We start from the raw sequence: 55726 nt of genomic DNA on the forward strand, positions 1-55726 counted from the left end.
TTGCTGGAGGCGGCCATGCCGTTCAGTCTAGGTGAGGGTTGGATTTTCCAACTGATGACGCTATGGTGAGTTCGGATTTCCTACTCACCGGTACACCGTCCGGGCGGGCCCGACGACAGGGCCCCGGCGGCCAAGGAGGCCCGCACATGCGCGACGCAGTCGTCGTCGAAGCCGTACGCACCCCGATCGGCAAGGGCAAGCCCAACGGATCGCTCGCCCACGTCCACCCCGTCGAACTCCTCGCCCACACCCTGCGCGCCCTCGTCGAGCGCTCCGGCGTCGACCCCGCGCTGATCGACGACGTCATCGGCGGCACCGTCGACCAGGTCGGCGAGCAGGCCATGAACACCACCCGCTACGCCGTCCTGTCCGCGGGCTTCCCGGAGACCGTCCCCGCGACGACGGTCGACCGGCAGTGCGGCTCCTCCCAGCAGGCCGTGCACTTCGCCGCGCAGGGCGTCCTCTCGGGCGCGTACGACCTCGTCGTCGCCTGCGGGGTCGAGTCCATGAGCCGGGTGCCGATGTGGTCGAACGTGCCGCCCGGCAAGGACCCCTTCGGCCCCGGCGTCGCCGAGCGCTACCCGGACGGCCTCGTCCCCCAGGGCATCAGCGCCGAACTGATCGCCGCCAAGTGGTCCCTCACCCGCGGGCAGATGGACGCCTTCGCGCTCTCCTCGCACCGCAAGGCGGCCGAGGCCTGGGAGAAGGGCCTCTTCGACGCGGAGGTCGCGCCCCTGGACGGCGTCTCGCGCGACGAGTGCGTCCGCCCCGACAGCACCCCGGAGGCCCTGGCCGGCCTCCGCCCGGCCTACCACGACCCCGCCTTCGCCGAACGCTTCCCGCAGATCGAGTGGAACGTCACGGCGGGCAACGCCAGCCCGATCAACGACGGCGCCTCCGCCGTGCTGATCGCCTCCGGCGAGACCGCCGCCCGCCTCGGGCTGCGCCCGCTGGCCCGGCTGCACAGCTTTGCCGTCACCGGCTCCGACCCGCTGCTGATGCTCACCGGCGTCGTCCCGGCGACCGAGAAGGTGCTGCGCAGGGCACGTCTGTCCCTCGACGACATCGACCTCTTCGAGGTCAACGAGGCCTTCGCGAGCGTGGTCCTGGCCTGGCGGCAGGAGACCGGCGCCGACCTCGCCAAGGTCAACGTGCACGGCGGCGCGATCGCGCTCGGGCACCCGCTCGGCGCGAGCGGCACCCGGCTGACCACGACCCTGGTCCACGCGATGCGCGACCGCGGCGCCCGCTACGCCCTCCAGACGATGTGCGAGGCGGGCGGCCTGGCCAACGCGATGGTGCTGGAGTCCGTGTGACCGGACCTACCGCGCCCGCAGGTGGTGGCGCTTGCGCCACGCCACCACCGCGCCCGCCACCGCCGGCAGGGCGATCGCGGCCAGCGCGATCAGGAAGAGCGGCGAGGCCGGGGACGCGGCGGTGGCCCCGGCGACGACGTACGCGGCCGTGTTCGGGACCGAGCCGAGCGCGGTCGCGACCAGGAACGGCAGCCAGCCCATGCGGGACACGGCGGCGCAGTAGTTCGCGGCCCAGAACGGCACCCCGGGGAACAGCCGGGCCGCCAGCATCGAGCGCAGCCCGTGCCGGCTCAACTGGCCGTCCGCGGCCGTCAGGAGCCGGCCCCGCAGCAGCGACCGCAGCGCGTCCTGCCCGAGCACCCGCCCCAGACCGAAGGCGATGCCCGCGCCCAGCACCGTGCCCCCCAGCGCGGCGCCCAGGCCGAGCTGCGAGCCGAACAGCGCGCCCGCCGCCAGGTTCAGCAACGGCCGCGGCACGAACGCCACCGTGCACAGCCCGTACGCGACCGCGAACACCAGCGCCGCCGTGACACCGCCCAGTTGGGGCGGCCAGCCGTCCGAGAGCAGCTTCTGCGGCTCGAACAGCAGCACGCTCGACGCCGCGGCCGCGAGCAGCGCGACCAGCAGCCCGAAACGGGCCCACGGGGACAGCAGCGCTCTCGTGCAGCGCGCGGCGAGACCGGTGGGCGCGGGCGTGGCGAGGGCGGGCAGGGGGACGGGGACGACGAACTCCGTCGCGGCGGCCCGGGGAGAGGCCGTGGCGGTGCCCCCAGAGCGGGTGGTGGCATCGAGCATCCGGCGACACTAACCGACGCATGCGGGTGATCGCCGTATGGTTCGTCTCATGACGGTCACAGGTGCGCAAACGATCGGCGTGCCGCCGAGCGCGCTCGCCGACACCGTGCTGGAGCGGCTGACCGCCGCGTACGGCGCCGCGGCCGATCCGACGCGGGCGGCGGCCATGAGCGCGTACATGAAGGACGTGGCCCCCTTCCTGGGACTGCCCACGCCCGAGCGCCGGGCCCTGTCGCGGGCCGTCCTCGCGGGCACGCCCCGCCCCGACGAGGCCGACTGCACGGCGATCGCCCTGCGCTGCTGGGCGCTGCCGCAGCGCGAGTACCACTACTTCGCCGTCGACCACCTCCGCCGGCACGCGGGACGCTGCACGTCGGCGTTCCTGCCCGTGGCTCGGCACCTGATCACCACGGTCCCCTGGTGGGACACCGTCGACCTGCTCGCCGTCCACGTCGTCGGCGCCCTCGTCGCCGCCGACCCGGGCCTCACGGCGGAGACGGACGCCTGGATCGACGACGACGACCGGTGGCTGGTCCGCGCCGCCCTGCTCCACCAACTCCGCCACAAGGAACGCACCGACGCCGACCGCCTCTTCGGCCACTGCCTGCGCCGGTCCGGCCACCCCGACTTCTTCGTCCGCAAGGCGATCGGCTGGGCGCTGCGCGAGTACGCCAAGACCGACCCCGGGGCCGTCCGCGCCTTCCTGGCACGCGAGCGCGACCGGTTCGCGCCGCTGTCGGTCCGCGAGGCGCTGAGGAACACCGGCGGCTAACGCGGCACGTGCGGTACCGGAGGTGCCCCGTCGTCGGGGTGCCGGGGGCCGCGAAGCGGAAGGGAACCGTGAGGCGGGCGTTCGCCGGGCTCTCTCCGACGTGCGGCCGGACCCCCGGCATGCCGGGGAAAACCATTCGACACCGGTCGAACCGTCGGCGAGGATCGGTCCCATGTTCCGGTACGCCTTCCTCCTCGCAGCATCCGCCGTCGCGGATGCGCCGAAGGCTGCCGTTCCCGTCCTCGCGGCCGCTGTCGACGGCGCCCGAAGCTGACCCTCTCCGGATCGACCGGCGGACCCCGCAGGGGGAGGGTCGGTGAGTTCCTCGGGGTCCCCGTCCCGGCCGGCGTCCCGCCACAGCCGGGGCCGTCGCTCAGCACCCTTCCGAGAGGCTTCGAGGTACCGCCATGCCCAAGACGGCGTACGTCCGCACCAAACCGCACCTGAACATCGGCACCATGGGTCACGTCGACCACGGCAAGACCACCCTGACCGCCGCCATCACCAAGGTCCTCGCCGAGCGCGGCGCCGGCACGTTCGTGCCGTTCGACCGCATCGACCGCGCCCCCGAGGAGGCGGCGCGCGGCATCACCATCAACATCGCGCACGTCGAGTACGAGACCGACACCCGGCACTACGCGCACGTCGACATGCCGGGCCACGCCGACTACGTGGTTGACACACCCTGTCATGCTTGTAGCCAGCCGCAGCGAAGGGCGGGGACGTGGAGGAAATCGACCTCTATCTCAGGAAGAGCAAAATCGTACGGGAAGGCGTGGAAGCGCTGACCTTTGAGACGCAGGAGGCAAGGGGACGGGAGTGGGCAGCGCGCCACGACTACCGCGTCCGTAAGGTCTGGAAGGACAACCTCAGCGCGTGGACGGACACGAAGCGGCCTGACTTCGAGAGGGCGCTAGCTTCCCTGCGGCGCAAGGAAGTTCCGGCGCTGTGGTGCTACGCCGTCGACAGGTTCGACCGGAAGGGCGCGTTCTCCGTCCTTCAACTGTTGGACTCCGGCGTACGGATCATCTTCGACTACGAGCGGCTCGACAGCGCGGACCCCAGGGACCGCGAGCGAATCGTCAGTGACGCAGAACGGGCGAAGGCTGCATCCGATCTCCTGTCGCACCGAGTGCGCGACACGAAGCGAGTACAGCGCCGCAAGGGCGTGTGGCTTGGGGGCGCCCCGTTCGGCTTGGTCAAGGACAGGCACGGGAAGCTACGTCACGGCAAGGAGTGGAGCACAGTGCTTCGCATCCTCGACGAGGTGGCTGAAGGACGGCCGCCCCGTGTCGTCGCGCGACGACTGACAGACGACCGTAAGCCCTCCCCGAAGGGTGGCCCGTGGAATGCGTCGACCGTCCGCCGCATCGTCTACAACCCCGTATACGAGGGGTGGCAAGTCGTCGCGCTCTCACGTGACTACACATGGCCCGTCGCATATCGCAACGAGTCCGGCGAGCGCGTCTCTGTGTTTGCTGCCGGAGTCGAGCCGGTGCCCGCGGCCCTCGTCGCGAAGGCGCGACGAGTTCACTCAGGTCACCAGCGGGGAGCGCTGGGACCGCGTGTCGGTAAGGCGTCGCATCTTCTGACGGACCTACTCCGGTGCGCCGGCTGCGGGGCGAAGATGCCGACGAGTGGGCGTTCGTATGTCTGCAACAGTCACGCCATGGGCAAGCCGTGCCCGGCGCCTGCCTCCGCCATGCGAGCGCGCATCGAAGAGTACGTCTACCGGGAGTGGGTCGGGGCAGTCAGCGCGGCCGACGTCGACGCAGGCGACCCGCTGATGATCGCCGTGGCGGAGCGCTGGGCGGCTCTCGTCGCGCCGGAGGAGACGGAGGAGGCGCAGGAGGCTCTAGGAGCCGTCAAGGCTGCGGAAGCGGCCGTAGAGCGGCTGGCCAACGACCGCGCTAAAGGGCTCTATGACGGGGCCATGGGGAAGCACTTCCCGCGCCTCGTCGCGGAGGCAGAGGCGACCCTGAGGGAGGCACAGGAGCGCGCAGACGAGCTGAGCGGACGTCGAATCGACCTGACGATGTTCGACGATGCCGACATGCTCGAAGAAGCGTGGGAGGCGGCCGACCTGCCGACCCGCCGGGACCTCCTCCGCGTCGCCATTGAGAAGATCACTGTCACGCAGGCCGCTCGTCGTGGTGCGCTCTTCGACGGCGACGCACGGTGTGACATCGAATGGGCAACGCCGGCTGAGTCGTAGCCACACACGAGAGCCCCCGCCGGGACATCTGGCGGGGGCTTCGTTATGCCTCTGGGGGCGCGCTCCAGGCGCCGGCTAGGGGCCTCTCCGGGAGGCTCGCGCCGTCTCGGGCTAGGAACCACTCGACGAATGCCCGCACGGCCGACGAGCGGTCCGTGGAGGCCGCTTTTGCAGCCTCGTCGAAGGCGTCCCATGTCTCGTCGTCAATGCCGCGGATGCCGCGGAGCTTGTGCTTGTGCGCGTTGGCCATGGCGTCAGTGTGCCAGGGTGGTTGACCACCTGTCGAGGGTGTGCCACTATCGAGGCGCTAGGGGGTGGTTAACCACCTCGTATGACGAAAGCCCCGCGGCATCCTGGCAGATCACACGGGGCGTTCGTCCTCAACAGAGGAGACACCATGTTCGCACGCTTCGACGTCTCGAACCTCACTCAGCTCCAGCTCGACGGCGCCACCTGCGTCGTCTGCGGCGACGAGGACGGCGCGATGATCCCCGTCGGCGCCGTCGAGGGGGGCCAGGTGTTCGCGCACCGCCCCTGTGTCGAGGAGCGCCCCGCCCCGAAGAGCGTCCTCGTCGTCGGCGACACGTCGACGTCCGCCGCACTGGACGACCTCACCGCCTTCGCCTCCGACGTCGCCGACCGTCTCGGCTTCCCCGTCCTCGTCGCCATCGGCCGCGACTACCGCCCGGAGGACTTCGAGGGGGTCGTCCTGGCGGACGGGTGGGCGACGTCCTACGACTCCGCCGTCCTGGGCTGCGAGGCGATGCTCGCGGACGTCTACTGCGTCTGGTCGGAAGAGGTCTACCGGCACCCGATCATCGCGACGTGCGGGCTCTGCGGCGACGTCGACCCGGAAGCGGCGCCGGTCGCTGTCGGCGGAGGATGGTCGGTCAGCCTCTGCCCGGCATGCGCCCCCGCGGCCACCCGTCCCGCGACCCTTGAGGTCGTCGCCTGATCGTCGTTACACTCTGTAGCTAACCCCGCCCCGAGTCTCCTCGGCCGGCGGGGTTGCTGCGTTCTCGGGGAGTGGTCGATTTGACCCTCGTCGGCGCCTCCAACGGGTACCGGAGGACGACGCTCCGCCCCATTTAGGCGTTTAGTCGCCTACGTCGCATTGGTGCCTCGTCTGCCCCCGTCCAAACTCGCTCCAATTTGCACGCCCCCTGACCTGCACAGTTAGCCAAACTAGCCAAACTCCGGGCTACTTTCCTCTTTACTCCCCACGCGTTAGAGAAGTCTTGGAAGTGGGGGTTAGTTTGCGTTTTTGGCCTGAGTCTGGCCGGCGCTCGACGGGGCGCCTGTCGGGATGTCGGGGGAGGGGGCTCGTCGACGGGAGGCGGAGGGCGAGAGGCGCCCGAGAAGCCGTCTGTACGCCCGTCTCCCGCCCGAACTAGTAGCCTCCGGTATCTGACCCCATTCCGCCGCTCAGGACCGCACAGGGCCGCACGGAGCCGTTTCGAGGATTCAGGCTGTGACCTGCGCTCTCCCCGTCGTCTGCGCGCCCCGGGCCGTGGATCGTTACGGAAAGTAGTCATTGCCCGCTGGCGCCCCCGCCCTAACAAGAGTTCCTTCGCGCCCCATAACTCCATTACAGGGCTGTGTCCGCGTCACATCCGACGCCCATTACGACACAACCCCTGTAGTAACCGCGCACGCGCGCGGACGTCGACGACAAGGGGCAGCAAGGATGTACGACGACAACGGCGCACCAATCCGCCGGCGCACTCATCTGACGGACGAGGCGGAGGAACTCCGCTACCTGGCGCTGGAGCTGGAGACGGACCACGACGCCTACGTGTCCCGCGGACGCGCACCGTGGCGGGGGCTGTCGGGGCATGATCCGCTCGACGACGTCCCCGACGAGGAGTTCGGGGAGCGACAGTTCGAAGACTGGCACGACGGCATGTACGACGAGGACGACCCGGAGCGTCCGCGCCGACGTCGGCCGTCGGGACGTGAGATCGACATCCGTCCTCCGGTCGTCGGGGAAGTCTCCGTCCGCATCGACCCGGAGATAGCTCGACGCTTCGCGGATCGCCAGGCGGAGGCGACGGAGGGGCCGGCGTGGGAGGTCGACGGGGGCCGCGTGGTGGTCGTCGGCGACTTCAAGGAATGGTGCGGCCCCTGCATCGAGTGCGGGCAGGAGTTCACGCAGCGACGGCCCGCGTCCCAGCGCCGGAAGTGGCGTCGGCTGTGCGGAGCCGTGTGCTCGACGGAGCGGCGCCGCAGAGCTAACCGCGAGCGGATGCGCGACGTGCGTGCTGTGGGGAGCGACGCCGCGTAGGTCTGTGCGCACGTACATAGGGAAGGGGAGAGGCCGCCTCTCCTCTCCCCGAACTCGTGGAACCTCCGGACCCGGAATCACTGGCCGTTGAAGGTTCCCGCACTGCGGGACGGCGACCTCTCCTCCGTCGCCCCGCTTAGCCCTCACCACCCGTGTCCCTTCGGGGAGCGTGTCGAGCGCCGGCTCCCTCCTTCGGCCGCGCAGCTCCGCGCCGCCTCTCCACGGGTGGTGAGGGCTTTTCCATGCCCAAATTTCGATCGGTAGAGCGAAGACCACGGATGGAGAGACGATGCGTGCTCTTGACGTACCCGGTCCCAGCAAACGGCCGTGCCTGACGTGCGGGGAAGTCTTCCCCGTGACGCTGGAGCACTGGCCGTGGGACCCCGCAGGACGAGGCGGAACACGCCCCCACTGCATCACTTGCTACAACGCGAAGCGCCGTGAGGCGTACGCGGACAACCCCGAACCTCAGCGACGGCGCATGCGAGAGCGGTACGCCGAACGCGCTGAGCACTTCCGAAGGGCCCTGACTCCGGGTGAACAGGGCCCTTTGTCGTATCCGACCACGAAGGACTGATCATGCCCCGCAGGAAGAGCACTGCCCCCGCATCCGTCTGGGACGCCGTTCCCGACGTCGTGACAGCGGAGAGGCTGTTGAAGGAGACGCAGGAGAGGCTTACGTCCCTCCCGTCGGCACCGTCCCCGGAGCAAGCGCGCCAGGCAGTCATAGACGCTGCCGTGGAGGCCATGCGGACGGAGGGGGCGACGATCCCCGCGGACGTCGGCGAACGCGCGGCAGAGGCATACACAGCGGCTCTCGCGCCCCACGCGGAGCGCCTGGCACTCCACACAGCAGTGAACGCGCTTCGCCGGCGCATGCCGTTCCTGAAGTCGCGCGGCGCCCGCGTCGTCCTGGAGGCGCTCGCGGCGCAGCTCGACGACGTCCTGTCGGAGACGCGGACTGTCATCGAGCGCTCCGGTCACCTCGACGCCGACTCCGCCATTGAGGCGGGGGAGCAGGGGCTCACCGACTACCGCCGGCTCCGGGAACTCGTGGGCGTCGTCGACGAGATCCGCAAGACGCAGCGCAGCGTCTATGCGGAGGTCGGTGACGCGGGCGTCCTGGCCTCCCTGTACCGGCAGGGACACGACCAGTTCCGCGACGTGCCGACGATGCGTCGAGACGAGGGCGGCAGTCCGTATCAGGGCGTGATCGCTGGCACCCTGCCGGCCGACGTCATGGCCGTCGTGACCGGGCGACGTCGCCGAGACGTCCCCTTCCTGATCTACATGGCCGAGAGCGGCCGTGCCTGGCTCCCCGTCGACGTCGAGGAACTGGCGGAGGTGTCACGCGGTGCGGAAGACGTCGGCACTCCCGACGACGGCGCCAACCCGCTGTGGCTGCGCGAGTCGACCACCCACTGACCTGACTACCTGAGAGACGACCATGCAGCTTGTAACCGAGTACACCGATCCATCGACCCTGAGCGGCTACGCCCGCGCGGCACTGGAGGACTACGAGGAGAACGCGTTCACGCTCTCCCGCTGGCTTCCCAGTGACGTCGTCGACGATCTGTTCTTCCGCTTCGAGAAGGGCGGGGGCGGGCTCGTCGAAGCGGCCAACTTCCGTGCGTACGACGCGGAGTCGGACATCGGTACCCGGGCCGGCGCCGTCCGGGTGTCCGGCATGCTCCCGCCCATCTCACGCAAGATCCCTGTGAGCGAGTACGAGCAGATCAAGGAACGGAACCTCGTCGACGCGGACAGCATCTCGGACAAGATCCTGAACCTCGCGGAGAAGCTGACTCGTGAGGTCGGGGCGCGCGTCGAACTGGCCCGGGGCGATGCTCTGTTCAACGGTGGCGTGACCATCGAGGAGAACGGCGTGAGCGCCTCCGTGGACTACGGACGCGACCCCGATCACTCGGTGACGGCAGATGTCTTCTGGGACGATCCCGACCTGTCGAAGCCGTTCGACGACCTGACGCTGTGGACGGAGGTCTACAACGACACGAACGGCACGATGCCGGAGTTCATGATGATGCCGGATCGCGTCTCCAGGCTCCTGCGCAGCAACGCTCAGCTCTGCCGGATGTCGACGACCGGCCCGGTACCGCCCGCCGTGCTCAGCACCGACGACCTGAACGAACTTCTGAGGGAGCACGACCTCCCGCAGATCGTCACCAACGACGCCCGCGTCAGCTTCCAGGGCGTGGCCACCCGCGTCACGCCGGCCGACAAGCTGTGTCTCCTGCCCGCCCCGGGTGACTCCGTCGGCAAGACGCTGTGGGGGACGCCGGTAGAGGCACGCGACAGTCAGTTGCACATCCCCTCCGGGGAGCAGCCTGGCGTGCTGGCTCTCAGCTATAAGACTGAGGACCCACAGACGCTCTGGACGCGCGTTACCGCCATCGTCCTCCCCGTCGTGGCCGACCCGGACCGCACGTTCGTCGCGAAGGTGGTGTGAGCGTGGAGCCGACACCCGAGCAACTCGCGGTCGGCGAACCCAAGGGACTGACGCCGGCCATGTGTTCCCGCCTGCGCGGTGAGACCCCCGAGGAACTGGAGGCGGACGCGGACGCCTTCCTGTCAGAGTTCACGCCCGTCACTCCGCTTCCCCCCGCGATCCGTTCCGGCGGACCGCGCGGTGTCGACGTCGGCTCACGGGGTGGCGTCAACAGAGGCGCCGCGCTGTACCGCGCACGTCACGGGAAGGACTGACGTGACAGCGTGGGCAGGAAGCAACAGACGTTCGACGCTGCCGCGGAACTGGGCAAGGCTGCGACGCCAGGTGATCCGTCGGGACGGTGGTCAGTGCACGGTCCGGCACAGCGACGGCACGCGATGCCCGCAGCCTGGCACCGACGTGGACCACATCGTCCCTCACTCGCTCGGAGGGTCTGACGACCTGGAGAACCTGGCGTTGTGCTGTGCGTGGCATCACGCCCGCAAGTCCAGCAGCGAAGGCGGACAAGCCTCCGCACTGAAGCGCGTGAGGACGGAGCGCCCGCGCGAGTCGCACCCCGCACTCGACGACTGACGTCGCACCACCTCTGACCTGCGGAAACTCGACGCACCCCCACCCGGTATACCCCGACGGGAAGCCTTCCGTCTCGAAGAGATGCTGGGCTTCGCGGTCTGTACGGGTCTGGGGGATCCGAGCGAGGCGGCCACAGGCGGCCACTGGAGGCCCGAACGCCGGCCGGTTGGACTGATCCGGACCCCGAAACGGGAGGCGGGCGCCCAGCGATCCACGCACACAGCGCCTTAGAAAATACCTGGTCAGACATTGTTTTACCGTTACCGGCCGCACTAGAATGGGCACCATGAACACACGGAGATGCGAGTGGTGCGCGGAGCACCTGGGAGCGCGGCACTCACACCGCGCCCGGTTCTGCTCCACTCGTTGCCGTGTCGCCGCCCACCGTGCGGCGAAGAACGACGCGACTCCTCGTGAGCTGACGACCCGCGACAGGTGGGTCCGGCGCTCCGCGGACAAACGGCCGCTCACGGTCGCCGGCATGGCGGCATCAAGCACCGACCCGCGGACCTGGAGCACGCACAAGGACGCCGCAGCCTCGACGGCCGGCGTCGGTCTGGGCTTCGTCCTCGACGGGGACGGCATCGTCTGTCTCGACCTGGACCACTGCTTGAACCCGCTCACCGGGCAACTCGCCCCGTGGGCCGCAGCCATCATCCGCGACGCGGGCGCCACCTACGTAGAGGTGTCCCCGTCGGGCGACGGCTTGCACATCTGGGGCCGCGCTCACGTCCGACAGGGACGGCGCATCCGACGCCCCGACGGTACGGCCGTGGAGATCTACGGGACCGGCCGATACATCGCCGTTACCGGGCAGCGCTTCAGCGGCGCCCCGTCGACGCTGGCGGATATCAGCGCGCTCACGGCCGATCTGACGGCCTGACACCCAACAACACAGAGCCCCGAAGGGAATGCCCTTCGGGGCTTCGTCAGTTCTGGAGGAGCTTTGATCCACCGCGACGCCCCGAAGTGCAAGCGGCCCGGCTGTCACTTCACGCGACACATGCGAACGGGGCCGAAGGGCAACGCCAGACTTCCCAAGCACTGTAGTGCCGAGTGCAGCGTTTTCATGGTCCGCGTACGTAAGGCACTGCGCGACAACGACGGAGCGGAGGCCGCGGAACTCCTCCGCCTGGCGGAACTCCTCGACGCCCGTACGACACCGTTCGCGCGAGTGTCTGGGATATTCGCCGCGGGCGAGACGCGCACCTGACGTTACCCACCGACCGCATAAGGCCCGTAGTGAATTCCGCTACGGGCCTTTTTCATGCCCGAAAGGGAAACCATGAGTGACGAAAACCTCTGCAAACGTAGAGGTTGCAACTTCCATGCCGAAATCCTGATGATCGGCGACCTGGCGTTGCCTACTTCCTACTGCGGCGATTCTTGCGCCGATTTCGAATGGCTCCGGAGAGGGCTGGAGGCGCAGGAACCAACGCCGGAAGTTGCATCGGCGTTTCAGACGCTAAACGCCCTCGAACGACTGTTGAACGGCCGTTCCGACCCGTTTGCCGTCGGACCGCTCCTGGGGTCGCTCTATGGCCGCTGCTGATCTCGATATCGTCGGCGGAGCGGCCGTTGACGTCGTACCGATTGCTCCTCAGTTCCACACGAAGCTAAAGGGCATCGTCCTCCCCGCGGCCGACAGAGTGGGCGAAGAGGCTGGTAGGCGCCTCGGCGAGGCGATGAGCCGACACATCGTCGTCGCGATTCCCAACGCCATCACGAATGGTGGACGAGCCGCCCGCACTTCCGCAACGCGCCAGGGTGACGACAACGCCGGCGCCTTCGCACGCGCATTTAAAACGCGTTTGGAGGCGGCGTTTCGGTCGTTGCCTCGTCCCGACGTGCGTTTGTCGACGACTGGCTTTGACGCCGATCTAGCGCGCGTCCGTGCCCGCATGGAATCGCTCGCAAACAAGCGCGTTGGCGTCGACATTGACGCCGCAACGGCGTTTGCGCAGATTTCCGCTATTGACGCGGAGCTCGAAAGGCTCGGCGCGCAGACGGCGGATATTCAGGTTCGTTCGGATATCGCTGCCGCCCGCGCCGGACTCGCCGAAATGGAGCGGGCCGTCAATGACCTCGACGGCGAAACGGCAACCGTCCGCGTCCGTGCCGACACCGGCCAGGCGCGGACGGAACTCATGCAACTCGGTGTGCTCCTGGGAGTCGTCGCAGCGATACCCGTGATTCCGGTAGCCGCCGCAGGTCTGGGCGCTATCGCGTCCGCGGCCGTCGCCGCCGGCGCAGGTGTCGGAGCGCTCGCACTCGCGGCCGTGCCTGCCATCAAGGGCGTGACGTCAGCGATCCAGGCGAAGACAGCAGCCGAACAGGAAGCCTCCCGCGCGACGGACAACGGCGCAGCGTCGAGCGTGAAGGCTGCGCAATCGGCGCTTCAGCTTGCGTCTGCGCAATCAGCGCTGCGCAATGCGCATCGTCAGGCTGCGCAAGGGGTTGCCGACGCGAGCCGTCAGGTTGCCGACGCGGAGCGCGCCCTCGTCGACGCGAAGCGGGCCGCCCGCGACGCGGAGGACGACCTCACGCAGGCCCGCCGCGACGCCAGGCAGGAGCTCCGGAGCCTTCAGGATCAGCTCCTCGACGGCGCGCTCGTCGAGCGCGAGGCCACCCTCCGCACGAAGGAAGCGCGCGAGGAGCTCGCCCGGGTCATGGCCGATCCGAAGTCGACGGACCTCCAGCGTCAGCGTGCGCAATTGAGCGTTGACGAAGCGGTGCGCAACGCCGACAGGCAGCGCGCGAAGCAAGCGGAGCTGAAGCGGTCCGTCGAGGAGGCCACGAAAGCGGGCGTCGACGGGAACGAGGCCGTCAAGGACGCCACGAAGCGTGTCGCCGATGCGCAGCGGGCCGTACAGGACCGCACCCGGGCCGTCGCCGACGCGCAGGCCAAGGTGCGCACCGCGGAGGTACAGGGCGCGGAGGCCGTCGCCAACGCGGAGCGCAGTCTCCAGGCTGCGCGGCTCTCGTCCATCGACACCACGGCGAAGGCCGTCACGAAGGCGGACGAGTATCAAAAGGCACTCGCCAAACTCACGCCAGAACAGCGCGACCTGTACGACTCCATAGCCGGCCCGACAGGGCTCAAGGCGGCATTCAGCGCATGGGCGAAGGCGCTGTCTCCCGACGTCCTCCCGCTCTTCACGCGGGCCGTCAACGGCGCGAAGAACGCTCTTCCTGGCCTCTCGCCCCTCGTGCGGGAAACGGCGGCCGGCGTCGAGGAGCTCCAGGACGCAGCGTCGAAGGAACTCAAAGAGCCGTTCTGGCAGGGATTCAAGCGGGACATTGAAGGCTCCGCGCGCCCGGCTGTCGTCGGCCTGGGCAAGGCATTCGGGAACACCCTGAAGGGCATGGCCGGCGTAGTCGACGCCTTCCTCCCGCATATGGACGACATCGCCGCCCGTATGGTGAGGACAACGGGCCGATTCGCCAATTGGGGAACGGGCCTGAAGGGCAGTCCCGAGTTTGAGCGGTTCCTCGACTACGCCGCGAAAACCGGGCCGAAGGTGGCAGCGTTCTTCGGCGCCATTGTCGGAGCCGCACTGAGCATAGGCTCCGCCCTCTCCCCGCTTTCCGGGCCGCTCCTCGAAGGGCTAACCCTCGTCGTCGATGGCATTGCGACCGTCGCGGAACACGCGCCGTTCGTCGTCCAGGGAATTTGGCTCGCCGTCGCGGCGTGGAAAGCCTGGACAGTCGTGGTGTGGCTGTGGAACGCAGCAATGGCGGCGAGTGGTATTCCGCTAATTGTAGCCGGAATCGCGGCCCTGGCAGCCGGCGTCGTGTACGCCTACCAGAAGTTCCCCGCCTTCCGGGACGCAGTTCAGACGGCGTGGTCGGCGATAAAGACCGCGACGGATTGGCTCTGGACGCAGGCGCTGAAGCCATTCTTCGAGTGGTTCGGCGGCGTAGTCGTATGGATCTGGGACACCATCGTCAAGCCCTACATCGGATTCATCGTCGCCTACTGGAAACTAGTGGGTGACGTATTCGTCTGGCTGTGGTCGAACATCGTGAAGCCGTACATCGATTTCATGGTGGCTTACTGGTTGATGGTGGCCGACGTGATTTCGTGGCTCTGGTCCGGGATCTTCAGCCCCATTTTCGGCTTCATCGGAGACCTGATAGCGTGGTGGTGGAAGAATATAGTCGAGCGGTACTTCGGCTATGTCATGACCATCGTCCGCGGAGTCGGCGATATTTTCGTCTGGCTCTACGACCTCGCCATCAAGCCTGTCTTCGACGAGATAGCCGACAAGGCGGATTGGCTCTGGACGAAGGGCCTGAAGCCGGCGTTCGATCTCGTGAAACAGGGCGTCGGCCTCGTCGGTGATGCCTTCGGCGACGCGAAGGACGCGATTAGTGAAAACTGGCGCGAGGTCGCCGGAATCGTCGCGAAGCCGGTGAACTTCATTATCGACTGGGTCTACAACAAGGGCATCAAAGCCGTCTTTGACGGCGTGTCGAAATACGTTGGAATGGACCCACTCCCGAAGGCACCGAAGCTACTCGACACCAACCCGAAGTTCTTCGCTGACGGTGGGCGGACGAGCGGCGGTACCCCGGGCGTGGACAGCATTCCCGCCCTCCTCATGGCCGACGAGTTCGTCATCAAGCGATCGTCCGCCCGGAAGATCGGCTTCGACAAACTCGCCTACATGAACGAGCGCGGGGAGCTCCCCCGGTTCGCGGACGGCGGTATCGTCGGCGCGCTCGGGGACGCGTGGGACTTTACGAAGGACGCCGCAAGCAACGTCGCCGGCAAGGCTGTTGACTGGGCGCAGACGGCTGCGGACCTCGTCGCCAACCCGTCGAAGATATGGTCCAAGCTGACGAAGCCGATCCTGGACAAGGTGAAGGAGAAGCTTAGCGGCTCACCCATGCTGGAGGCACTCGCCAAGCTCCCCGCAAAAATGATCAGCGGCATCAAGGACAAGATCATCGACACCGTGTCCTTCTCCGGTGGCGGAGGAGGCGGAGGCAACGCCAACGTCGGTGGCGGAAACGGCGGCTCTGGAGTGGCCAGGTGGCGGCCGACGGTGCTCCAGGCGCTGAGCATGACAGGCAATCCGGCAGCGTACGCAGACCTGACGCTGCGACGGATGAACCAGGAGTCCGGCGGTAACCCCACGATCGTCAACAAGTGGGACAGCAACTGGCTCGCGGGACACCCGAGCGTCGGCCTCATGCAGGTTATCGGCCCAACCTTCCGGGCGCATGCCGGGACGATGCGGGACGTCGGCCCCTTCTCCTACGGCGTCTCGACGAACCCACTGGCCAACATCTACGCCTCGATGCGCTACGCAATGTCGGCGTACGGATCACTGCCGGCCGCCTACAACCGTCCTGGCGGCTACGCCCTCGGTGGCCGCGTCGTCCCGACGTGGTTCGATGACGGCGGATACCTCCCGAAGGGCCTGTCCCTCGTCGCCAACGGCACCGGATCCCCGGAGCCGGTCTTTACGAGCTCTCAGTTCGCCGACATCCGCGCCGCGAAGAGCGCCGGCCCGACGACGCCTCCGGTCATTCACAACCACGTCTATCTCGGTACGCGCGAAATCACGGACATCGTTGACGAGCGCGTCGAGGTCTACGACCACGACACGGCTACGGCGCTCAACAACGGCCGTCTCATCTGACGCACACCACACACGCACGCACCGCCCCCGGGTCGACGTGACCCGGGGGCTCCTGACGTCGAGGAGGATCACCATGTTCAACTGCACGAAGCCGATCAAGAGCGCCCCCGTCGCCTGCCCGCACTGCGGGGCCGACGTCCCCCAGACGCCAGGGAGCGGGCGCCGCAAGCTCTACTGCACTCCGGACGCCGGCAAGCTCTACCGGCAGCGTCTCCGCGCGCTGGGGTTCCCGGTATGACGTACCGATCGAAGTACCACGGTCGCTACTCCGGCATCGGTGCGATGCTCTCGCGGCCGTGGCTCCAGGCGAAGTGCGTGTCTACGGCAGAGAAGCTGAAGGCGGTAGCGGAGGGCAACAGCCCGACCGGTGATCCGGCGAAGGACCCGCACCCGGGCCAGTACCGAGCGAGTTTTGTCGTCGTTCCGATCATGCTCAATGTTCCCTTCCGCGGGAAGCCCCGGCAACGTGGCAGCGCACGTCTGGTCAACACGGCCCCGCACGCCTCCATCGTCGAGCGAGGCAACGGCAAGACACCGCGCTACGCGGTTCTCTCGAAGAGCATCGACGACCTGAAGGCGGCCCACGGTGCCTGACACACAAGAGCCCCCGCTCTCCGTCATGGAGGGCGGGGGCTTTCTTGCGTTGGCAACGTCAGTCGTCGGCCGGCGCCTCGTCGTCTTCGTCTTCCTCGTCGTCGTCTTCCTCGTCGTCGTCACCCGGCGGACGGAGCCGCTCGCCCCGGGACTCCGCGACGGCGATGACCTCAGACAGGCTCTCCGCGGCGCGTCCCAGCATGAACGTGGCTTCGTCGGCCGACATCTTGTCCGCCTCCAGCATGGGGATGATGAGTGCGAGGAGGACGCGCGCGACGTCGATTCGCTGGTCTTCGATGTGGTCGGCCAGGCGGGACACGACGCCGTCATGGTTGGCGGATTGGATGAACACTGTTCCCCCGCGGGGGCCGGTGAAGTGGACACGTCGAAGGCTCATGCGTTCGCCTCCGAGGACTTCGGTACGCTGCGCGGCATGTCGGCTCCTGCTAGTCGACGTAGCCCCTGGCGCGGCCCTACCCGGCTGCGCCAGGGGCGCTTGTGTTTCATGACAACGCAACCTTACGCGTATTCGCGGTGTCGCGGTGTCCTGATGCTGCGGTCGCGTGACGTCAAGGAGTCGCGCATGCTGCGGAGTATGGATCTTGACCGAGCTAAACCCGTGTGGCCTCAAGTGCTGGAGGAGCTACGCCGACGACTGGCGGCCGGCGTCTACCGTCCTGGCGACCGGTTCCCGTCGGTCAACGACCTTGCGGCGGAACTGGACGTTGCTCCGTCGACCATCCAAAAGGCTTTCGTGGCACTGCGGGAGGAGGGCAAGCTCCGCACAGTGCTGGGGCAAGGGTCCTTCGTGGCTGACTGGCAGCAAGCATGGAGCCCCGCCGACTTCCTGGGCGGGGCTTTTGCATGTCTGTCACCTGCGACGATACGCTCATGCCAGGGTGCGCAAACTACGTACGTCAAGAACATGGTCACCGGCGCCGCCCAGCTCGACGGGGCGATCCTCGTCGTCTCCGCGCTCGACGGGATCATGCCGCAGACGGCCGAACACGTGCTGCTCGCCCGGCAGGTGGGCGTCGACCACATCGTGGTCGCGCTCAACAAGGCCGACGCCGTCGACGACGGCGAGGACGCCGTGCTCGCCGACCTCGTCGAACTGGAGGTCCGCGAACTGCTCACCGCGCACGGCTACGGCGGCGACGCCGCTCCCGTCGTACGGGTCTCGGGGCTGAAGGCCCTGGAGGGCGACCCGCGCTGGACGGCGTCCGTCGAGGCGCTGCTCGACGCGGTCGACACGTACGTGCCGATGCCCGAGCGGTACGTGGACGCGCCGTTCCTGCTGCCCGTGGAGAACGTGCTCACCATCACCGGCCGGGGCACCGTCGTCACCGGCGCGGTCGAGCGGGGCACGGTACGGGTCGGCGACCGCGTCGAGGTGCTCGGCGCCGGCGTGGACACCGTGGTCACCGGCCTGGAGACGTTCGGCAAGCCGATGGAGGAGGCGCAGGCCGGGGACAACGTGGCGCTGCTGCTGCGCGGGGTGCCGCGGGACGCCGTCCGGCGGGGCCACGTGGTGGCCGCGCCGGGAAGCGTGGTGCCCCGGCGGCGGTTCTCGGCACAGGTGTACGTGCTGTCGGCGGAAGAGGGCGGACGCTCGACGCCCGTCGCCACCGGTTACCGGCCGCAGTTCTACATCCGGACGGCGGACGTGGTCGGGGCCGTCGACCTGGGCGAGGCCGCCGTCGCACGGCCCGGGGACACGGTGGCCGTGACCGTGGAACTGGGGCGTGAGGTGCCGCTGGAGCCGGGGCTCGGGTTCGCCGTCCGTGAGGGCGGCCGGACCGTGGGGGCGGGGACCGTGACCGCCGTCGGGTGAGGACGGCCGTGGCGCGTGGGGGCCGCGCGGGCCGGCGGAGGCCGGCCGCGCGGTTCCCCGCGCCCGTCGCGGCCGTCCCGCCCCGGCACAATGGGACGGTGAACGACGAGCCCATACCCGTCACCCGAGCCGTCGACCACGGCACCGCCAAGCTGATGCCCGACGTCGACCGGGAGCGGGCGTGGCTGCTGACGGTCGACGGCGCGCCGCAGTCGTACGTCGACCTGGACGAGCCCACCCACCTGGAGTTCGAGTACGCGCGGCGGCTCGGACACGTCCTGGACACCGTGGCCGATCCGGGGCGGCCGCTGGACGTGCTGCACCTCGGCGGCGGGGCGCTCACCCTGCCCCGGTACCTGGCGGCGACCCGGCCCGGCTCCCGGCAGGACGTCGTCGAGGCCGACCGCGGCCTGCTGGAGCTGGTGGCCGAACACCTGCCGCTCCCGTCCGGCGCCGGCGTCACCCTGCACGCGGCCGACGCACGGGACTGGCTGGAGGCGGCCCCGTCCGGCTCCGCCGACGTCCTCGTCGCCGACGTCTTCGGCGGCTCCCGGGTCCCCGCCCACCTGACGTCCCTCGCCTACGCCCGCGAGGCCGGGCGCGTCCTGCGCGCCGACGGCGTCTACCTGGCGAACCTCGCCGACGCGGCGCCGTTCGCCTTCCTGCGTTCCCAACTCGCCACTTTCGCGGCGGTGTTCGAGGAGATCGTCCTCATCGCCGAGCCGGCGGTGCTGCGCGGCCGCCGCTTCGGCAACGTCGTCCTCGTCGCCGCCCACCGCCCCGTCGACGTCGCCGCCCTGGCCCGCCTCACCGCCTCCGACGCCTTCCCGGCCCGCGTCGACCACGGAACCGGCCTGAGGGGCTTCGTCGGCGACGCCCGACCGGTACAGGACGAGGACGCCGTCCCGTCACCGCAGCCGCCCGGCGGGGCGTTCGGCATCGGCTGAACCCGGAGCGGGCCCCGGGGCGCCCGGGGGGAGGTGCCCGAACGGGGCGCGGCGGGCCCGGCGGGACGGCGTGCCCCTTCAGCGCCGGCCGGGTCCCGTCTCCGCTCCCGCCATGTCCTCGCGTCCCGCCTCCGCCCCCGCCGTGTCCTCGCGTCCCGCGTCCTCCTCCGGTTCGTCCGCGGCGCCGTCCGCCGGTCCCCGCCGGGTCACCCTGGTGCGGCGGGTCAGACCGCGTACCTCGGGTACGCACAGGACCGCCGCCGTGACGAGGACGACGAGGGCGGCGCAGCCCCAGAGCGCGGCCGTGCGGCCGAAGGCCGACTCCGCGGGGCCCGCCAGGGCCGTCGCCAGGGGGACCATGGCGACCGAACCGAACCAGTCGTAGGCCGAGACGCGGGAGAGTTTGTCCTCGGGGATCTCCTGGTGGAGGGCGGTCATCCAGGAGACGCCGAAGACCTCCAGGGTGACGCCCGTCAGGAACATCACCGCGCACAGGACGCCGACCGGTACGGGCACGGCGAGCGCGGCGGACGGCAGGGCCAGCGGGAAGACGCACAGGGTGCCCGCGAAGAGCAGGCGGCGGGGCTTCCAGCGGGTCATCACGACCGCACCGGCGACCGTGCCGGCGCCGAAGAAGCCGAGGGCGAGGCCCCAGGGCCCCGGCCCGCCCAGGTGGTCCCGGGCGACGAGGGGACCGTAGACCGCGTCGGCGGCCGCGACGACGGCGTTCGCGATCGAGAACTGGAGCACGATGCCCCACAGCCACGGGCGGCCGCTGACCTCCCGCCAGCCCTCCCGCAGATCGGCGAGCACGCCGCCGCCCCGCCCGCGGGCGGGTATGTGGCTCACGTCGAGGAAGGCGCGCAGCGCCCCGGCGAGCGCGAACGCGGCGGCGTCCGCGGCGAGGACCCAGCCCGGTCCGACCACGGCGACCATCGCGCCGCCGAGGGCCGCGCCGCCGAGGCCCGCGCCCTGCATCGCCATCCGGAACACCGCGAACGCCCGGCCGGCCTGCTCGCCCTCGACGGAGGACATCAGCATGCCCTCGGCGGCGGGGCTGAAGAACGCCTGGCCGGTGCCGCCCAGCGCGGTCAGCAGCATCATCTGCCACAGCCGCGGCTCGCCGGCCAGGACGAGCGCGGCGAACGCCGCCTGGGAGAGGCAGTTGAGGGCGTTGGCCGCGACCATCACCCGGTGCCGGGGCAGCCGGTCGGCGACCGCGCCGCCGATCAGCAGGAAGAGCACCAGCGGCAGCGTGCGGGCCGCGGCCACGAGACCCACGTCACCGCCGTCGCCCCCCGTCTCGATGACGGCGAACGCGGCGGCGATGAGCGCCCCCTGACTGCCGAGGCTCGTGATGAACGCGGCGGCGGTCAGCAGGCTGTAGTTGCGGCCCGCCCAGAGGGGTCTGCGCAGGCGGGAGCGGGGGTCGGCGGCTGTGGTCACCGGCCGACTATCCCTGCCCGGACGCCGATCTGCCAAGCCGGTCACCAGCCGTGTCCGGCCGCTCCCGCGCGCGGACACCGGCCGGCGTCCGCGTGGACGCCGGCCTTCCGGCTCGCGGGCGTCAGCCCTCCGTCGGCTCGCCGTGCAGGCGCACGGTGCTGAGGATCTTCATGATGGTCGCGTTCGGCAGTTCGTCCTTGACGCCCTTGGCCGTGTAGAGGTTCCAGGACACGTAGTCGCCCTTGGAGTTCTTGAAGCCGAACGTGATCGCCTTGCCGTCGCTGGCGCACTTGCCCTTCTGGGGCGTGTTCGTCGACTGGGCCCAGGCGTAACTGCCCTTGATGCCCGAGGCGGTGGTGTAGGCGGTGGCCTTCTCGTCGAAGCTGAGGCTCTTCTTGTCCGGCTCGGTGTAGCCGCCGAACACCCACCAGGCCGGGGTGTTGACCGCGATCTCGTCGGTGCTCTTGGCCCCTTCGGCGCCCTTGGTGCCCACGGTGGCGAGCGCGGTGTCGCTGGTCTTGCCGTCCTTGTCGTCGTCCTCGGTGCACCACTTGGACTTGTACTCGGCGGTGCCCGACTGGATGATCGCGTCGTAGCCGTCGGGCTGTTCCTTGTCCTCCCACTCGAAGCCCTGGCTGAGGGTCGGCGACTGCACCTCCCAGTCGGCCGGCACGTCGAAGGCGACACCCCGCTTGGGGTTCACGACGACCTTCCAGCCCGCGACGGTCGGCTGCAGCGTCTCGGTGGCCCGCGGATTGTCGTCCGTGCCGGCCGACGACGAGGCCGTGTCGCTCGGCGCGGCGGACGCGGTGGGGCTCTTGCTGCCCTTTCCGGTGGCCTCGGGCTCCTCGTCGTCGCCGCCGAGCACCAGGAACCCGGTGACACCGGCGGCCACCACGACGGCGACGGCCGCCACGATCGCGACGAGTCTCGTGCGGTTGCCGCCGCCCGGGCCGCCGTTCTGCGGCGGGCCCGCGGGCGCCGGGGCCGGCCACTGCGCCGTCGGCGCGTACGGGTTGGGCTGCTGGTAGCCGGGTTGCTGGTAGGGATTGGGCTGCTGGTATCCCGGCTGCTGGTACGGATTGTTCTGCGCCTGCGGGTTCTGCTCTCCCCCGGGCGGCTGCTGTCCTGGCCACATGGCCAGAAACCCTAGTGCCGCCCAGGACACGGTTCGGTCACCGCCCCTTGTCAGGGCGGTACCGAATCAGGACGCGGAGGGCGTCAGGGCGCGTACGGTGCCCATGACGTCGCGGATCGTGGCGTCCGGGACCTCCCCGGCGGCCCCCCTCGGCGCCGAGAACGGCCAGGAGGCCAGGTCGCCGTCGGACGTCCTGAAGGCGAACGCGGTCGCCCTGCCGCCGGAGTCGCACCCGGCCGCCGACAGCCGGGCCGCCGGTACGGATCCGGCCGCGCCAGGCCCGCCGGCCGGCGGGTGCTCTCCTGGCCGCACGGGCGGTGCGCACACGGCGATCACGACCCGGCTCTGGCGACCGTTGGCTACTCACGGGTAACCTCACGGTCATGAGCGCAGACCAGATGTCCATCGGCGAGATGCTCGCCGCCACGGTGCCCATGGCCCGGACCCTGAACCTCGAGTTCCTCGAGACCGGACCGGACAAGGCCGTGGTGGTCCTGCCGGACCAGGGCGACTTCCACAACCACGTGGGCGGTCCGCACGCCGGGGCGATGTTCACGCTCGGCGAGTCCGCCAGCGGCGCGATCGTCCTCGCCGCGTTCGGCGACCAGCTCTCGCGGGCCGTTCCGCTCGCCGTCAGCGCCGAGATCGCGTACCGGAAACTCGCGATGGGCGCCGTCACCGCCACCGCGACCCTCGGCCGCCCGGCCGCCGAGGTCGTCGCCGAGCTCGACGCGGGCGAGCGCCCCGAGTTCCCGGTGGCGATCGAGATCCGCCGCGGCGACGGCGCCGTCACCGGCGAGATGACCGTGGTGTGGACCCTGCGTCCGGGCGGCTGAGCCGCGTGCGGGCGCCCGGCCGGGCGAGCCGGGCGCCGGCGCGTCGGTGACGGCCGGGTGGCAAGGGCCCCGGGTGCGGGTGCGGGTGCGGGTGCGGGTGCGGGGCCGGGACCGGGCGGGCGTACGGCGTCGGGGTGCCCCCGCGACGCCCCGCCGCGACGGTTCCGCCGTCAGGCCGCCAGGGGCGTGCGCTCCGCTCGTTCGCCGTCCTCCAGTCCGGCCACGAACTCCTTGAGCCAGGCCACGAACTCGGGCCCCAGGTCGGGTCGGTCGCAGGCCAGGCGGACCACCGTGCGCAGGTAGTCGGCCTTGTCGCCGGTGTCGTAGCGGCGGCCGGAGAAGACCACGCCGTGGACCGTGCCGGACGCGGCCAACTCCTGCAGGGCGTCGGTGAGCTGGATCTCCCCGCCGCGGCCGGGCGCGGTGCGCTCCAGGACGTCGAAGACGGCCGGGTCCAGGACGTAGCGGCCGATGACGGCGTAGCGGCTCGGCGCGTCCTCGCGGGCGGGCTTCTCGACGAGGCCGGTGACGCGTACGACGCCGTCCTCGCCGGAGGGGGCGACGGCCGCGCACCCGTAGAGGTGGACCTGCTCCGGCGGGACCTCCATCAGCGCGACCACGCTGCCGGCGTACCGGTCGCGGACCTCCAGCATCCTGCTGAGCAGCGTCTCGCGCGGGTCGATGAGGTCGTCGCCGAGGAGGACGGCGAACGGCTGGTCGCCGACGTGGTGACGGGCGCACAGCACCGCGTGGCCGAGACCCAGGGGATCGCCCTGCCGGATGTGGTGGATGTCGGCCAGCCGGGACGGATCGCGCACCGCGTCCAGCCGCACGGTGTCCCCCTTGGCGGCGAGGGCCTGCTCCAGCTCGAAGGCGTGGTCGAAGTGGTCCTCGATGGCCCGCTTGTGGCGGCCGGTGACCATCAGGACGTCGTCCAGGCCGGCCGCGGCGGCCTCCTCGACGACGTACTGGATGGCGGGCTTGTCGACGACCGGGAGCATCTCCTTCGGGGTCGCCTTCGTCGCGGGCAGGAAGCGGGTGCCGAGTCCGGCCGCGGGGACGACCGCCTTGCGGACGGCGGGACCGGCGGGCGCGGACGGGGCGACGGGGGAGGAGTCGGGGGCGCTCATGGCGGTCATGCTGGACCAGGAGGATGGGAGGACCTCGGGAATCACCTCGGAGATTCCTGTGGGACCGGGGTCGGCACGAGGCCGGAGCGGGACCTTCGGGGCGGAAGGGACGGGAGCGCGTCGGATCCGGCCGCGAAAGGCCCGGAGTCGAGGGTTCCGTGCGTCATCCGCCATAAGCGGCGAAGGAATTGACGGGCACTCCGCGCCGTTCTTCGCGTGCCGGTACGGATACCGGCGGTAACTTATCGGAAAGGCCTTTCGGTGCGCACCGAGGTCATTCACACTTCTTGTTTCCTGTGAGGCACGTGTGCGAAGGTGAGCCTCCCCGCGGCCCGGTCGACCGGGAAACGTACCTGGTCAGACCAGAAGCGCGCACCGCGCGCCGCACCGGGTCAATTCAGGCACTGCTTTCCGGCGAAGGCGTATTCCGTGTGCCTTCGACGACTGGAAAGGAAATGGTTCCGTGCAGTCCCCGGATCCTCCGCACCCCCCTCACCCGCCCCGTCCCGGACGGACCTCGGGGGAGTCCGACGGCGACCTCACCGCCCGGCTCGGCACGGACGACCACGCCCGCGCGGTCACCCTGCTGTTCGACCGGCACTGGCGGGCGGCGCACGACTACGCCACGGTCTGCCTCGCCGGATCCGAGGACTCGGGGCGGCTCGTGGCCGCCGCCGCGTTCCACACGGTGTTGGGGCGGCCGGAGCACGGGCGTGCCGGCGGTGCCCTGCGCCCCCGGCTCCTCGTCGCCGTGCGCGACACGGTCCGCGCCTGGGCCGGATCGGAGGGGGCCGTGGCCGTCCTGCCCGAACTGGGCAAGACCGTCGGCGGCCGCGGACTGCGGGCGGCGCCTTCCGGGACGCCCGCCCGACGACGGCTCGCCGAGCGCGCGTTCCGGTCCCTGCCGGCCGCGTCGCAATGCCTGTTGTGGCACACCGAGGTGGAGGCCGAGCCGATCGCCGTACCGGCCGGTCTGCTGGGCGTGGACGACGCCACCGCGGCGGCCGGTCTGGAACGGGCCCGCGAGCAGTTCCGGACGGGCTGCGTGCGCGCCCACCGGGAACTCGCGCCGACGAGCGAATGCCGTCGGCACAGCCGCCTGCTCGACGTCCCCCTGTGCCACGGCGCGGCCCTGCTGCCCGATGTCCGGCGGCATTTCGCGCACTGCCGTCACTGCCGGCACGCCGCCGAACAACTCGCACGTTTCGACGGCGCGTTGGGCGCCCTGCTCGCCGAGGCCGTCCTCGGCTGGGGCGCCCGCCGTTACCTCGACGCGCGCCCCGGCCGCGCCGGCGGCGGCTCCTCCGCGGCTCCGGACCGGGCCGCGGCCCGCCGTCCGGCCGATCACGACGGGCGGCACCGCACGGCGCCGGCCGGTCCGCTCGACCTGCCGGGGCGGCGCTCCAAGGCCTTCCTCGTCGGTGTCGGCCTGACCTCCCTGGCCCTGCTCGCGACGGTGCTCGTCGTCCGGAGCCGGGCGGAGGGCAACGATTTCCTCCCCGCTCCCGTGACCACGTGGGGGGCGTCCGCCGGCGGCGCCGGTGCCGACCGGAGCACCCCGGACGCCCGCGTCGGCTCCGATTCCTCCTCGGCCCGCCCCGGCGAGGCGGCCCACGGCAGTGGGCGCGGGACGCGGCGCACGCCGACGGGAGCGGCTACGGCGTTCGGCCGGTGACCGGCCGCCGCCCGGCCGCCGCCGGGTCACCGGCCCGGCCGGGTTCCGGGCCGGGGCGCGCGTCGTGCGGACGGGCCGCGGCCCGCCGGCCTGCCTCCCGCCGCGATCACCTCGCCGGCCGGCCTCGACGGGGAGCGCGGTTCCGCGTCCGCGGCGCATCGAACCGCGCCCCGCACCGGCCACACCTCCTGACCGCCCCGGTCGCGCGCATGGCTTGACCGCCCCGGCCGGGTGCAGGGCTTGACCGACCCGGCCCCGGCGCACGGCCTCACCGACCCGGCCCCGGCGCACGGCCTCACCGGCCGGACCCGGCGCACGGCCTCACCGACCGGCCCCGGCGCACGGCCTGACTGCCCGGCCCCGGTGCGCGGCCTCACCGGCCGGACCGCGCGCGGCTTCCCGCCGCACCCGCACCCGCACCCGCACCCGCACCCGCACCCGCGGCCGGGCCCCGAGCCCCGCCGCACCCGCGCCGGTCGAGGCTCCTGCCGCGCCGGCGGCGGGATGCCGGGCCCCGCCGCCCCCGCGGCCGGATCAGGTCCCCGCGTCACCGTCCCGAGCCGGTGGCTCCGGCCGACCCGGTAGGCTTCCCGGCGTGCGCCCGCTCGCGGCGCGCCGGTCGTACCGGGATGAGCCGGGAACAGCGAAGCCGATCGGGAGGAACCTGCGGTGCACGTCCAGGAGTGGCTCGAGGCCGTACCCGCGGTCAGCATCTACGCGATGGTGGGCCTGGTCATCGGACTGGAGAGCCTGGGCATCCCCCTGCCGGGCGAGATCATCCTGGTCTCCTCGGCGCTGCTCGCCTCCCAGCACGGCGAGATCAACCCGCTGATCCTCGGCACCTGCGCCACCGTCGGCGCGGTGGTGGGCGACTCCATCGGCTACGCCATCGGCCGCAAGGGCGGACGCCCGCTGCTGGCCTGGCTCGGCAAGAAGTTCCCCCGGCACTTCAGCGAGGGGCACATCGCCACGGCGGAGCGGTCCTTCGAGAAGTGGGGCATGTGGGCCGTCTTCTTCGGCCGTTTCATCGCCCTGCTGCGCATCTTCGCGGGCCCCCTCGCCGGGGTGCTGCACATGCCGTACTGGAAGTTCCTCATCGCCAACGTCCTCGGCGGAATCCTCTGGGCGGGCGGTACCACGGCCGTCATCTACTACGTGGGCGTGGTCGCCGAGTCCTGGCTGAAGCGCTTCTCCTGGCTGGGACTGGTGGCGGCCGTCCTCATCGGCCTCACGTCGATGCTGGTGCTCAAGCGCAAGGCCAGGAAGATGGAGGGCGTCGTGCGGGAGGCCGACCCGGAGACGGTGCCCGCGGCGGAGTAGCCGACGAGGGCCGTCCGCCCCGGCCCCGCACCTCCCGCCTAGCCGTGGACCTCCCGGTGGGCCTTGGCCAGGTCCGCGTAGAGCGTCCCGTTCAGCGTGACGCCCTGCCGCTCCTCGGCGGTCAGCTCGCGCTTGACCTTCGCCGGCACCCCCGCCACCAGCGAACCCGGCGGCACCTCCATGCCCTGCGGAACCAACGCCTGCGCCGCGACCAGGGAACCCGCCCCGATCACGGCGCCGTTCAGCACGGTCGCGCCCATGCCGATCAGGCAGTCGTCCCCCACGGTCGCCCCGTGCACGACCGCGTTGTGCCCGACGGAGACCCGCTCGCCGATGCTGACGGGGAAACCGGGGTCGGCGTGGAGCGTGCAGTTGTCCTGGATGTTGCTCCGGGCGCCGACGGAGATCCGCTCGACGTCGCCGCGGACCACGGCGCCGTACCAGACGCTCGCGCCCGCCGCCAGGGTCACGTCCCCGATCACGGAGGAGTTGGGCGCCACGAAGGCCTCCTCGTGGATCTTCGGGTCCCTGCCGCCGATGCCCGTGACCAGTGCCCTGTGCGTCATCTCGTCTCCTCGTCGTCCGTGCCGCACAGGCACCGTACGCCACCCGGTGGGGTGAAGATCACAGGGCCGCGGCGTCCTGGCCCGGGGGTGCGCTGAGTACCGTGTGCGGGTGCCGAAGCGCAAGAACACGTTCTCATCATGGCGGCGCCGCCTCGCGCAGCGGGCCGTCCACGCGGGCTGGGCCTGGGTGCAGCGCACCGGCTCCGTCACCGCCGAGCAGCCCGGTCGCCTCCGCTTCGGCTCGATCGGTCCGGCGACCCGGCTCGCCTTCCCGCTGGGCACGGTCTTCGGCGAACCCTGGATCCACCTCGGCTCCCACTGCATCGTCGGCGAGCAGGTCACCCTCACCGCGGGCCTGATGCCGGACCTGGACCTCGGCCCCGACCCGATCCTGCGCATCGGGGACGGCGTCGTCCTGGGCCGGGGCAGCCACGTCATCGCCGACACGACGGTCACCATCGGCAGCGACTGCTACTTCGGGCCGTACGTGTACGTGACGTCCACGAACCACTCCTACGACGATCCGCACGAGCCCATCGGCAAGCAGTGGCCCCGGATGGAGCCCGTGGAGATCGGCCCGGGCTGCTGGGTCGGCACCGGGGCGGTGATCCTGCCGGGAGCGCGGATCGGGCGGAACGTCGTCGTGGCGGCCGGCGCCGTGGTGCGCGGCACCGTGCCCGACCACGCCGTCGTGGCCGGCGCGCCCGCCCGGGTCGTACGGCGCTGGACGCCCACAGAGGGCTGGCAGCCGCCGCTGCGCACCCCGGCGCCGGTGCCGATCCCCGACGGGGTCACGCCGGACCAGCTGGTCGCCCTGTCGGAGCTGGACGACGAGACGGTGACGAAGCTGTCGCAGCTCGACGAGGCGTGAGCCGTCCCCGCGGGACCGGTGTTCCCGCCCGGCGCGTCGCGGGGACCGGGTCCGGCCCGTCGTCCCCGACGCGGTCACCGCGCTAACCGTCGGCCTGCCCGTGCCGGGCCGCGTACGGGTCCTCGGGGGCGCCCTCGGGTGCTTCGTCCTCCAGCTCCCGCTTGGCGGCGAGCAGGTCCCTCCTGGCGTCCTCCGGGACCGTGGGGTACCGGGGGTCGATGTCGATCAGCGTGTGGGCGAGCACGGCCGCCGTGCAGATGCGCGCGAACCACTTCCGGTCCGCCGGGACGACGTACCAGGGAGCCCACCGGGTGCTGGTGGCGGACAGCATCTCGGAGAAGGCGACCTGGTAGTCGTCCCAGTGCCGCCGCTCGCGGACGTCGGCCGCCGAGAACTTCCAGTTCTTCTCCGGCACGTCGATCCGCTTCATGAAGCGGACGCGCTGCTCCTCCTCGGAGAGGTTCAGGAAGACCTTGACGACCCGGAACCCGTTCTCCGTCAGATAGCGTTCCCAGCCGTTGATCTGCCGGTAGCGCTGCTTCCAGATCTTCGCCGTCCGTACGCCTTCGGGCAGCCGCTGCCGGTCGAGGACCTCGGGGTGGACCCGTACGACGAGGACCTCCTCGTAGTGCGAGCGGTTGAAGATCGCGATGTCGCCGCGGGCGGGCAGCCGGCGGGCGTAGCGCCACAGGTAGTCGTGGTCGAGTTCCTCGGCGGAGGGCACCTTGAAGCTGCTGACCTTCACCCCCTGCGGGTTCACCCCGCTCATCACGTGCCGGATCGTCCCGTCCTTGCCGCCCGCGTCGAGGGCCTGGAGGCAGAGCAGCACGCCGTAGGTGTCCTGGGCGGCGAGCCGCTCCTGGTACTCGGCGAGCAGGGCCACTCCGGCGCGCAGCAGTTCGACGCCGTCCTTCTTCTTGAGGTCGGCCTTGTAGCGGGGGTCGAAGTCCCGGCCCAGGTCCACCCGGGACCCCGGCTCCACGCGCAGCGGTTCGATGAGCCGGGCGATGCGTTCGGCCCTGCGGTCAGCCATGGACGACCACCTTCTTTCCGGGGCACGGCGACGGCGGCGCGCTCCCGGCGGCCGCCGGGGTCACGGCGCCCTCTGCGGCGGTACGGGGAAGGCGCGCTCGCCCGGGGCCGCGGAAGGCGCGGGCCCGGCTCCTCTCGCCGGCGGCGCCGGGGGCGGTCACCCGTGCCGGACCCGCGCGGCCGGTCGGAGGCGGTTCGGCACCGGTCTCCGCGGGGGCCGGGACGGCGCCGCGGGAGGACTTCCGGACCTCGCGACGCCGGGGCGGGTGGGCGGCTCGGAAGCGACCTCCCAGGCCTCATTCTGCGGCCCGGCGCCCAAGATCGCTCCTCAGGCGGGCGGCCCGCCCGGACACCCGCGGGCCGGCGGCCAGGGCGAGGAGTGCTGGGGCGGGGCCCCCGCAGTACAGTTCGGTGCACGATCGGGTGCACCCCACCGTAGTGCAGGCAAGTGAACCCCGACATGCGGAAAACTGGACTCCGGAAGTGGACGGAACGTGTCGGACCTCGAACTCCTGACCCAGTCCCTGGCGCGCAACGTCAAGCACTGGCGCTCGGTGCGCGGCTTCACCCTGGACGTGCTCGCCGCACGGTCCGGCGTCAGCCGCGGGATGCTCATCCAGATCGAGCAGGCCCGCACCAACCCGAGCATCGGCACGGTCGTCAAGATCGGCGACGCGCTCGGCGTCAGCGTCACCACGCTCCTCGACTACGAACGGGGCCCGAGGGTCCGCATCGTCCCGGCCGAGAAGGCGGTACGGCTGTGGCACACCGAAGCCGGCAGCTACAACCGGCTCCTCGCCGGCGCCGAGGCCCCCGGCCCGCTGGAGATGTGGGACTGGCGGCTGATGCCGGGCGAGAGCAGTCCCTCCGAACCCCACCCCGGCGGCACCTTCGAACTCGTCCACGTCACCGCGGGCGAGCTGACGCTCACCGTGGACGGCGAGGACCACCTGATCCCCACCGGCGCGAGCGCGTCCTTCGAGGCCGGCGTCCCGCACGTCTACGGCAACCGCGGTGACGTGCCGATGCGGATGGTGATGGCCGTCTCGGTGCCGCCCGTTCCCTGAGACGCCCGCGTCACGCACACCGGGAGCTTGTTAGCGTGCGGCCATGCGCGCACCCATCGGACACTTCGACACCGCCGCCCCCGCCCCCGACTGCCTCGACGAGCTCACCCGCCCGGTCGCCGACGCCGTACGCAACTGGAGCGGCAGCGTGCCGGCCGACCAGATCGTCCACGTCGACACCGACCCGCAGTGGGCCGACACCGCGGTGTTCGTCGAGCACTACGGGCGGGAACTGCTGGAGCAGTCCGCGAACTGCGTCGTCGTGGCCGGCAAGCGGGGCGGGGAGACGACCCTCGCCGCATGTGTCGTCCTCTCCACCACCCGGGTCGACGTGAACGGCGTCGTCCGCCGTCAACTGGGCGCCCGCAAGGCGTCGTTCGCCGCGATGGACACGGCGGTCGGGGAGACCGGCATGGAGTACGGCGGCATCACCCCGATCGGGCTCCCCGCCGCCTGGCCGGTGCTGGTGGACTCCCGCGTCGTCGACCTGCCGTACGTCCTGGTGGGCAGCGGCCGTCGGCGCGGCAAGCTGCTGGTGCCGGGCAAGGCGTTCGCCGAACTGCCCGGCGCGGTGGTGCTGGAGGCGCTCGGCGTCTGACGGGCCTCACGCCCTCGTGTGGTGCGCCAGCGCCAGATGGGGGTCGGCCTCGCCGGGGACCGGCGCCGGGTCGGCGTGGACCAGCGCGGCCGTCAGCCGGGGCACGGCGTGCAGCAGGGCGTGCTCGGCGTCGACGGCGATCACGTGCGCCTGACGCACCGTCACCTCGCCGTCCACCACCACCGCGACCTCCGCGCGCAGCCGGTGCCCGATCCAGCGCAGCCGCAGCTCGCCCACCTCGCGCACGCCCGCGACGTCCCGCAGCGCCCGTTCGGCCCGGTCCACCAGCGCCGGGTCGACGGCGTCCATCACCCGCCGGAACACCTCGCGCGCCGCGTCCCGCAGCACCAGCACGATCGCCGCGGTGATCGCCAGCCCGACGGCCGGGTCGGCCCATTGCCATCCCAGCGCCGCCCCGCCGGCGCCGAGGAGCACGGCGAGGGACGTGAAGCCGTCGGTGCGCGCGTGCAGCCCGTCCGCGACCAGGGCGGCCGAGCCGATGGCCCGGCCGACGCGGATGCGGTAGCGGGCCACCCACTCGTTGCCCGCGAAGCCGACCAGCGCGGCCAGCGCGACCGCGGGCACGTGCTCGACGGGCCGCGGGTCGAGCAGCCGGTCGACGGCCGTCCAGCCGGCGAAGGCCGCCGACGCGGCGACGGTCAGCACGATCGCGAGGCCCGCCAGGTCCTCCGCCCGCCCGTAGCCGTAGGTGAAGCGGCGATCGGCCGCCCGCCGTCCCAGCACGAAGGCGATCCCCAGCGGCACGGCGGTCAGCGCGTCCGCCGCGTTGTGCACCGTGTCGCCGAGCAGCGCCACCGAGCCGGAGGCCACGACGACGACCGCCTGCGCCACCGCCGTCGCGCCGAGCACCGCCAGCGAGACCCACAGCGCGCGCAGGCCCCGGGCCGAGGACTCCAGGGCCCGGTCCAGCTTGTCGGCGGTCTCGTGGGAATGGGGGGTGAGGAGGTGGGACAGACGGTGACGGAGACCGGAGGAGGGGGGAGCGTGCGGGTGCTCGTGCCCGTCGTGCCCGTGCCGGTCGTCGTGGCCGTGGGGGTGCTCGTGCCCGTGGAGGTGGTCGTGCCCGTGGTCGTGTCGCTCGCTCACGTCGATCCCCTTCCGGCGGGCGGAGGTGGACGTGTGCCCGCCCGCCGGACCATTATGTGCGTATGAGCGCACGCATGCACCTGTCATCTGCACACCATGCGCACCCGCGCAGCCCGGGCGAGGAGCAGTTCGCCCTCGCCGCCGAACTGCTCGCCCTGCTGGGTGACCGCACCCGCCTGACGCTGCTGCACGCCCTGACGTCCGGCGAGGCGGACGTGACGACCCTGACGGAGGTGTGCGGGGCGGCCCGGCCGGCCGTCAGCCAGCACCTGGCGCGGCTGCGGCTCGCCGGGCTGGTGACCACCCGCAAGGAAGGGCGGCGGGTGGTCTACGCGCTGCGCGACGGCCACCTGCGCCGCCTGGTCGACGAGGCGCTGAACGTGGCCGACCACCGGCTGGGCGACCAGCCGCTGCACGACTGAGCCGGGTCCCCGCCCCGTCGCCGCGGTCGGTACCGCCCGCCTCGGGGACCGGAGCCGCCCGCGCCGGGGGCCGGCGCCGACCGCGCCGGGAGGGGGGCCGGTGCCGCCCGCCCGTCAGCGCAGGCGGGGGATCTCGATCGCCGGGCAGCGGTCCATCACCATCTCCAGGCCGGCGGCGCGCGTGCGCTCGTAGGCGGCCTCGTCGACGACGCCCAGCTGGAACCACACCGCCTTGGCGCCCTTGGCGACCGCCTCGTCCGCGACGGCTCCCGCGAGGTCGCTGTTCACGAACACGTCGACGACGTCCACCTCGAAGGGGATGTCCGCGAGGGAGGCGTAGCCCTGCTCACCGTGCACCGTCTCCGCCTTGGGGTGGACGGGCACGACCCGCTTGCCGTAGCGCCGGAGCACCTCGGCGACGCCGTACGCCGCGCGGCCGGTGTTCGTCGACAGGCCCACCACCGCCCAGGTGTCGCCGAGCTCGGTGAGGATCGTGCGGATCGTTGCCTCGTCGCCGTGCACCGGCGGCCTCCTCTGACGGACGGGAAGGACGGTGATCTGCTCAACAGCGTACGGGCGCCGCTGATTCCGTGCCGTCGGACTGCGCACGGCCCCGCGTCCGCCTACGCTCGCCCCGTGCTGCGCATCATCGACGCCCGAACCGGCGAGCCCGTCGCCGCCGCCCCCGTCCGCCACGGCCTGACCCGCGTCGAGGCCCACGCGCCGGGCGACGGCGACGGCGCGCTCCGTGTCCTCCTCGTCGCCGACCTGCTGATCCGCGCGCTGGAGCTCGACGGCACGCCCGTCCTGGCCCTGCTCGCCGGGGAGGGCGGGCCGGCGGCGCGGGCGGAACTGCGGGCCGCCGGGGCGGCCCTCGGCATCCGTCCCCTCGAGGACGGCCGGGACCTCCCCGCCGGGACCGGCCGTGGCCGGGCCCTGCACGTGGTGGCCGAGGGCGCCGGGGCCCCCGAGGGGGTCCGGGTGGCGGTGGCGCCCGTCCTCCCCGCGCACCCCGACGCGCCCGCACGGTCGGACACCGACCCCGTCACCCTCCGCCTCGCCCTGCTCTCCCGGCACCACCGCCACCCCGTCCCGCTCGACGAGGACGCGCTGCGCGCGGCGCACGGCACCCTCGTACGCTGGCGTCGTGCCGTCGCCGACTGGGCACGACGGCCCTCGCGGCCCGTCCCCGACGAGGTGCGTGACCGGCTCCGCGGCGCCTGGGAGGACGACTTGGACGTACCGGAAGTGCTGCGGGTGCTCCGCTCGGTCGAGCAGGCCGGTCCCGAGCTCCCGGACGGCGCCCGCTTCGAGACGTACGCCTACGCCGACCGTCTCCTCGCCCTCGACCTCACCCGCGACCTGGGGGCCCCGGCGTGACCGCCCGGGGCGGGGCGGGGCCGTTGCGCCGGCTGGTGGTGCTGCGGCACGCCAAGTCGGCCCGGCCGGAAGGGGTCGCCGATCACGAGCGGCCGCTGGCCGCGCGCGGCGGCCGGGACGCGCCCGCGGCGGGACGGGCGCTCGCCGAGGCGGACTGCCTGCCGGACCTCGCGCTGTGCTCCACCGCCGTGCGGGCCCGCCGGACCTGGGAGCTGGCCTCCGCCCAGTGGGGCACTCCGCCACCGGTGCGGTACGAGCCCCGGCTGTACGCGGCCGACGCGGACGAGCTGCTGGAGGTCGTGCGGGAGACGCCCGCCGAGGTGGAGACGCTGCTGCTGGTCGCGCACAACCCCGGACTGCGGGACCTCGTCCTCCACCTGGCCGGGGACGGGCTCGACGACACCCTGGACCGGGTGCGGGTGAAGTTCCCGACGTCCGCGATCGCGGTGCTCGGCTGGTACGGGCCGGCCTGGCGGGACCTGGCTGCGGGCGCGGCCCTGCTGACGGCGGTGCTCGTACCGAGAGGGGCCCGCTGAGCCGGCCGCCGGGCCCCGGCCGACGGCCGCGGACCGCCGGGCGTCGCTCCCCGCGCACGCGCGGCCCGCGCCGCCGGCGCCACCGCATAGGCTGGCCGGATGCAGGACGAGTACCGCACGGTCGCCCACGCGGGCGTGCACGAGACCGAGGTCAACCGCTCGCGCTTCCTGTGCGCCCTCGCCCCGGCGGCCACCGAGCAGGAGGCCCAGGACTTCGTCGCGGCCGTCCGCAAGGAGCACGCCGACGCCACCCACAACTGCTGGGCCTACGTCGTCGGCGCCGACGCGGCGGTCCAGAAGGCCAGCGACGACGGCGAACCGGGCGGCACCGCGGGCGTGCCGATGCTCCAGATGCTGCTGCGCCGTGACATGCGTTACGTCGTGGCCGTCGTCACCCGGTACTACGGCGGCGTCAAGCTCGGCGCGGGCGGACTCATCCGCGCCTACGGCGGTGCGGTCGGCGAGGCCCTCGACGCCCTCGGCACGATCACGCGCCGCCGCTTCCGCCTGGCCACCGTGACCGTCGACCACCAGCGCGCCGGCAAGGTGCAGAACGACCTGCGCTCCACCGGCCGCGAGGTGCGGGACGTGCGCTACGGGGAGGCGGTCACGATCGAGATCGGGCTGCCCGACGCCGACGTGGACGCCTTCCGCGCCTGGCTCGCGGACGCGACGGCCGGCACGGCGGGCTTCGAGCTCGGCGGGGAGGCGTACGGGGACGCGTAGGCCTCGCCGGGCGGGCGCCGCAGGAGGAGCTGAGAAACGCGTGCACATCGGATGCCGACCGATTTGTCGGCGAAATCGCGGCAATGCGTCCCGGATGCGCCGATTCCGGCCGGGTGATGCGGAAGTAACCGCCCGTGAGGCCGGATCCGGCCGTTAGTCTCGGGGATCATGAGGCTCCTGCACACTTCCGACTGGCATCTCGGCCGGGCGTTCCACCGGGTGAGCATGCTCGGCGCCCAGGCCGAGTTCATCGGCCACCTCGTCACCACCGTGCGCGAGCGCGAGGTGGACGCCGTGGTCGTGTCGGGAGACGTGTACGACCGGGCGGTCCCGCCGCTCGCCGCCGTCGAGCTGTTCGACGACGCCCTGCACCGGCTCGCCGAGCTGGGCGTGCCGACGGTGATGATCTCCGGCAACCACGACTCCGCGCGCCGGCTCGGCGTGGGCGCCGGGCTGATCGGACGCGCCGGCATCCACCTGCGGACCGACCCGTCGGCCGCCGGGACGCCCGTGCTGCTCGCCGACCCCCACGGCGACGTCGCCCTCTACGGCCTGCCCTACCTCGAACCCGCCCTGGTGAAGGACGAGTTCCTCGTGGAGAAGGCGGGCCACGAGGCGGTGCTCGCCGCCGCCATGGACCGCGTCCGCGCCGACCTCGCCACCCGCGCGCCGGGGACGCGTTCCGTCGTCCTCGCCCATGCCTTCGTCACCGGCGGCGAACCGAGCGACAGCGAGCGGGACATCACCGTCGGCGGAGTCGCCTCCGTCCCCGCCGGCGTCTTCGACGGCGTCGACTACGTGGCACTGGGGCACCTGCACGGCTGCCAGACCGTCACCGAGCGCGTGCGCTACTCCGGCTCCCCGCTGCCGTACTCCTTCTCGGAGGCCGAGCACCGCAAGACCATGTGGCTGGTCGACCTCGGGGCCGACGGCGCGCTCACCGCCGAGCGGATCGACTGCCCGGTGCCGCGGCCGCTGGCCCGCGTCCGCGGCACCCTGGAGGAACTGCTGGCCGACCCCGGGCTGGCGCGGCACGAGCAGGCGTGGGTCGAGGCGACGCTCACCGACGCCGTGCGCCCGGCCGAGCCCATGGCCCGGCTCGCCGAGCGCTTCCCGCACACCCTGAGCCTCGTCTTCGACCCCGAGCGCGCGCCGGACGACCCCGACGTCTCGTACGCCCGGCGCCTGGCCGGCCGCAGCGACCAGCAGATCGCCGAGGACTTCGTGGCCCATGTGCGCGGCGCGGGCCCCGACGGGCGGGAACGGTCCGTGCTGCGGGACGCCTTCGACGCGGTGCGCGCGGACGACGTCGTCCGGGAGGTGGCCCGATGAGGCTGCACCGGCTCGGCATCACCGCCTTCGGCCCCTTCGGCGGCTCCCAGAGCGTCGACTTCGACGAGCTGTCCGCCGCGGGCCTCTTCCTGCTGCACGGGCCGACGGGAGCGGGCAAGACGTCCGTCCTGGACGCGGTGTGCTACGCGCTGTACGGGGCGGTCCCGGGCGCCCGGCAGACCGCCCAGGGACTGACCCTGCGCAGCGACCACGCCGCTCCCGGCACCCGCACCGAGGTCACCCTCGACCTCACCGTCGCCGGACGCCGGCTGGAGATCACCCGGCAACCGCCCTGGGAGCGCCCGAAGAAGCGCGGTGCCGGAACGACGGTCGACAAGGCGCAGAGCCGGCTGCGCGAGTACGACCCCGTCGCCGGCACCTGGAAGGACCTCAGCCGCTCCCACCAGGAGATCGGCGAGGAGATCACCCAGCTCCTCGGCATGAGCCGCGAACAGTTCTGCCAGGTCGTGCTGTTGCCCCAGGGCGACTTCGCCCGTTTCCTGCGTGCCGACGCCGAGGCGCGCGGCCGGCTGCTCGGCCGCCTCTTCGACACCCGCCGCTTCGCCGAGGTCGAGAAGCGGCTCGCGGAGCGACGGCGTACGGCCGAGGCACGCGTGCGGGAGGGCGACGCCGACCTCGTCGCCGACGCCCACCGCATGCAGCAGGCCGCCGGGGACGCCATGGAGCTTCCCGAGCTGGCCCCGGGCGAGCCGGGCCTCGCCGACGCCGTGCTGACCGCCGCCGCCGTCGCCCGCAGCACCGCCCGCGAACAGCTGGCGGTCGCCGAGTGCGGCCGCCTCGCCGCCGAGTCCGCCCAGGCCGCCGCCGAGCGCGCCCTCGCCGACGCACGGGAGCTGGCGCGGCTGCAGCGGCGGTTCGCCGAGGCGCGGGAGGGGGCCGCCCGGCTCGAGGAGCGGGCCGAGGAGCACCGGGAGGCGCGGGCACGGATGGAGCGGGCGCGCAAGGCGGAGACGGTGGCGCCGGCGCTCGAGCTGCGCGAGGCCGCCGACGCCGAGCACCGCGGAGCGGCCGCGGCCGAGGCACGCGCGCGTGCGCTGCTGCCGGAGCGGTTCGCGGACGCCTCGGCCGCCGGGCTCGCCGCCGCCGCACGCCGGACGGCGCAGGAGCTGGGCGAGCTGGAGTCGGCCCGCCGCGGTGAGCGGCGGCTGGCCGAGCTGCTCGCCGAGCGCGCCGACCTGGACCGGCAGGAGCGCGCCGACGAGGAGGTGCTCGCGGACACCGAGGGCTGGCTCGCGGACTGGGAGACGACCCGCGCGTCCCTCCACACCCGTATCGAGTCCGCCCAGGAGGCCGCCACCCGCGCCGAACAGCTGGACGGCCGGCGTGAGCCCGCCCAGCGACGGCTGACGGCCGCCCGGCAGCGCGACCGGCTGGCCCGCGACACCGGCGAGGCCCGGCGGAAGGCCCTCGCCGCGGGCGAGGAGGCGCTCGGGGCCCGCGCGCACTGGCTCGACCTCAAGGAACAGCGGCTCGACGGCATCGCCGCCGAACTGGCCGCCACGCTGGAGGACGGCGAGCCCTGTGCCGTCTGCGGCGCCACCGACCACCCCGCCCCCGCGCGCAAGGACGCCGGGCACGTCGACCGCGAGACGGAGGAACGGGCCCTCGCCGCCTACCAGCGCGCCGAGCGGGAGCGGGCGGACGCCGAGCGCGCCCTCGGCGCCGCCCGGGAGGCGCTCGCCGCCGCCACCGCCGAGGCGGGCGACGCCCCGGCCGACCGGCTCGCCGCCGAGGCCGACGCCCTGGAGCGGGAGTACGCGCACGCCCGCCGGGAGGCCTCCGCGCTGCACCCCGCGCGCGAGGAGCTGCGCCGGGCCGAGCAGGAGCACGAGCGGCGCACGGCCGCCCAGCGGGACGCCGCGGTGCGCGCCGCGTCCCGGGTCGGCCACCGCGAGCGGCTGGAACGCGAACGGGCCGCGCTGGAGGAGGAACTGACCCGGGCGCGCGGCACCGCGCGGAGCGTGGCCGCGCGGGCCGCGCAACTGGAACGGCTGGCCGCCCGGCTCACCGAGGCCGCCGACGCCGCCCGCGCCGCCGAGGACGGCGCCGAACGCCTCAAGGCCGCCGACGGACGGCTCGACGAGGCCGCCTTCCGGGCCGGCTTCGAGACCCCGCGGGCCGCCGCCGACGCGATGCTCGACGCCACGGCCCACCGCGAGCTGCAACGGCTCCTGGACGACCGGCAGTCCGAGGAGGCCGCCGTGCGGGCCGTGCTCGCCGAGCCGGAGACCGTGGCCGCGGCCCGGCGGCCCCCCGCCGACCTCACCACGGCCGAACGGACCGCCGCCGAGGCCGCGGAACGGCTGCGCCGGGCCGCCTCCGTCCAGGACGCGGCCGCCCGCCGGTGCGCCGAACTCGACCGTCTCTCCGCGCGCGCCGCCGACGGCGTGCGGCGGCTCGCGCCGCTGCGCGAGGAGTACGACCGGGTGGCCCGCCTGGCCGGCCTCGCCGCCGGCACCTCGGCGGACAACGAACGCAAGATGCGCCTGGAGTCGTACGTCCTGGCGGCCCGCCTGGAGCAGGTGGCCGCCGCCGCGACCGTGCGCCTCCGGCGCATGTCCTCCGGCCGCTACACCCTCGTCCACTCCGACGACCGGACCGGGCGCGGCCGCAGCGGGCTCGGTCTGCACGTCGTCGACGCCTGGACCGGACGCGAGCGGGACACGTCCACGCTGTCGGGCGGCGAGACCTTCTTCGCCTCGCTCGCGCTCGCCCTGGGCCTCGCCGACGTCGTCACCGACGAGGCGGGCGGGGTCCGGCTGGACACGCTCTTCATCGACGAGGGGTTCGGCAGCCTCGACGACCAGACCCTGGACGAGGTCCTCGACGTCCTGGACTCCCTGCGCGAACGCGACCGCAGCGTCGGCATCGTCAGCCACGTGGCCGACCTGCGGCGGCGGATCCACGCGCAGCTGGAGGTCGTCAAGGGCCGGGGAGGCTCGGCGGTGCGCCTGCGCACCGGCGCCTGACCGGCGGCTCAGCGGCCGAGCGGGCGCCGGGGGAGCGGCGAGGAGTAGACGACGCTGGTCGTCACCGACCCCAGCGCGCCGATCCTGCCCGTCACCTCCTCCAGGTGCCGCATCGAACGGGCGGCGACCTTGATGACGAAGCAGTCGTCGCCGGTGACGTGGTGCGCCTCCAGGACCTCCGGGGTGACGGCCACCAGGTCGTGGAACGGCTTGTAGTTGCCGTGGGGGTAGCGCAGCCGGACGAACGCGAGGATCGGCAGCCCGAGCCGGTCCGGGTCCACGACGGCCGCGTACCCCTGGATGACGCCCGCCTCCTCCAGCCGGCGCACCCGCTCGGTGACGGCGCTCGCCGACATCGACACGGCCCGCGCCAGGTCGGCGTAGCTGGCCCGCCCGTCGCGCTGGAGGACCTCGAGGATGCGCCAGTCGGTGGCGTCCGGGGAATACGCGGTCATGCCCGAGGAATAGCAGGGAAATCCCCGGCCGGACAAGCGTCGGACCGGGGAACGCTCCTTCAGGAAGCGGATCGGCGACCGTAGATTTCCGGTCATCGGAACCATCCCGACCCCGTCGGCCCGTCCGGCCCGGAACCAGTCCGGCCCCGAGGCCGGTGCCGGCCCGGAAACCCGTCAGAGAGGCCCTGCCATGACCGCCACGACCGCCGCCAACCCCGTCCTGCGCGTCGCCCCCGCCGCCCCGGCCGAGGCCGCCGCCCACTTCCGGGCCGCCCTCGCCTTCCACGCGGACGTCTCCGACGTGGCCGCCGCGCTCGCGGCCGGCAACGACCCCGGCTTCGTCGTCCTGGACTCCCGCTCCACCGAGTCCTGGGACCGGGGCCACATCCCCGGCGCGGTCCACCTGCCCACCGCGCTCGTCCCCGAACAGGCCGAACGGCTCCTCGACAAGGCGGTGCCGGTCGTGACGTACTGCTGGGGCCCCGGCTGCAACGGCGCCACCCGCGCCGCCCTCGCGCTCGCCGAACTCGGCTACCGCGTCAAGGAGATGCTCGGCGGTTTCGAGTACTGGGCGCGCGAGGGCTTCGCGTACGAGACCCGGCAGGGCCGTGAGCGGCGCGACGCCGACCCGCTCACCGCGCCCGTCGGCGCGGAGGACTGCGGCTGCTGACGGACCGTCCCCGCAGCAGCCGCGGGCCCGCGGGTCAGAGCCGCGCCAGCTCGTCCACCAGGTCGTCCAGGCCCAGGGAGCCCTGGGAGAGGGCCGCCATGTGCCAGGCCTTGAGGTCGAAGGCGTCGCCGTGCCGCTCGCGCGCCCTCTGACGGCCCAGCAGCCAGGCCCGCTCGCCCAGCTTGTAGCCGATGGCCTGGCCGGGGATGGTCAGGTAGCGGGTCAGCTCGCTCTCGACGTAGTCCGCGGGACGGCTGCTGTGCGCGCCGAAGAATTCCTCGGCCAGCCCGGGAGTCCAGCGCTCACCGGGGTGGAAGGGCGAGTCCGCGGGGATCTCCAGCTCCAGGTGCATGCCGATGTCGACGATGACCCGCAGCGCGCGCATCATCTGCGCGTCCAGGTAGCCGAGCCGCTGCTCGGCGTCCGTGAGGAAGCCGAGCTCGTCCATCAGCCGCTCCGCGTACAGCGCCCAGCCCTCGGCGTTGGCGCTCACGATGCCGGTCGTGGCCTGGTAGCGGGACAGGTCCTCGGCCACGTGCACCCACTGCGCCAGCTGGAGGTGGTGGCCGGGAACGCCCTCGTGGTACCAGGTGGAGACCAGGTCGTAGACGGGGAAACGGGTCAGTCCCATGGTGGGCAGCCAGGTGCGGCCGGGGCGCGAGAAGTCCTCCGACGGGGGCGTGTAGTACGGGGCCGCCGCGCTGCCGGGCGGGGCGATGCGCGACTCCACCCTCCGCACCCGCTCGGCGAGTTCGAAGTGGGTGCCGTCCAGCGCGTCGATCGCCTGGTCCATCAGGCCCTGGAGCCAGTCGCGGACCTCGTCCACGCCCTCGATGTGCTTGCCGTGCGCGTCGAGGTGCGCGAGCGCCACCCACGGCGTCCCGGCGCCCGGCAGGATCTTCTCCGCCTCCTGCCGCATCTCGGCGAGCAGCCGGTGGTACTCGGACCAGCCGTACGCGTACGCCTCGTCCAGGTCGAGGTCGGTGCCGTTGTAGTAGCGCGACCAGCGGGCGTAGCGTTCCCGGCCGACGACCTCCGGCGCGCCCTCGACGGCCGGCGCGTACACGTCGCGCATCCAGTCGCGCAGTTCCACGACCGCCGCGGTGGCCGTCCGGGCCGACTCGTCCAGTTCGGCGCGCCGGGGCTCGGGCCCGTCGGCGGCGAAGTCCTCGAACCAGCCGCGGCCCGAGCCGTCCGTGTCGGCCCACTCGGTGAGCTGCTCCACGAACACGGAGGTCGGGCGCGGAGCCGCGTACAGCTTGCGCTCCAGGCCCAGCGCCAGCGACTCCCGGTAGCCGGCCAGCGCCGCCGGCACCGCGCGCAGCCGCTCGGCGATCGCCGCCCAGTCCTCGTCGGTCCGCGTCGGGGTCACGGTGAACACCTCGCGCACGTGGTGCGCCGGCGTGCCCATGTTGCCGACGGCGCGCAGGCCCTCCTCCGCGTCGTGCACGGCGAGTTCGGCGGTGAGCCGCTCGCGCAGCAGCCGTCCGCACCGGCGCTCGACGTCACGGTCCGCGCCGGGCCGCCGCTCCGCCTCGTCCAGCTTCGCCAGGGTGTCCCGCGCGAGCCGGGCGAGCGCCTCCTGGCCCGCCGGTGAGAAGTCGGGCAGGCGGCTCGAACTCTCCTGCACGCCGAGGTAGGTACCGGTGACCGGGTCGAGGGCGATGAGGTCGTCGACGTAGGCGTCGGCCACCTCGCGGGGCAGCGGGTTGTTGGTCTGCGACATGGGCACCATCCTCGTACGAGGCGGCGCCGCACGTCACGGCGTTTGCGCCGAAGGCGCCGGCGGCAGCAGCGGGCCGCAGTCCCACCGCTGGAAGATCAGCCGCGTCTCGACCCTGGCCACCTCCCGCCGGGCCGTGAACTCGTCGAGGACCAGCCGCTGGAGATCGGCCATGTCCGCGACCGCGACGTGCACGAGGTAGTCGTCGGGCCCGGTCAGGTGGAAGACGGTCAGCGCTTCCGGCAGCGCCCGGATCCGCTCCACGAACGGTCCCACCAGCTCTCGCCGGTGCGGCCTGACCTGCACCGACAGCAGCGCTTGCAGTCCCCGGCCCAACTTGGCCGGATCGAGTTGCAGCCGGTGCCCGAGGATCACGCCGGACCGGCGCAGCCGCGTCACCCGGTCCAGGCAGGTCGACGGCGCGAGCCCCACCTGCGCGGCGAGGTCGCGGTAGGTCGTCCGGGCGTCGTTCTGCAGCAGCCGCAGCAGCTGGAGATCCACCGGATCGAGTACGACGGATTCGGCCATGGGCCGAACGTAACACGGGAACCGGCCCCCTTCGACCGTCCGGTGTTCACCCTGCGGTCCATGGACTCAGCCTCAGCGAGCACGCACGCGTACGACGGCGTACGCCTGTCCGCCACGCCCCGCGCACTGGCCACGGAGGCCGTGCACGCCGGGCGGGACGACCTGGCCCGGCAGGGCCTGCACGCCCCGCCGATCGATCTGTCGACCACCTATCCCTCGTACGACAGCCGGGCCGAGGCCGCCCGCATCGACGCGTTCGCCACGACCGGCGCCGAACCGGACGGCCCGCCCGTCTACGGACGGCTGGGCAATCCGACGGTGGCCCGCTTCGAGACGGCGCTGGCCCGCCTGGAGGGCACGCGGAGCGCGGTCGCGTTCGCCAGCGGCATGGCCGCGCTGAGCGCCGTACTGCTGGCGCGCGCCTCGATGGGGCTGCGGCACGTCGTGGCCGTCCGCCCCCTGTACGGATGCAGCGACCACCTGCTCACCGCCGGGCTGCTCGGTTCGGAGGTCACCTGGACCGACCCGGCCGGGATCGAGGAGGCGCTGCGCCCCGACACCGGCCTCGTGCTGGTCGAGTCGCCGGCCAACCCGACGCTCGCGGAGGTCGACCTGCGGGCCGTCGCCCACGCCTGCGGGTCCGTCCCGCTGCTCGTCGACAACACCTTCGCCACGCCCGTCCTGCAGCGTCCGGCGGAACAGGGGGCGCGGCTGGTCCTGCACAGCGCCACCAAGTACCTCGGCGGTCACGGGGACGTGCTGGCCGGTGTCGTCGCCTGCGACGAGGAGTTCGCCGGGCGGCTGCGGCAGGTGCGGTTCGCCACCGGCGGGGTGCTGCACCCGCTGGCCGGCTATCTGCTGCTGCGCGGCCTGTCGACGCTCCCGGTGCGGGTGCGGGCCGCCTCCGCGACCGCCGCCGAACTGGCCGGCCGGCTGGCCGCCGACCCGCGCGTCGCCCGCGTCCACTACCCGCGCATCGGCGGCGCGATGGTCGCCTTCGAGGTCCACGGCGATCCGCACGAGGTGATCGCGGGCGTCCGCCTGATCACCCCGGCCGTCAGCCTCGGCAGCGTCGACACGCTCATCCAGCACCCGGCGTCCATCAGCCACCGCATCGTGGACGCGGAGGACCGCCGGGGCGCCGGGGTGAGCGACCGGCTGCTGCGGATGTCGGTGGGACTGGAGGACGTCGAGGACCTCTGGCACGACCTGGACGGAGCGCTGACCGGCGTCACGGCGGGGGCGCGCGGCACGGCTTCGTGACGGGGGCGCGGGACGGGCTCGCGGCGGGGTGCGGGACGGTTGTGTGACGGCGGCACTCGAAACCGGTCCGTGACGGGGGACTGCTGTCCGGCCTTGCGGCGGGGGCGCGGCACGGGCTGCGTCATGGCGACGCCCGGAACGGGCCCGTGACGGGGGTGCGGGACGGGCCCGTGACGGCGATGCCCGGAACGGGTGCGGGACGGAGGCGCGGCGGGAACGCGGCGCGGAGGGCGCGCGGCACTGCCGCGTGGCGCAGTCGCGCGGAACGGGTTCACGGCAGGGCCCGCCGAGTGGCGGCCCCGGCCCCCGGCCCCGGCCCCGGTACGGCGAACGGCCCGGCGGTCACCGCCGGGCCGTTCGCCGTACCGTCCGCACACCGCCCTCGCGGGTCAGTCGCGCGCGACCCGCTCCCCGTGGCGCTCGCGGCCCGGCGCCGAGCCGCTCGCGGCCGCGTCCAGGCGGGCGGTGATGACGAGGGTGCCCTCCTCGATCTGGTAGTCGAGGGGCAGTCCGAGGGCGCGCATCGCGGCCACCATGCCGGTGTTGGAGGACTGCGTCACGGCGTAGACGCTCTCGCAGCCCGCCTCGACGGCCATCGCCACCAGCCGGCCGAGCAGTTCGCCGCCGATGCCGCGCCGCTGCCACTGGTCCTCGACGAGCAGCGCGACCTCGGTCTCGTCGCCGTCCCACAGCAGGTGGCCGAGGCCGACGATGCGCCCGGACGCGGTCTGCACGGCGAGGGTGCGGCCGAAGCGCGGGCTGAGCAGGTGGTTGAGGTAACGGTCGGCGTCGCCGACCGGCCCGTGGTACCGCATGCCGAGCGTGCGCGCCGAGCACCGCTCGTGCATCGCCCTGGCCGCCCGCAGGTCGCCGGAGTCCGCCCGGCGCACGGTGATGGCGTTGCCCTCGGGCAGCGTCAGCACGTCCTGCCCGTCCGGGACCCGCGGGCCCAGCCGGGCGTCCAGTTCCACCAGGGCCCGCGCCCGCGCGAACTCGGTCGGGGTGAACGGCAGGTACGGCCGCTCCACGGTGATCACTCCGCCCTCCGGCGCCCGCAGGCGCATCACGGTGTCCTCCAGCACCCCCTCCACCGGTACGGCGTCCGGCCCGCGTCCGCCGCCGCGCGCGGTGGCGGGCAGCGAACGGATGGTGCACCGGCCCAGCAACTGCCGCAGGGCCAGAGGGAGTTCCGCCGCGTCCAGGGCCGTACGGGTGGCCAGGCCCAGGATCCGGGTCGGGGCGTCGACGAGATCGTGGGCGTCGGCCCGCTCGATCCAGGTGCCCGTGCCGCCCGCGCCCGCCACGGCCCGGTTGATGTCGGCCGCGGCCAGGGAGCCGGGGGCGCGCAGCAGGAACTCGTCGACCGTGTCCTCACCCAGCGGGTGCGTCTGGAGGCTGAGGATGTCGACGCGGTGCCCGGCCAGCGCCGTGCACAGCGCGGCCAGCGACCCCGGCGCGTCCTTCACCGTCGTCCGCATCCGCCACAGCGCGCTCTCCTCGGCGATCCCGCCGGGGAGCCCGGACGGCCCGGCCGGTCCCTCCGCGGAGGACGGCCGGGCACCGGTATCACTCGTGGGGGGTGCGTGGCCGTGGCGCCGTGACCACCAGACGTGGAACCCCGCGGTGGTGATCAGCGCGGCGGCGGAGAGGACCAGCAGCCCCGGGCCGTCGGGGCCGTGCCCCACGAGGTTCGCGACCACGTCGGCCACCGCGACGGCCGTGAAGAGGGCGGCGAGCTCCACCACGTCCCGTCGCCAGTGGTGCACCGGGCGCCCGTGGTGGCGGCGCGTCACATCAGACATGTCTCGAGTCATGCAGCCACTGTGAAGGAACGGTGTTGCGTGATCACGAACGTACTGTGACCGATGGGTAAAGGAGGCTTATGTCCTTTTGGTTGACCTCTCCACGGCTGGACCGCCCGAGCCGTCGGGGCCCGCGCCGCGCACCGGGGGATGACACCGATGCGCGGAGCGCCCCTCCAGGGTACGGGAGTCGACGCCACGGAAGGCGTCGCGGGGGACTCACTGGCCGACCCGGCCCGGCTGGAGCACCTTGCTGAACAGGACGGTGCCGTCCTGCTCGCGCAGCCGCACCGTCAGCTCGCCGCTGTCGCCGTCGATGTCGACCTCGCCGAAGAACTGGTAGCCCTCGGCGGGCGAGACGTTGGCCGTGACCGGCGCCTTCACGAAGACGCGGTCCGGGCCGAACGTGCCGTCGAGCGCGCTCGCCGGGAAGGCGCCCGCGTTGAGCGGTCCCGAGACGAACTCCCAGAACGGCGCGAAGTCCTTGAACGCGGCCCGTGACGGGTCGTAGTGCTGGGCCGAGGTGTGGTGGACGTCGGCCGTCAGCCAGACCGTGCCGGTGATCCGGCGGTGCTTGACGAACCGCAGCAGCTCGGCGATCTGCAGTTCGCGGCCGAGCGGCGCGCCGGGGTCGCCCTGCGCCACCGCCTCGAAGTTCGGCCTGCCGTCCGTGCCGTCCGGCACCACCAGGCCGATCGGCATGTCGGAGGCGAGCACCTTCCACACCGCCTTCGAGCGGGCCAGCTCGCGCTTGAGCCACTCCAGCTGCTCACGGCCGAGGATGCCCCGCGGGTCGGTGGTCTGGTCGTCCGCCGAGTTCGCGTTGCGGTACGTGCGCATGTCCAGGACGAAGACGTCCAGCAACGGGCCGTGGTGCTGCACCCGGTACACCCGGCCGTCGGGGCGGCGCAGCGTGGAGATCGGGAAGTACTCCGAGAACGCCCGCCGGGCCCGCGCGGCGAGCACGTCGACGTCCTTCTCCGTGTACCGGGTGTCGGCGAGGATCTCGCCCGGGAACCAGTTGTTGGTGACCTCGTGGTCGTCCCACTGGATGAGGGAGGGCACCCGGGCGTTGAAGGCCCGCAGGTTCTCGTCGAGCAGGTTGTAGCGGAAGTTGCCGCGGAACTCCGCCAGCGTCTCGGCGACCTTCGCCTTCTCCTCGGTGGTGACGTTCCGCCAGGTCCGCCCGTCGGGCAGGGCCACGGTGCCGGTGAGCGGGCCGTCGGCGTAGATGTTGTCGCCGCTGCACAGGAAGAAGTCCGGGTCGAGGGCGGCCATCGCGTCGTAGATCCGGTAGCCGCCGAGCTCCGGGTTGATGCCCCAGCCCTGTCCGGCCAGGTCGCCGGACCAGACGAACCGCACCCCGTCGCGCCGTCGCACGGACGCCGTCCGGAAGGTGCCGGTCACCGGCTCGCCGGTGCGGCGCGGGTCGTCCGGGTCCGCCAGCAGCACGCGGTAGTGGACCTGCTCGCCGGCCGGCAGCCCGTGCAGCCGGGTCGTGCCGGTGAAGTCCGTGCCCGTGCCCAGCAGCGGACCGGCGAAGCGGCGCGCGCCCCGGAACGACTCCGTGGCCGCCGTCTCGACGATCATCCGCGCCGGGCGGTCGGAGCGCACCCACACCAGCCCGGTGTGCGCGGTCACGTCCCCGGTCTGCACGCCCCATCGCGCCCCGGGCCGCCCCGACAGGGCGAGGGCCGGCGCCGCGCCGACGGCGGCGGGCAGGGTCAGTGCCGCGGACGCGGCCAGCGAGCCGCGCAGAACGCTGCGGCGCCCGGGGAACGGACGGTGTGACATGGAAGGGCCTCCTGGGACGTGAACCGGCCGGTGTGCACAGTCACACCTACTGGTGCGTCGCGGCGCCCACGCAAACCACGAGTGAACAACTGGGCGCACGGGCCCGGGGGAGGACGCGCGGGGCGCCCGCCGGTGCGCGCGGCCCGCGCGGCCCCCGGACGTCCCGGGAGGGGAGCGCCGGTTCCTCAGCGGCTGCCGTCCAGCAGCACGCGGGCGACGAGGGCCGGGTCGTCGTTCATGGGGACGTGGCCGCAGCCGGGCAGGCGCACCAGCCGGGCCTCGGGGAGGACCTGCTTGGCGCGGACGCCCTGACGGCGCACGAGGATCCGGTCCCGGGTGCCCCAGGCCACGGTGACCGGGACACCGGGGACGTCGTCGGTGAACCGGACGGTCGCACCGGCCCGCAGGGTCTGGTCGAACCCGGTGGCGCGGGCCAGCGCGAGCGTCTCGGCGGCCACGGCCTCGGGTGAACGACGGGCCGGGCGGGCGTAGATGGTGCTGGTGAGGGCCGTGCGGCCGGCCGCCGTGCGCGACAGGCGCCCGACCAGGGGCGGCGGCAGCCGCCGGGAGATCTGCCGCATGGCCAGCAGGACGCCGAAGGCGTACCGGCGCTCGGCCTCCGACCAGAACCCGGCCGGGGACAGGGCGGTGACGGACCGCACGCGCTTCTCGCGGCCCAGTTCGAGGGCCAGCAGCCCGCCGAGCGAGTTGCCCGCCACGTGCGGGCGGCCGAGCTCCAGCGCCTCGCAGAAGGCGCCGAACACCGCGGTCGTGGTGGGCAGGTCGTAGGCGAGTCCGTCGGGCAGGCCCGGGGACGCGCCGAACCCCGGCAGGTCCACGGCGATCACGTCCCGCTCGGTGGCGAGGATGTCCACCACGGGGTCCCAGGCCTGCCGGTGGTGCCCGATGCCGTGCAGCAGGAGCAGCGGCTCGCCGCGCCCCGCGCGTGCGTAGGACACGGTGACGGGCCGCGGGCCCCGGGGCGAGGGGACCGTGAAGGAGACGGTGGCGGACATGGGCGTGCTCCTCGTCTGGACGGGCTGACCGGCTGGTGCGCGGGCGGAGTCCGGCCGGGCCGGGCCGACTCCGCGTAGACAGCTTGTCAGCAATTGCTACCCACGGGTAGCCCCAGGGGCGCGCCGTCCGGACACCGGACGGCGACCGCCTTCGTCGTACGACGGAAATCTTGCCGCCGTGTCACGGGAACAGCCCCGTACGAACGCCTCGTGAACGCTTCGCCACCGGGGCCCCACCGGCTCCCCGGGGGATCGAGGATTGGTCTTGACCAAGGGTGGGGGCCGCCTTATGGTCGCAGAGAAGTACAACAACCTTTAATAAACAAGGGCGCGAAAACGCCGCCGGACCAGGTCGATTGCGGAGGACAGGGTGGGGACCACGCAACTGGAAACGGTGCCGGAACCGAAGTACTGGCATCTCAAGACCGTGCTCAGCGAGGCACTCGACTCGGAGTTCACCGTGGGCGAGATCCTGCCCAACGAACGTGAACTGGCCGCCCGGTTCGGTGTCGCACGCGCCACGCTCCGCCAGGCACTGGAGCAGCTCGAACTGGAAGGCCGGCTGCAGCGCCGCCGCGGGGTCGGCACCACCGTCGCACCGCCCCGCGTGGGCGTCGACGTCGGAGCCGAGCGCCAGAGCTGGCCCGGCGCGGCCGGTGACACGTGGCACCCCGTGGACGGCACGGTCGCGGCCCCGCCGGCGGTCGTCGCCGACGCCCTCGGCACCGACCGCGACCGGCCCGTGCACATCGTGCGCCGCTCGCGCGTCTCCCACGGCCAGCCCGTCGCCGCCGAACTCCTCTACGTGCCGCAGTCGTCGGTGCCCGACCTCACCGCGATCGACGCCCCCTCCGGGGCGGCACGCGCGCGTGCGGTGCTGCGCGAGCTCCAGCGCCTGGCCCTGGAAGGGCAGGACCGCGCCGTGGAACTGGGCTCCGCCCGCGCCGACGACGCCAAGGAACTCGACCGGCTGCCCGGGGCCCCGGTGCTCGTCGTCACCACCCGCTTCTTCGCCGAGGGCCGCACCGCGGCGCTCTCCGTCGCCACCTACCGGGCCGACACCTGCCGGCTGACGTTCGGCGCCTCGGGCGGGGTGGAGATCCACCACGGCCCCGAACGGCAGGCCTCCTGACGGTCCGGCACCGCCCGTACCCCGACCGGCGGACTCCCTGAACGGTCCGCACCGGGCCACCGGGCGCATCCGTCCGCCGCGCCCCGGACCCCCTCCGGGGCGCGGCCCGTTTCCCGCACGACCCACCGGGGCGTGGCGCCTGCCGCGCAGACCTGGGACCCGGCGCCTCTCAGGCCGGCCCGCCGGGAGCGGTGCGTCTCGCGCACGGCTCGCCGGGGCGCGGTGCCTGCCGACGCAGGCCCGGGGCGCGGCGTCTCTCACGCAGGCCCGGCGGGAGCGGTGCGTCTCGCGTACGGCTCGCCGGGGCGCGGTGCCTGCCGACGCAGGCCCGGGACGCGGCGTCTCTCGCGCAGGCCCGCCCGGAGCGGTGCCTCTCACGCAGGCCTGCCGGGAGCGGTGCCGCTCGTGCAGGTCCGCCGGGGCGCGGCGCCTCTCAGGCAGGCCTGCCGGGAGCGGTGCCTTTCACGCAGGCCTGCCGGGAGCGGTGCGTCTCACGCACGGCCCACCGGGGCGCGGTCCGTCACCGTTCCCTCCACCGCGAAGAGCTGCTCCTCGACGTGGTCGAGGGCCAGCCGCAGCGCACCCGTCGCCACGGCCGCCTCGCCGAGCAGCGACAGGACCACCTTCGGCGGCCGCAGACAGTACCGCGCCAACTCCCGCCGCAGCGGCTCCAGTACGCCGTCCAGCCCGGCCGCCCAGCCTCCGATCACGACCAGCTCGGGATCGAGGGCCAGGACCAGCGCGGCCACGTCGTGGACGAGCCGCTGGATGAAGCGGTCCACGGCCGCCCGCGCCCGCTGGTCGCCGCCGCGCGCCTGGGCGAACACCTCGGCGACCGCCTGTTCGTCCAGCGGGTGCAGCGGCTCGCCCGTCATGGACAGCAGCGTCTCCGGGGTCACCTCCCGCCCCAGCAGGTGCAGCGCGCCGATCTCCCCGGCCGCCCCGCCGAACCCCCGGTGCAGCCGGCCCCCGATCAGCGCACCGGCGCCCGGACTCAGGCCCGCCAGCACGAACACCACGTCGTCGGACTCGGTGGCGGAACCCTTCCAGTGCTCGGCCACGGCCGCCGCGTTGGCGTCGTTCTCCACCAGCACCGGGCACTTGAAGGAGCGGCTCAGCCGCTCGCCCAGCCGCAGCCCCGTCCACTGCGGCAGGGCGGTGCCCAGCCGTACCGTCCCGTCCGCCTCGACGATCCCGGGAGTGCCCACGCCCACGGCCCGCAGGGAACTGCGCGGCACGCCCGCCCGGCGCAGCAGCTCGGCGACCGCCGTCCGCAGCCGCTCCAGCCGCTCGTCCGCCGGGGCGGCCTCGTCGACCTCCCTGGCCTGCGCGCCCAGCACCCGCCCGTCCAGGTCGGCCAGGAGCGCGGCCACCCGGTGCGCCCCGATCTCCAGCCCCAGCAGATGACCGGCCTCCGCCCGGAACCGGAACCGCCGCGCCGGCCGCCCCTGCCGCCGGGCGGCGCCCTCCACGGCCGCCTTCTCGACGACGAGACCGGCGCCGATGAGGTCCTCCACGACCCCCTCGACGGTCGGCCGGGACAGCCCGGTCACCCGGGTGATCTCCGTCAGCGTCGCGCAGTCGGCGGCACGCAACGCGTGCAGCACCACCGCGGAGTTGATCCTTCGCAGCAGCGAGGGATCCCCGCCGGTCAGCCGCCCCAACGTCCGTCCTCCCAGCTCGTGCGCGTGTGGGGCGGATCGTACTCGGCGCGGCGGGCCCGGGCGAGTGCGGAACCGCACGGGCGGCGCCGCGGGCCGGCTCAGCCCGCGCCCACGAACCCCGGCTCGTACGCCGTGATCACCGCCTGGGTGCGGTCCCGCGCCCCGAGCTTCGCCGGCACCGCGCTCGCATGCGACTTGACCGTCTCCGTCCCCACGACCAGCCGCGCGGCGATCTCCGCGTGGGACAGCCCCGGGCCATCAGCCGCAGCACCTCCGCCTCCCGGTCCGTCAGCCGGGCCCGCTCCAGCACGTCCCGCGCCGCCCGGTCGCCCCGCCCGTCGCCGTACTCGGCGGCGAGGCGCCGCACCGACGCCGGGAACAGCGGCGACTCGCCCTCGGCCGCCAGCCGCACCGCGTGCACGATCCCGGCCGGCCGGGCCCGCTTCAGCAGGAACCCGTCGGCCCCCGCGCGCAGCGCCTCGTACACGTACTCGTCGTTCTCGAAGGTCCTCACCACGAGGATCTTCGGCGGTCCGGGCACCGTCCGCAGCACCGCACGGGTGGCCTCGATCCCGTCCATCGACTGCCGGGAACGGCGCGCCGGACGGCCCCGGGCGCGTCTCCCCGTGGGACGAGGAACTGCCCTTCCAGCTCCTCGCCGTCGTCACCGGGACGGATCCCCCGTGACCGCCGGAGGCAGCCCGGCCGCCACCCGCAGCCGCGCGAACTCCTCCGCCATCGTCGCCGCCGTCCAGTGCGCGTTGAGCCCACTGGGGTTCGGCAGCACCCACACGCGCGTGTTCCCGATGACCCGCTCCTGCGGCCCCACCCGCGCCTTCCGGTCGTCGAACGCGGCCCGGTAGGCGGTGACCCCCACCACCGCCAGCCAGCGCGGCTCGAGCCGGGCCACCTTCTCCGCCAGCAGCCGCCCGCCCTCGCGGTACTCCTCCGCCGTCAGCTCGTCGGCCCGGGCGGTCGCCCGCGCGACCACATTCGTGATGCCGAGCCCGTACGACAGCAGCTCCCGCTGCTCCGCCGGCTTCATCAGCCTCGGGGTGAAACCGGACAGGTGCAGCACCGGCCAGAAGCGGTTGCCCGGGCGGGCGAAGTGATGACCGGTCGCGGCCGTCATCAGCCCCGGGTTGATCCCGCAGAACAGCACGCGCAGGCCGTCCGCGACCACGTCCGGGACGAGACGGTCGCGGGCGGCCTCCAGTTCCGCCGGGGTGAAACGGGTCAGAGGATCGCTCCGGGGGTGTAGCCCGCGGCCTCCGGGCGCTGCTTCACGATCTCCTCGATCCGGCCGACGACGACGGCCACCTGGTCGGCGGCGGCGCCCGTGAAGGACAGCTTGTCGGCCATCAGCGCGTCGAGCCCGGCGCGGTCCAGCGGGATGCGCTCGTCGGCCGCGAGCCTGTCGAGCAGTTCGTTGCGCTCGGCGCCCTGCTCGCGCATCGCCAGCGCGCAGGCCACGGCGTTCTCCTTGATCGCCTCGTGCGCGACCTCCCGGCCCACGCCCGCGCGCACCGCGCCCATCAGCACCTTGGTGGTGGCGAGGAACGGCAGGTAGCGGTCCAGCTCGCGCGACACGACGGCCGGGAAGGCGCCGAACTCGTCGAGCACGGTCAGGAACGTCTCCAGCAGGCCGTCCAGGGCGAAGAACGCGTCGGGGAGGGCGACCCGGCGCACCACCGAGCAGGACACGTCCCCCTCGTTCCACTGGTCGCCCGCCAGCTCGCCCGTCATGGACGCGTAGCCGCGCAGGACGACCATGAGGCCGTTGACGCGCTCGCAGGAACGGGTGTTCATCTTGTGCGGCATCGCGGAGGAGCCGACCTGGCCCGGCTTGAAGCCCTCGGTGACCAGCTCGTGCCCGGCCATCAGCCGGACCGTCTTCGCCAGCGACGACGGCGCCGCCGCCAGCTGCACCAGCGCGGTGACGACCTCGTAGTCCAGCGAGCGCGGGTAGACCTGGCCGACCGAGGTGAACGCCTGGGCGAAACCGAGGTGCCCGGCGATCCGGTGCTCCAGCTCGGCGAGCTTGGCGGCGTCCCCGCCGAGGAGGTCCAGCATGTCCTGGGCGGTGCCGACCGGGCCCTTGATGCCGCGCAGCGGGTAGCGGCCGAGCAGCTCCTCCAGGCGGCCGTAGGCCACGAGGAGCTCGTCGGCGGCCGTCGCGAAGCGCTTGCCGAGGGTGGTGGCCTGCGCGGCCACGTTGTGCGAGCGGCCGGCCATGACCAGCTCGCCGTACTCGCCGGCGAGCTTGCCGAGCCGGGCCAGCACGGCCACCGTGCGGTCGCGCACCAGCTCCAACGAGAGGCGGATCTGGAGCTGCTCGACGTTCTCCGTGAGGTCGCGGGACGTCATGCCCTTGTGTACGTGCTCGTGCCCGGCGAGGTCGTTGAACTCCTCGATCCGTGCCTTCACGTCGTGCCGCGTGACCTTCTCGCGCTCGGCGACGGAGGCCAGGTCGACCTGGTCGAGGACGCGCTCGTAGTCGGCGATCGCCGCGTCCGGCACCTCGATCCCGAGGTCCTTCTGCGCCCGCAGCACGGCGAGCCAGAGCTGACGCTCCAGCCTCACCTTCTGCTCGGGCGACCAGAGCGTGGCGAGCTCGGCGGAGGCGTACCGTCCGGCGAGGACGTTCGGGATGCGGGGCTTGGCGGGAGCGGAAGTCACGTGTCCAGAGTCTACTGGCGGTTCGTGCAGGCCAGCGCCACGGGCCCGTTCGGCGGAACCTACGAGACCCGCGTCACGTCGCGGCCTCGGCGGCCTCGGCCGGGACGCCCGGGCGGCCAGGGGCGCCGCGGGTGCGGGGGCGGGTGAGCGGAAGCCGGGGCAGGTCCCGGCCGCCCCGTATCGGGCGGCGGCCGGCGGACGACGTCCACGGGGGCGTCCTCTCCTGCCGGGGCCGGACCCGTGGATCCGGCCCCGGAGGCCGATCGTCCGCGTGGTCGTCGGCGCCGTCCTACGCCGGTCCCTCGTACGGCAGCAGCTCGGGCCGCTTCGGGGGCAGGCCGTCGCCGGAGGAGCGGCCGGTCAGGCGACGGCCGATCCACGGGAGCAGGTGCTGCCGGGCGAAACGGACGTCGGCGACGCGGCGGGCGGCCCAGCGGGGCGGCAGGGTCGCCGGCATCGGCGTGTGCCACTCGGTGTCCTCGGGGTCGTGGCCGAGGGTCTGCCAGACCGCCTCGGCGACCCGGCGGTGACCCTCCGGGGTGAGGTGCAGCCGGTCGACGTCCCACAGGCGCGGGTCGGCGAGCGACGGCGCGCCGTACAGGTCGACGACCGCGGCGCCGTGCCGCTCGGCCAGCTCGTCGATGCAGGCGAACAGCTCCTCCATGCGGGGCCGGAACCGCTCCAGGACCGGGCCCTGCCGGCCCGGGCTGCGCATCAGCACCAGTTGCTTGCAGGAGGGGGCCAGCCGCTCCACGGCCTCCGTCAGCAGGCCCTTGACCCGCCCCATGTCGCACTTGGGCCGCAGGGTGTCGTTCAGGCCGCCGACCAGGGTGATCACATCGGCGCCCATCGCGGCCGCCACGTCCACCTGCTCCTCGACGATCTGTCCGATGAGCTTGCCGCGCACCGCGAGGTTGGCGTACCGGAAGCCGGGCGTGCGGGCGGCCATCCGGCCGGCCAGGAGGTCCGCCCAGCCCCGGTAGGAGCCGTCGGGCAGCAGGTCCGACATGCCCTCGGTGAAGGAGTCGCCGACCGCGACCAGGCTGGAGTACGGGGGTGTGGTGTTCGTCTGCATGGCGCCAGCGATGGTATCCCGCCCGGCATACCCGACGGTCGGTCACCCCCGCCGCCCCCGGCGAGGGTGACCGAGCGCGGCCTCAGGCCGGCTGTCCGAACAGTTCCCTCAGCACGTCCTCCATGGTCACGAGGCCGGCCAGGCGCCCGTCGGCGCCGAGCACGGCCGCCAGGTGGGTGCGGCTGCCGCGCATGGCGGTGAGGACGTCGTCCAGGGGGGTCGTCTCCCGCACGCGGGCGATGGGCCGCAGGTCGCGCAGCCGGAACGCCTCGCTCCGGGGCGAGGCGTCCAGCGCGTCCTTCACG

54 protein-coding genes and 4 pseudogenes (2 of these 58 running past the window's edge) are annotated in these 55726 nt (G+C 72.9%); 34 read left to right on the forward strand and 24 right to left on the reverse strand.

The features are described from left to right. Positions 1–17 carry the start of a winged helix-turn-helix transcriptional regulator gene (locus tag ACH4F6_RS27015; RefSeq protein ID WP_397962933.1) on the reverse strand. Its footprint begins 460 nt before the window's first position, so only the first 17 of its 477 coding nucleotides appear in the window; it begins with the start codon at positions 15–17; its stop codon lies beyond the left edge, outside the window. A 129-nt stretch (positions 18–146) separates the two neighbouring features. Here ACH4F6_RS27015 and ACH4F6_RS27020 point away from each other — a divergent pair, with 129 nt between their 5' ends. Beyond that, the gene (locus ACH4F6_RS27020) at positions 147–1316 is read left to right on the forward strand and encodes a thiolase family protein (RefSeq protein ID WP_397962934.1); all 1170 of its coding nucleotides are present in this window, start codon (positions 147–149) and stop codon (positions 1314–1316) included. A gap of 6 nt (positions 1317–1322) precedes the next feature. On the opposite strand, the gene ACH4F6_RS27025 is transcribed toward ACH4F6_RS27020, so the two are convergent. After that, on the reverse strand, positions 1323–2111 hold the full coding sequence (locus tag ACH4F6_RS27025; protein ID WP_397962935.1) for a TVP38/TMEM64 family protein: 789 nt from the start codon (positions 2109–2111) through the stop codon (positions 1323–1325). Positions 2112–2160: 49 nt separating this feature from the next. Here ACH4F6_RS27025 and ACH4F6_RS27030 point away from each other — a divergent pair, with 49 nt between their 5' ends. The 3 genes and pseudogenes from ACH4F6_RS27030 to ACH4F6_RS27040 all read left to right on the forward strand — a co-directional run bounded on the left by ACH4F6_RS27030 (position 2161) and on the right by ACH4F6_RS27040 (position 5098). Continuing rightward, entirely contained in the window at positions 2161–2883 is a 723-nt protein-coding gene (locus ACH4F6_RS27030; protein ID WP_397962936.1) for a DNA alkylation repair protein, read from the forward strand. A 407-nt stretch (positions 2884–3290) separates the two neighbouring features. Beyond that, positions 3291–3557 (forward strand): annotated as a pseudogene (locus ACH4F6_RS27035) (GTP-binding protein); the annotation flags it as partial. A 50-nt stretch (positions 3558–3607) separates the two neighbouring features. Continuing rightward, positions 3608–5098, forward strand: coding sequence for a recombinase family protein (locus ACH4F6_RS27040; RefSeq protein ID WP_397962937.1), 1491 nt, complete (start codon positions 3608–3610; stop codon positions 5096–5098). Between the two features lie 43 nt (positions 5099–5141). Here the strand turns inward: ACH4F6_RS27040 and ACH4F6_RS27045 are convergent, their stop codons facing one another. Then, the gene (locus ACH4F6_RS27045) at positions 5142–5348 is read right to left on the reverse strand and encodes a hypothetical protein (protein WP_397962938.1); all 207 of its coding nucleotides are present in this window, start codon (positions 5346–5348) and stop codon (positions 5142–5144) included. Between the two features lie 147 nt (positions 5349–5495). Between ACH4F6_RS27045 and ACH4F6_RS27050 the strand changes: the two genes are divergently transcribed. From ACH4F6_RS27050 to ACH4F6_RS27105, 12 genes are all read left to right on the forward strand, one after another. Continuing rightward, positions 5496–6053: a hypothetical protein gene (locus ACH4F6_RS27050; RefSeq protein WP_397962939.1), complete on the forward strand. Its 558-nt coding sequence runs from the start codon at positions 5496–5498 to the stop codon at positions 6051–6053. A gap of 732 nt (positions 6054–6785) precedes the next feature. Next, complete coding sequence (locus ACH4F6_RS27055) at positions 6786–7382, forward strand: hypothetical protein (protein WP_397962940.1); 597 nt, start codon at positions 6786–6788, stop codon at positions 7380–7382. Between the two features lie 855 nt (positions 7383–8237). Continuing rightward, positions 8238–8807 carry a hypothetical protein gene (locus ACH4F6_RS27060; protein ID WP_397962941.1) on the forward strand — a complete coding sequence of 190 codons (570 nt, stop codon included), beginning with the start codon at positions 8238–8240 and terminating at the stop codon, positions 8805–8807. A gap of 22 nt (positions 8808–8829) precedes the next feature. After that, positions 8830–9849: a major capsid protein gene (locus tag ACH4F6_RS27065; RefSeq protein WP_397962942.1), complete on the forward strand. Its 1020-nt coding sequence runs from the start codon at positions 8830–8832 to the stop codon at positions 9847–9849. Between the two features lie 2 nt (positions 9850–9851). Further along, positions 9852–10103 (forward strand): hypothetical protein, encoded by a 252-nt coding sequence (locus tag ACH4F6_RS27070; protein WP_397962943.1) that lies wholly within the window; start codon positions 9852–9854, stop codon positions 10101–10103. Positions 10104–10248: 145 nt separating this feature from the next. After that, positions 10249–10422 (forward strand): HNH endonuclease, encoded by a 174-nt coding sequence (locus ACH4F6_RS27075; RefSeq protein WP_397962944.1) that lies wholly within the window; start codon positions 10249–10251, stop codon positions 10420–10422. 286 nt (positions 10423–10708) lie between these two features. After that, positions 10709–11305: a bifunctional DNA primase/polymerase gene (locus ACH4F6_RS27080; protein WP_397962945.1), complete on the forward strand. Its 597-nt coding sequence runs from the start codon at positions 10709–10711 to the stop codon at positions 11303–11305. A 186-nt stretch (positions 11306–11491) separates the two neighbouring features. Next, positions 11492–11635, forward strand: coding sequence for a hypothetical protein (locus ACH4F6_RS27085; protein ID WP_397962946.1), 144 nt, complete (start codon positions 11492–11494; stop codon positions 11633–11635). Between the two features lie 72 nt (positions 11636–11707). Then, positions 11708–11974: a hypothetical protein gene (locus ACH4F6_RS27090; RefSeq protein WP_397962947.1), complete on the forward strand. Its 267-nt coding sequence runs from the start codon at positions 11708–11710 to the stop codon at positions 11972–11974. Further along, positions 11961–16073 (forward strand): transglycosylase SLT domain-containing protein, encoded by a 4113-nt coding sequence (locus ACH4F6_RS27095; protein WP_397962948.1) that lies wholly within the window; start codon positions 11961–11963, stop codon positions 16071–16073. Before ACH4F6_RS27090 ends, ACH4F6_RS27095 begins: the two co-directional genes overlap by 14 nt. 73 nt (positions 16074–16146) lie before the next feature. Beyond that, a complete protein-coding gene (locus tag ACH4F6_RS27100) occupies positions 16147–16311 on the forward strand; it encodes a hypothetical protein (protein WP_397962949.1) in 165 nt (54 codons plus the stop codon). After that, positions 16308–16667 (forward strand): hypothetical protein, encoded by a 360-nt coding sequence (locus ACH4F6_RS27105; protein ID WP_397962950.1) that lies wholly within the window; start codon positions 16308–16310, stop codon positions 16665–16667. Before ACH4F6_RS27100 ends, ACH4F6_RS27105 begins: the two co-directional genes overlap by 4 nt. 58 nt (positions 16668–16725) lie before the next feature. Here the strand turns inward: ACH4F6_RS27105 and ACH4F6_RS27110 are convergent, their stop codons facing one another. Beyond that, positions 16726–16986: a hypothetical protein gene (locus ACH4F6_RS27110; RefSeq protein WP_397962951.1), complete on the reverse strand. Its 261-nt coding sequence runs from the start codon at positions 16984–16986 to the stop codon at positions 16726–16728. Positions 16987–17262: 276 nt separating this feature from the next. Between ACH4F6_RS27110 and ACH4F6_RS27115 the strand changes: the two are divergent. From ACH4F6_RS27115 to ACH4F6_RS27125, 3 genes and pseudogenes are all read left to right on the forward strand, one after another. Then, positions 17263–17466: pseudogene (locus tag ACH4F6_RS27115) on the forward strand (GntR family transcriptional regulator); the annotation flags it as partial. 114 nt (positions 17467–17580) lie between these two features. Continuing rightward, positions 17581–18501, forward strand: a pseudogene (locus ACH4F6_RS27120) (elongation factor Tu); the annotation flags it as partial. A 155-nt stretch (positions 18502–18656) separates the two neighbouring features. Continuing rightward, complete coding sequence (locus tag ACH4F6_RS27125; protein ID WP_397963120.1) at positions 18657–19448, forward strand: spermidine synthase; 792 nt, start codon at positions 18657–18659, stop codon at positions 19446–19448. Positions 19449–19526: 78 nt separating this feature from the next. On the opposite strand, the gene ACH4F6_RS27130 is transcribed toward ACH4F6_RS27125, so the two are convergent. From ACH4F6_RS27130 to ACH4F6_RS27140, 3 genes are all read right to left on the reverse strand, one after another. Beyond that, positions 19527–20894 carry an MFS transporter gene (locus tag ACH4F6_RS27130; protein WP_397962952.1) on the reverse strand — a complete coding sequence of 456 codons (1368 nt, stop codon included), beginning with the start codon at positions 20892–20894 and terminating at the stop codon, positions 19527–19529. Between the two features lie 121 nt (positions 20895–21015). Continuing rightward, positions 21016–22032 carry a hypothetical protein gene (locus tag ACH4F6_RS27135; protein WP_397962953.1) on the reverse strand — a complete coding sequence of 339 codons (1017 nt, stop codon included), beginning with the start codon at positions 22030–22032 and terminating at the stop codon, positions 21016–21018. A gap of 66 nt (positions 22033–22098) precedes the next feature. Beyond that, positions 22099–22344 carry a hypothetical protein gene (locus ACH4F6_RS27140; RefSeq protein WP_397962954.1) on the reverse strand — a complete coding sequence of 82 codons (246 nt, stop codon included), beginning with the start codon at positions 22342–22344 and terminating at the stop codon, positions 22099–22101. Between the two features lie 86 nt (positions 22345–22430). Between ACH4F6_RS27140 and ACH4F6_RS27145 the strand changes: the two genes are divergently transcribed. Continuing rightward, positions 22431–22868, forward strand: a complete 438-nt coding sequence (locus ACH4F6_RS27145) for a DUF4442 domain-containing protein (RefSeq protein WP_397963121.1) — start codon at positions 22431–22433, stop codon at positions 22866–22868. Positions 22869–23038: 170 nt separating this feature from the next. Here ACH4F6_RS27145 and galU read toward each other — a convergent pair whose 3' ends face one another. Beyond that, positions 23039–23998 (reverse strand): UTP--glucose-1-phosphate uridylyltransferase GalU, encoded by a 960-nt coding sequence (galU, locus tag ACH4F6_RS27150; protein ID WP_397962955.1) that lies wholly within the window; start codon positions 23996–23998, stop codon positions 23039–23041. A gap of 463 nt (positions 23999–24461) precedes the next feature. On the opposite strand from galU, the gene ACH4F6_RS27155 reads away from it, so the two are divergent. Together ACH4F6_RS27155 and ACH4F6_RS27160 are read left to right on the forward strand one after the other, a co-directional pair. Then, positions 24462–25673, forward strand: a complete 1212-nt coding sequence (locus ACH4F6_RS27155) for a hypothetical protein (RefSeq protein ID WP_397962956.1) — start codon at positions 24462–24464, stop codon at positions 25671–25673. A gap of 669 nt (positions 25674–26342) precedes the next feature. Continuing rightward, entirely contained in the window at positions 26343–26993 is a 651-nt protein-coding gene (locus ACH4F6_RS27160) for a DedA family protein (protein WP_397962957.1), read from the forward strand. Between the two features lie 38 nt (positions 26994–27031). Here the strand turns inward: ACH4F6_RS27160 and ACH4F6_RS27165 are convergent, their stop codons facing one another. Further along, on the reverse strand, positions 27032–27559 hold the full coding sequence (locus ACH4F6_RS27165; RefSeq protein ID WP_397962958.1) for a gamma carbonic anhydrase family protein: 528 nt from the start codon (positions 27557–27559) through the stop codon (positions 27032–27034). Between the two features lie 109 nt (positions 27560–27668). Here ACH4F6_RS27165 and ACH4F6_RS27170 point away from each other — a divergent pair, with 109 nt between their 5' ends. Beyond that, positions 27669–28430: an acyltransferase gene (locus ACH4F6_RS27170; protein WP_397962959.1), complete on the forward strand. Its 762-nt coding sequence runs from the start codon at positions 27669–27671 to the stop codon at positions 28428–28430. 82 nt (positions 28431–28512) lie between these two features. On the opposite strand, the gene ACH4F6_RS27175 is transcribed toward ACH4F6_RS27170, so the two are convergent. Beyond that, positions 28513–29463 (reverse strand): polyphosphate kinase 2 family protein, encoded by a 951-nt coding sequence (locus ACH4F6_RS27175; RefSeq protein WP_397962960.1) that lies wholly within the window; start codon positions 29461–29463, stop codon positions 28513–28515. A gap of 493 nt (positions 29464–29956) precedes the next feature. On the opposite strand from ACH4F6_RS27175, the gene ACH4F6_RS27180 reads away from it, so the two are divergent. Next, positions 29957–30529: a helix-turn-helix domain-containing protein gene (locus ACH4F6_RS27180; protein WP_397962961.1), complete on the forward strand. Its 573-nt coding sequence runs from the start codon at positions 29957–29959 to the stop codon at positions 30527–30529. 43 nt (positions 30530–30572) lie between these two features. Further along, positions 30573–31127, forward strand: a complete 555-nt coding sequence (locus tag ACH4F6_RS27185; RefSeq protein WP_397962962.1) for a YbaK/EbsC family protein — start codon at positions 30573–30575, stop codon at positions 31125–31127. Between the two features lie 6 nt (positions 31128–31133). Here the strand turns inward: ACH4F6_RS27185 and ACH4F6_RS27190 are convergent, their stop codons facing one another. Continuing rightward, positions 31134–32234 carry a cation diffusion facilitator family transporter gene (locus ACH4F6_RS27190; protein ID WP_397962963.1) on the reverse strand — a complete coding sequence of 367 codons (1101 nt, stop codon included), beginning with the start codon at positions 32232–32234 and terminating at the stop codon, positions 31134–31136. Positions 32235–32296: 62 nt separating this feature from the next. Here ACH4F6_RS27190 and ACH4F6_RS27195 point away from each other — a divergent pair, with 62 nt between their 5' ends. Further along, positions 32297–32656, forward strand: a complete 360-nt coding sequence (locus tag ACH4F6_RS27195) for an ArsR/SmtB family transcription factor (RefSeq protein ID WP_397962964.1) — start codon at positions 32297–32299, stop codon at positions 32654–32656. A 114-nt stretch (positions 32657–32770) separates the two neighbouring features. Here the strand turns inward: ACH4F6_RS27195 and ACH4F6_RS27200 are convergent, their stop codons facing one another. Then, a complete protein-coding gene (locus ACH4F6_RS27200; RefSeq protein WP_397962965.1) occupies positions 32771–33178 on the reverse strand; it encodes a CoA-binding protein in 408 nt (135 codons plus the stop codon). Positions 33179–33292: 114 nt separating this feature from the next. On the opposite strand from ACH4F6_RS27200, the gene ACH4F6_RS27205 reads away from it, so the two are divergent. The 5 genes from ACH4F6_RS27205 (at position 33293) to ACH4F6_RS27225 (ending at position 39620) form a co-directional block, all read left to right on the forward strand. Further along, on the forward strand, positions 33293–34036 hold the full coding sequence (locus ACH4F6_RS27205; protein ID WP_397962966.1) for a hypothetical protein: 744 nt from the start codon (positions 33293–33295) through the stop codon (positions 34034–34036). Beyond that, positions 34033–34572 carry a SixA phosphatase family protein gene (locus tag ACH4F6_RS27210; RefSeq protein WP_397962967.1) on the forward strand — a complete coding sequence of 180 codons (540 nt, stop codon included), beginning with the start codon at positions 34033–34035 and terminating at the stop codon, positions 34570–34572. The genes ACH4F6_RS27205 and ACH4F6_RS27210 overlap by 4 nt, the downstream gene beginning before the upstream one ends. A gap of 99 nt (positions 34573–34671) precedes the next feature. Beyond that, entirely contained in the window at positions 34672–35298 is a 627-nt protein-coding gene (locus ACH4F6_RS27215) for a YigZ family protein (RefSeq protein ID WP_397962968.1), read from the forward strand. A 168-nt stretch (positions 35299–35466) separates the two neighbouring features. Beyond that, positions 35467–36630 carry an exonuclease SbcCD subunit D gene (locus ACH4F6_RS27220; protein ID WP_397962969.1) on the forward strand — a complete coding sequence of 388 codons (1164 nt, stop codon included), beginning with the start codon at positions 35467–35469 and terminating at the stop codon, positions 36628–36630. Continuing rightward, entirely contained in the window at positions 36627–39620 is a 2994-nt protein-coding gene (locus ACH4F6_RS27225) for an AAA family ATPase (protein ID WP_397962970.1), read from the forward strand. Before ACH4F6_RS27220 ends, ACH4F6_RS27225 begins: the two co-directional genes overlap by 4 nt. Before the next feature lie 8 nt (positions 39621–39628). Here ACH4F6_RS27225 and ACH4F6_RS27230 read toward each other — a convergent pair whose 3' ends face one another. After that, positions 39629–40075 carry an Lrp/AsnC family transcriptional regulator gene (locus ACH4F6_RS27230; protein WP_397962971.1) on the reverse strand — a complete coding sequence of 149 codons (447 nt, stop codon included), beginning with the start codon at positions 40073–40075 and terminating at the stop codon, positions 39629–39631. A 190-nt stretch (positions 40076–40265) separates the two neighbouring features. Between ACH4F6_RS27230 and ACH4F6_RS27235 the strand changes: the two genes are divergently transcribed. Next, a complete protein-coding gene (locus tag ACH4F6_RS27235) occupies positions 40266–40745 on the forward strand; it encodes a rhodanese-like domain-containing protein (protein ID WP_397962972.1) in 480 nt (159 codons plus the stop codon). A 34-nt stretch (positions 40746–40779) separates the two neighbouring features. Here the strand turns inward: ACH4F6_RS27235 and ACH4F6_RS27240 are convergent, their stop codons facing one another. Together ACH4F6_RS27240 and ACH4F6_RS27245 are read right to left on the reverse strand one after the other, a co-directional pair. Then, a complete protein-coding gene (locus ACH4F6_RS27240; protein ID WP_397962973.1) occupies positions 40780–42471 on the reverse strand; it encodes a DUF885 domain-containing protein in 1692 nt (563 codons plus the stop codon). Between the two features lie 33 nt (positions 42472–42504). Continuing rightward, positions 42505–42996 carry an Lrp/AsnC family transcriptional regulator gene (locus tag ACH4F6_RS27245; RefSeq protein WP_397962974.1) on the reverse strand — a complete coding sequence of 164 codons (492 nt, stop codon included), beginning with the start codon at positions 42994–42996 and terminating at the stop codon, positions 42505–42507. Between the two features lie 60 nt (positions 42997–43056). On the opposite strand from ACH4F6_RS27245, the gene ACH4F6_RS27250 reads away from it, so the two are divergent. Then, positions 43057–44259 (forward strand): trans-sulfuration enzyme family protein, encoded by a 1203-nt coding sequence (locus ACH4F6_RS27250; RefSeq protein ID WP_397962975.1) that lies wholly within the window; start codon positions 43057–43059, stop codon positions 44257–44259. Positions 44260–44648: 389 nt separating this feature from the next. On the opposite strand, the gene ACH4F6_RS27255 is transcribed toward ACH4F6_RS27250, so the two are convergent. The 3 genes from ACH4F6_RS27255 to ACH4F6_RS27265 all read right to left on the reverse strand — a co-directional run bounded on the left by ACH4F6_RS27255 (position 44649) and on the right by ACH4F6_RS27265 (position 48871). Continuing rightward, entirely contained in the window at positions 44649–46025 is a 1377-nt protein-coding gene (locus tag ACH4F6_RS27255; protein WP_397963122.1) for a GNAT family N-acetyltransferase, read from the reverse strand. 255 nt (positions 46026–46280) lie between these two features. Continuing rightward, positions 46281–47855, reverse strand: coding sequence for an alkaline phosphatase D family protein (locus ACH4F6_RS27260; RefSeq protein WP_397962976.1), 1575 nt, complete (start codon positions 47853–47855; stop codon positions 46281–46283). Between the two features lie 185 nt (positions 47856–48040). Then, on the reverse strand, positions 48041–48871 hold the full coding sequence (locus ACH4F6_RS27265) for an alpha/beta fold hydrolase (RefSeq protein ID WP_397962977.1): 831 nt from the start codon (positions 48869–48871) through the stop codon (positions 48041–48043). A 370-nt stretch (positions 48872–49241) separates the two neighbouring features. Here ACH4F6_RS27265 and ACH4F6_RS27270 point away from each other — a divergent pair, with 370 nt between their 5' ends. Then, complete coding sequence (locus ACH4F6_RS27270; protein WP_397962978.1) at positions 49242–50003, forward strand: GntR family transcriptional regulator; 762 nt, start codon at positions 49242–49244, stop codon at positions 50001–50003. Between the two features lie 491 nt (positions 50004–50494). On the opposite strand, the gene ACH4F6_RS27275 is transcribed toward ACH4F6_RS27270, so the two are convergent. From ACH4F6_RS27275 to ACH4F6_RS27300, 6 genes and pseudogenes are all read right to left on the reverse strand, one after another. Next, positions 50495–51667 carry an ROK family transcriptional regulator gene (locus ACH4F6_RS27275; protein WP_397962979.1) on the reverse strand — a complete coding sequence of 391 codons (1173 nt, stop codon included), beginning with the start codon at positions 51665–51667 and terminating at the stop codon, positions 50495–50497. Between the two features lie 98 nt (positions 51668–51765). After that, a pseudogene (locus tag ACH4F6_RS27280) lies at positions 51766–52247 on the reverse strand (LuxR C-terminal-related transcriptional regulator); the annotation flags it as partial. 84 nt (positions 52248–52331) lie between these two features. Beyond that, a complete protein-coding gene (gene mug, locus ACH4F6_RS27285) occupies positions 52332–52907 on the reverse strand; it encodes a G/U mismatch-specific DNA glycosylase (protein ID WP_397963123.1) in 576 nt (191 codons plus the stop codon). After that, positions 52904–54346, reverse strand: a complete 1443-nt coding sequence (gene purB / locus ACH4F6_RS27290) for an adenylosuccinate lyase (protein WP_397962980.1) — start codon at positions 54344–54346, stop codon at positions 52904–52906. The genes mug and purB overlap by 4 nt, the downstream gene beginning before the upstream one ends. Before the next feature lie 289 nt (positions 54347–54635). Next, the gene (locus ACH4F6_RS27295) at positions 54636–55421 is read right to left on the reverse strand and encodes an SGNH/GDSL hydrolase family protein (RefSeq protein ID WP_397962981.1); all 786 of its coding nucleotides are present in this window, start codon (positions 55419–55421) and stop codon (positions 54636–54638) included. A gap of 82 nt (positions 55422–55503) precedes the next feature. Continuing rightward, positions 55504–55726, reverse strand: the end of a protein-coding gene (locus ACH4F6_RS27300) for a hemolysin family protein (protein ID WP_397962982.1). Its footprint extends 791 nt past the window's final position; the window shows 223 of its 1014 coding nt (coding positions 792–1014); its start codon lies off the right edge, out of view; its stop codon occupies positions 55504–55506.

Source organism: Streptomyces sp. NPDC017936, from assembly GCF_044328485.1.
In the GTDB taxonomy this organism is placed as follows: Bacteria; Actinomycetota; Actinomycetes; order Streptomycetales; family Streptomycetaceae; genus Streptomyces.

Bases quoted from the DNA above. Each gene is read 5' to 3' on its own strand.
- ACH4F6_RS27240 (WP_397962973.1), bottom strand. From the start codon at position 42,471: ATGTCGCAGACCAACAACCCGCTGCCCCGCGAGGTGGCCGACGCCTAC.
- ACH4F6_RS27220 (WP_397962969.1), top strand. From the start codon at position 35,467: ATGAGGCTCCTGCACACTTCCGACTGGCATCTCGGCCGGGCGTTCCAC.
- ACH4F6_RS27090 (WP_397962947.1), top strand. From the start codon at position 11,708: ATGAGTGACGAAAACCTCTGCAAACGTAGAGGTTGCAACTTCCATGCC.
- ACH4F6_RS27135 (WP_397962953.1), bottom strand. From the start codon at position 22,032: ATGTGGCCAGGACAGCAGCCGCCCGGGGGAGAGCAGAACCCGCAGGCG.
- ACH4F6_RS27225 (WP_397962970.1), top strand. From the start codon at position 36,627: ATGAGGCTGCACCGGCTCGGCATCACCGCCTTCGGCCCCTTCGGCGGC.
- ACH4F6_RS27125 (WP_397963120.1), top strand. From the start codon at position 18,657: ATGCCCGACGTCGACCGGGAGCGGGCGTGGCTGCTGACGGTCGACGGC.
- ACH4F6_RS27050 (WP_397962939.1), top strand. From the start codon at position 5,496: ATGTTCGCACGCTTCGACGTCTCGAACCTCACTCAGCTCCAGCTCGAC.
- ACH4F6_RS27250 (WP_397962975.1), top strand. From the start codon at position 43,057: ATGGACTCAGCCTCAGCGAGCACGCACGCGTACGACGGCGTACGCCTG.
- ACH4F6_RS27055 (WP_397962940.1), top strand. From the start codon at position 6,786: ATGTACGACGACAACGGCGCACCAATCCGCCGGCGCACTCATCTGACG.
- ACH4F6_RS27020 (WP_397962934.1), top strand. From the start codon at position 147: ATGCGCGACGCAGTCGTCGTCGAAGCCGTACGCACCCCGATCGGCAAG.
- ACH4F6_RS27095 (WP_397962948.1), top strand. From the start codon at position 11,961: ATGGCCGCTGCTGATCTCGATATCGTCGGCGGAGCGGCCGTTGACGTC.
- ACH4F6_RS27085 (WP_397962946.1), top strand. From the start codon at position 11,492: ATGGTCCGCGTACGTAAGGCACTGCGCGACAACGACGGAGCGGAGGCC.
- ACH4F6_RS27295 (WP_397962981.1), bottom strand. From the start codon at position 55,421: ATGCAGACGAACACCACACCCCCGTACTCCAGCCTGGTCGCGGTCGGC.
- ACH4F6_RS27230 (WP_397962971.1), bottom strand. From the start codon at position 40,075: ATGACCGCGTATTCCCCGGACGCCACCGACTGGCGCATCCTCGAGGTC.
- ACH4F6_RS27175 (WP_397962960.1), bottom strand. From the start codon at position 29,463: ATGGCTGACCGCAGGGCCGAACGCATCGCCCGGCTCATCGAACCGCTG.
- ACH4F6_RS27025 (WP_397962935.1), bottom strand. From the start codon at position 2,111: ATGCTCGATGCCACCACCCGCTCTGGGGGCACCGCCACGGCCTCTCCC.
- ACH4F6_RS27165 (WP_397962958.1), bottom strand. From the start codon at position 27,559: ATGACGCACAGGGCACTGGTCACGGGCATCGGCGGCAGGGACCCGAAG.
- ACH4F6_RS27265 (WP_397962977.1), bottom strand. From the start codon at position 48,871: ATGTCCGCCACCGTCTCCTTCACGGTCCCCTCGCCCCGGGGCCCGCGG.
- ACH4F6_RS27235 (WP_397962972.1), top strand. From the start codon at position 40,266: ATGACCGCCACGACCGCCGCCAACCCCGTCCTGCGCGTCGCCCCCGCC.
- ACH4F6_RS27105 (WP_397962950.1), top strand. From the start codon at position 16,308: ATGACGTACCGATCGAAGTACCACGGTCGCTACTCCGGCATCGGTGCG.
- ACH4F6_RS27030 (WP_397962936.1), top strand. From the start codon at position 2,161: ATGACGGTCACAGGTGCGCAAACGATCGGCGTGCCGCCGAGCGCGCTC.
- ACH4F6_RS27185 (WP_397962962.1), top strand. From the start codon at position 30,573: ATGCGCGCACCCATCGGACACTTCGACACCGCCGCCCCCGCCCCCGAC.
- ACH4F6_RS27195 (WP_397962964.1), top strand. From the start codon at position 32,297: ATGAGCGCACGCATGCACCTGTCATCTGCACACCATGCGCACCCGCGC.
- ACH4F6_RS27145 (WP_397963121.1), top strand. From the start codon at position 22,431: ATGTCCATCGGCGAGATGCTCGCCGCCACGGTGCCCATGGCCCGGACC.
- ACH4F6_RS27065 (WP_397962942.1), top strand. From the start codon at position 8,830: ATGCAGCTTGTAACCGAGTACACCGATCCATCGACCCTGAGCGGCTAC.
- galU (WP_397962955.1), bottom strand. From the start codon at position 23,998: ATGAGCGCCCCCGACTCCTCCCCCGTCGCCCCGTCCGCGCCCGCCGGT.
- ACH4F6_RS27080 (WP_397962945.1), top strand. From the start codon at position 10,709: ATGAACACACGGAGATGCGAGTGGTGCGCGGAGCACCTGGGAGCGCGG.
- ACH4F6_RS27045 (WP_397962938.1), bottom strand. From the start codon at position 5,348: ATGGCCAACGCGCACAAGCACAAGCTCCGCGGCATCCGCGGCATTGAC.
- ACH4F6_RS27245 (WP_397962974.1), bottom strand. From the start codon at position 42,996: ATGGCCGAATCCGTCGTACTCGATCCGGTGGATCTCCAGCTGCTGCGG.
- ACH4F6_RS27100 (WP_397962949.1), top strand. From the start codon at position 16,147: ATGTTCAACTGCACGAAGCCGATCAAGAGCGCCCCCGTCGCCTGCCCG.
- ACH4F6_RS27215 (WP_397962968.1), top strand. From the start codon at position 34,672: ATGCAGGACGAGTACCGCACGGTCGCCCACGCGGGCGTGCACGAGACC.
- ACH4F6_RS27260 (WP_397962976.1), bottom strand. From the start codon at position 47,855: ATGTCACACCGTCCGTTCCCCGGGCGCCGCAGCGTTCTGCGCGGCTCG.